Below are 57671 nucleotides of genomic sequence, written 5' to 3' on the forward strand. Positions count from 1 at the left end.
CGCTGCTTGTGCGAACGCTGATAAAATTGACCCATTGTTGTTGCAATTGAACACGAAATCACCAAAACCAATCTCTCTGACTTCTCCAGAGAACGGTGTGATGTTTGACCTTCTGGGCGCATTAAACAACCACAAACCTGTGAAATCAGCTTGGTTCGCCTCTGCTGACACTGAAGACTACTTCCTGGTTCTGCCAAATGGCCAAGGCAAGGTTCTAGGTATCAACGAATTATTCGGTGATGCGACACTGGGCCCAGATAAAAAGTTTGCTAAACAAGGTTTCGCGGCTCTGGCTAAGTACGATGACGACAAAGACAAAATCATCACGGGCGCAGACTCTGTGTTCAGCTCACTGAAACTTTGGAAAGACGACAATCTGGATGGTATCGCTCAAGCTGCTGAGCTGCACTCTCTGGATGAAAAAGGTGTGATCGCGATCGACCTTCGCTACGACCGCCGTTACAAAGAAGTCGACCAACACGGTAACATGGTTCGCTACAAATCAGTCGTGGTCATGAAAGATAACAGCTACGGATTGGTTTACGACTTGTACTTAAGATTTATTAAATAAGACTCGAAAGAGAGAACAAAAACAACAAACCGAATTAACCCTAAAAGCAAAAAGCCCGGTGATGAACCGGGCTTTTTCTTTATAATGCGGTGTACACGTAAACAGGACCTGGCACCCTAGTGGGAGCTGGCTAGGTCTACCACTTGGTTGAAGACGAGGCTTTCTGGCTTGGAGTCTTTGTTGTCCAAGCAGAAATAACCCACGCGTTCGAATTGGTAGCGGTTTTCTAGAGTGGCTTTTGCCAGGCTCTTTTCTAGTTTTGCGCTTTTGATTACTTTCAAAGAGTCCGGGTTCAAATTAGATTTGAAGTCTTTGCCCTCTGGTACGTCCTCAGGGTGGGCTACTTTGAATAAGCGACCATACAAGCGTACTTCAGCGTCCACGCAATCAGTTGCGGAAACCCAGTGAACGATACCTTTTACTTTGCGACCGTCAGCCAAAGGCTTACCACCCAAAGTTTCAACGAAGTATTCACAGCGAAGTTCTTTGATTTTGCCAGAAGCATCTTTGATCACTTCATTGCATTTAATCACATAGGCATTACGCAAACGCACTTCTTTACCAGGCCCCAGACGGAAGAAATCTTCTGTTGGATTTTCCATAAAGTCAGAAGCGTCGATGTAAACTTCTTTCGTGAATGACAATTCACGTTTGCCCAAGTCAGCATTTTTCGGATGTACAGACGACAAGATCGTTTCTTTGTGACCTTCCGGAAGATTTGTGATCACTACTTTGATTGGATCAAGAACGGCCATCGCACGGTGAGAAACCTCGTCCAAATGATCGCGCACGCAAGCTTCTAAAATATCAAACTCAATCAAGCTTTCAGCTTTAGAGACACCGATACGTTTTGCGAAACGACGGATTGATTCTGGAGTATAACCACGTCTGCGAGCGGCAGAGATCGTCGGCATACGAGGGTCATCCCAACCGTTCACCAAACCTTCCTTCACTAATTGCAAAAGCTTACGTTTACTCATTACGAAGTAAGTCATATTCATACGAGCGAATTCGTATTGGTGGGGTTCGCCTGGTACATCCACGTTTTCCACACACCAGTCATAGAACGGACGGTGATCTTGGAACTCAAGTGTACAGATCGAGTGCGTGATCATCTCTTTCGCATCTGACAGCGGATGAGCATAGTCGTACATTGGATAAATGCACCACTTATCACCAGTTCTGTGATGATGAGCTTTACGGATACGATACATCAAAGGATCGCGCATGTTCATGTTCGGAGAAGCCATGTCGATTTTCGCACGAAGGATGTGCTCTCCTTCTGCGAACTCACCCGCGCGCATGCGACGGAATAGGTCCAAGTTTTCCTCAACCGAGCGCTCGCGGAAAGGAGAGTTTTTGCCCGGGTGAGTGAAATCACCGCGATTCAAACGAACTTCTTCTTCATTTTGAGAATCAACATAGGCTTTACCGTCTTTGATCAGTTGTTCAGCCCATTGATAGATCTCTTCGAAATAATCAGATGCATAGAAAAGATTTTTGCCCCAATCATAACCCAACCACTTAACGTCGTTCATGATGGATTCAACGTACTCAGTGTCTTCTGTCTCTGGATTTGTATCATCGAAACGAAGATGGCAACGACCGCCGTATTCCTGAGCCAATCCAAAGTTCAAACAAATCGATTTCGCATGACCCAAATGAAGGTAACCATTTGGTTCCGGTGGAAAGCGAGTCACCACTTCTTTCACCTTGCCTGATTCAAGATCTTTCTCGATGATTTGTTTTAGAAAATTAGCGCCTTCGGCAGGTGCTTTTTCGTGGGTCTTTGGAGCGGCTTTATTATTGGAATTATTGGGCTTATTCATAATCCATTAAGTACACTCCCCGCCCCCCAGACTGTCAAGTCCAGCCCCAGAAATGCGGTGCTTCTAATGGCAAGCCTGATATCCGAGCAATGCTCCGTCACGATAGCGTTGTGTGTCTTGTTTGAAATTAGCCACAGAAGAGTTCCAGGAGATCCCCTGTCGTAAATGTGCAATAAAATCCTTGGACTCGTAGCCGAGACCGATGCGGGAGACGTTCGCAACAACCTGTTCCTCAGCCCCCTGCTCTCTGCACCCCAAATAAGCAGCAATCACGTTATGGCGGTTCCATTTATCAAATGAATTCCCGAAAAGAGTGAGTTTTAGTTTTTTCTCGTCAGAAATTTGGCGGAAAACCTGATAACTCATTTTCGCGGCCTGCAAAAACTTAAAGTTGCTGTAAACTTCCGTCGCCGACAAGGCTCTGTCGTTGAGGTCTTTAACTAAAGCAGCGTCTTCAACACCTTGAAGCCAACCGGTTAAACCCGAATTACCACTGGTCGAGAATGCCGCCAGCAGTGTGAACATCTTTTTCACATCAGGGCGGGCTACTTTTAAATAAACATTGAAAAGATCGATCGAATCTTGAGATTTCGCTGTGTTGGCGGTAAGAAAAAGTTCATTGGCAAATTTCAAAGTATCAGCGTGAACTGACAGAGATTGCTGTTCAAGATCTTTCATAATCATGCGATCACCTGCGAAACAGGCGTTGTTTTCTTTTTCCTGAAATGAACCTTTACTGGCCACCGGAAAACATGCGGGACTGAGCTCTTTGTAAAAGCGCAGAGTGTCTCCATTCAATGAGGGCGGCACCAAAAGAAGCTTTCTCACAGATGAAACTTTTTGCGAAGGAATCGCTTTTAAACAAGCTACGGGAACAGAGCGGGACTGCTGAATAGCGGAGATGAGCTTAATAATACCATCACGGCGCTCCTGATCCGTTGCGGACTCCACCAAGTCAGATTGTAAAAGAGGATAGGTTTGCCACAAGAATTGAGCAGAAAGACTGCTTTGTTTCTCACAAGCCGCAATAAGCTGATACTGAATGATTAACGTGCGCTGTAAACGATCCGCGAGTGCGACATCTTCCATTTTATCCAGGTCACGCAATGAAATCGAAGCCGCAGAAAGCGACCCCGAAATCATCACCACCAACAAAAGGAGGATTCGCACTCCCTTCATGCTTATCTTTCGCCCTCTTCAACGGCGCCTGCTGTAATGGCGGCGGCACCGACAGCCACCGCACCACCAACAGCTACGGCTGTCGCTTTATCTTCAGCGGCTTTTCTTTCGCTCGCAGCAGCACTTGCAACCGCAGAAGCATCCACGTTCAAAACCACAACCTCTGAATCAGTTGTGCCATCAACGATGATCGCCACTTGTTTACCAAGGGCTTTAGGGTTGATACGGATATTCAAGCCTTCATTGGGGATACGTTTATTAACGCCCAAAGATGAAACTTTAACGTTTTCGCACGTTGAATTGCGGCCCACGCGTGTGACAGACAAAACACCGGAATTGCTGCTTTGAATATCAACGGCGATCAAACCACCGCATTTTAAAGATTGCGCCGCGATTGTCGTCGCATTCGCCACTGTCGTTGCCAGCACAAGGCCTGCAACCAATGCACACTTCACTGATTTCATAAATTCTCCTATATGATTTACTGTTTAAACCTATGACTCCCTCAGAATTGCAAGAGGTCTGCCGTAATAACAAGCAATATAGAAGAGATACGATATCCAAAATTTCGACAGCGCCACCAAAAGACACTATCGGTTACATTTAGTTGAATACTTGGGAACAGGACATTTTCACCGAAGGCTTCGGCGCAGGAGGGAGAGGCCTACTCAAGAAAGCACGGCGTCCCGATTCAATAAGCTCCAAAGTAGAAAGACGATCCTTACCCACCAGAGTGCTTATAGTCTGACGCGGTCTTTGTATTGCCACTTTGGACATGATTTGAGTTAAATCTTTCTTACTGCCACTATCTTCCAATAGCTTTTTTAGAATCGTCAAACCACGATTTATATTAATAAAGTCATACGGCAAACGTAGGCCATTATTAAGCGCCCACTTCGTCCACTCATCTGCGGAAGCATCTTCCTTAGTTTTAAAACCAAGTTTTACTTTTGCTGAAACCAAGGATTTAAACTTAGCTTCTGTCACAGCGTTTGCAGATTTACTACTGATATCCCACAAAGTTTGCCCAATCAATTTCGCGTCTCTTAATGTCAATGCTGTCTCAAGCAATAGAAGATTTTCTTGTAACTCCCGAGTGATTTTTCCACCCATGCCGAAATCAAGTAAGTTTACGCGAATCTTTTCATCACCAAATTGCACCAGGAAGTTTCCCTGATGAAGATCGGAGTGATAAAAGCCTTCACCGAACAGAGTTTCGGTCCCCCACAAACGAACCAGCGCTTCAACAACACCTTGCTTAAGTTGAGGTGCAACGTCATTCCACTGCTTAGCTTCTTTATCAAGCTTTTGACCTAAGACCATTTCCTGAACCATGAGTTTCGTTTTAGAGCCCACGGGTGGATAGATTTCGGGGACGTGAAATTCGATAACGTTTTTATGATCAGGAGTTTCCATGAAAACTTCCTGGTTATAACGAGTGGCTGCAAACTTTTGACGGGCCACGGTGTCTTCCTGACTAAGTTCTGCCGTCACCGTCGCAGTCACATCGGAAACCAAAGGCGAAATCTTTGGCATACCTGACTTGATCAATTCAGGATTCGCATCCAAAATTTCCGCTACTTCTTTAAGGATGCGTGAGTCTTCTTGCACACGCATTTCGATATCGGGTTTAATAAAGCGAACGACAACATCTTGACGACGACCATTGAAGAGAATCTTTGCACGGTGAACCTGCGCCATTGTTCCGACACCTAGGGCTTTTTGCTCAAAATAGACGAATTCGTAATTCTGTCTTTCCGCTTTTAACAGCTCTTCAACCTGACGGTAAGGAACTGGGCGAACGGCGTCTTCCAGCCGCTTAAACACGGTTGTCATCTCGGGGCTGAGATCCCCCTGGCGCGCCACGATTTGCAAAAGTTTTTGTAACTGAGGGCCAGAATTTTGAACCATGACCTCGAATTTCTGCATATCACCGACGCGCAGATCTCCACCAAGGAACGATGACACGATAAGTTTCTTGGAATTCAAAGAAAGTCTTGCGAAGTATTCAGAGAGCATCGTCTGCATAACGATTTTTACTGCCGGATCTTGCGTGGATGCCAGCCCTGACGTCGCGATTTTTTCACCGATACGATCAAACTCTTTCAAATGCCCTTGAAAAAGCTTATCGCTGTTTTGCAAAAACATATGCTTCAAAGCCTTGTGGCCCTCACTGCTTTTATTAAGCATCGCCATCGCGCGAGACATGATCAAAGGACTTACCAGGGCTTCTTTGCCACCCGCGGCCTTTTCAGCGATAGATTTCAATTGATCAAGCTGCCAATCGATATAGTCATCGATTTGTCTTTGCACGCGGTAACTTGTCGCTCGAAAGATATGCATCGGACGAGGACCATCTTTTTCAATCAAATCCAAATCCAGGTTCACACTTTGTGTATCTGGCCACTGTCCCCGGAAGGCCGCTAAGAATTCATTAAAGCTTTTAACTTCGATCTCCTGAACAGGTTTTTGGGAAACTGCTTGAAAGTATTTAATTCCGCGATCCAGGGTTTTTTCCTGTTGCTCGGTCGTTTCACCGGAAGCCATCAGGGCATAAGTCACTGCAAGTCTTTGCTCGAAAGAAAGATAAAGACCTGTGTCCTTGGGTGCGGCATTCGCCGACAGCCCCAGTGACATTAAGATCACAATTAAAGTGGTTTTCAAAAACTTATTCAACATATACACACTTTCAGCAAAAACGAAAAATAAGGAATGATCTTATTCATTTAGTGCAGGTTTTACGCCGCCCCCTTCCTTATATATAGTCGTCGTTGGATGTTCATGGGCTTTGCACCAGCCAACGATTGTCACTGGAATCTGAACTCTATGACTCCTTAAGAATGCTAAGGTCACGATCTTGCAATGTTGCTGTCTTCGGAATCAAATTTTCAAAGGAGTCTACGAAATGAAGGCTGTTCTTCGATATATTACATTTGGGGTGGCGGCACTTCAGGTTAGCGCGGCGATGGCTGGCAATTTTGCGTCTTTGCCTAAAACTCAGACATCTACAGCAGCCTCTTCCTCTATCGATTGGAACAAAAGCTCCCTCGATTATGTGACCCAAGGAAACGCTCAGAAAAACTCTGTTGAAGACCTGATGAACCGTCGCAAACACTACAACCAAGAAGACATCGAGCGTGTGACTCGCGCGAAAATGCAGGACGATCAAAAGCGCATGATGCTTAAAGGTCAGGTTATCAGTATCGACACCCGTGACCAGGAAGCATGTCTGGCGATTCAAAAAGAGCTGCAAGCCAATAAAACTTTAAAAGCGATGAACGATGTCAGCGGCCTTTGCATTCAGGACAATCAAAAGCCTATCGCAACAGTCACGGTTCTAAGCCAGTCCAACGAAGTTCAATGGCAACGTGAACTGAACATTAGCAAGTACACTTCAACAGACAAGAACATCATCACTTCCACTCGTAACGTGGCTTTGGCAGCATTGGGTGTTGCCGGTGTTTTGTACTTGATGCCTGAGAGTGTCTCAAAATGGGACAAGTCTAAAATGAAGAACCTTCCTAAGAATTGGGAAGAGAACGTTAAAGCGGGCCCCCACATGGATAAAGACGACTGGATGATCAATTACATCGGGCACCCTTACTCTGGTGCTGCCTACTACCAAGTGGCACGTAATGAGGGTTTAAGCATGATGCAATCCTTCGGTTATTCGGTTCTGATGTCGACGTTCTTCTGGGAGTTTGGTGTGGAGGCTTTTGCTGAACAACCATCGATTCAAGACTTGTTCGCAACACCGATCGTGGGCTCTATCCTGGGTGAGATCTTTTATCGTGCAGAGCTAAAAATCAAAGCCAACAACGGCGAGCTTTTGGGTTCCAAACGCTTGGGTGCTTTTGCGATGATCGTGATGAATCCTATGGGTGTGGTGGCTGATAAGATCAATGACCTTATTGGAACAGATGTGGTTCAAGATGCACGAGCTCACCTGACGGTACGCAAAGCTCCAACAACCAACGCCGAAATCGAGCGTGGCAATGTTTGGGGTATCGAGATGCAGTTTAGATTTTAATATAGATTGAAAATTGAAACAAAAAAGCCCGGATGCAACCGGGCTTTTTTTATTATTCTGCAGGCAGAACGCAACGAAGTTCGCCCTGAACTGTGTCATTGCTGACGGCAAAGTCATAACGAGCATTCCAGCGACCACTCGACAAGAACATTTTAGTTCCTGAACCAGATCCTGATACCGGTCCTGTTTGACCGAAGTTATACGGTTGAATTATCAACGCCTTCGCCAAATATTCAGATGAAGGATTCGCAGTCACAATTGGTAACCCCAGTGCTGGAATCAAGGCCGTTAAGTTTGTTGAATTATAAGAGATACCGCCAGATGTGTACTTGGTCACGTCGATCACATAACCTGTTTGACCACCTGTAATATCAGAAAGGAAATCTCTGTTACCGTTGTCATAAGGCGACATCAAACCCGTCGTAAGCTGCGTTGAGGTACTATATGAAATGATATCGCTGGTAAATCTTCGCGTATTGAAGTCCTGAACACCATATCGGGAAACGCAATCGATGGTTGCAAGAGCTCCCGGCATGTACGTCCTAAAGCCATAACTTGTACCACCAGAACCATCTGTAAAACGAATCATTTCCTTATACGTACCCGACAAGTTTAACATGTCAGCAAAAGTTGTGGGTAAGGTATCAACTGCTGATGCGGCATCACAACCCGCATAGGTTCCGTGATTCTGATTTCCCTGGAAGTAATTGGCATAGAAAGTTGCATAGCTAGAGTGCGCATACGGCTCCCCCGAAAGCAGTGCTGGCGCGGCAATAACCACGTTTTCTCTCTGACGAACCAATCGCTTCGTTCCGTAATAGGCATCCGTGTTCGCGGAGCACATATAAGCTGCAGAAATTTGATTCAATTTATATGAAATCTTCCCGCGCTTACCTGGCAAGGAGCGATCCAGATTTCCGTTCGTGTCATAATAGCCTGGATCGTTGGTCAACATTTTGTTTGCCAATGTCACCCCACTAACCGAGGTGTAAACATCAGAGGCTCTCATCCAATTGATATTTCCGCTGCCGTCCGCTGACTCAGCGATAAAACATTCATTGTTACCATTTGAACTTGTGCCCAAATAGTAATAGACGTCACCGACTTTACCAATATCCGGTTGAGGGGCCTTTGTTGTTAGGTTAGCCCCATAGCCAATACAGTCACCGTCAGTATGGTTCGGACCACACTTACCACCTTGAGAAGCCATCGTCCAATTACAAGCAGTCTCCCAACGATCAACGAAAAGGTTGTAACCAAAGTCATAGTAACCCGTTGGCAAATTCAAAGGAGACTTGTTATGACCCGAACTGTAAGGCTGACCGCCAATACCAGAATACACGCAGCGGTTGTTGTTCACGGGATCAGATGTTTTATTCATTTGAATACACATCTCATAGTTCGCAGCATCGCGCTGAACCAGGACCATGTTCTTGGGCGGAATTGGAACCAGCACGGAATAGCTTTCCAATTGATCCAAGTTCGATGGTAATGGTTCAACCCACGTTTCGTTCGTTGCAGTATCCGTGTGTGACAAAGCCATAGAATATCTATAGCGAGCCGGAGACGCGGCCACGTTCGTATCACGACAATAAACAACACCATTTGTTGGCGTCACCATGCTGCAAACAACACAGCTTGATTGGGAGGTGTCGGTACAAGCCGCAGTGACAGAACTATCTAATGTTTTACCGTCAACCGTTCTTACCACGACATATTTTGCAGCGGTTCCTTGTGAACTGAATGCATTAAAGGTCAGCTCAACAGTGCGAGCCGAAGGCGACTGGTTGCTGCCCGATGGATGCACCGGAGCCGCAGGAGCTTCACCAAATGCGCGAACCGACATGACGTTTCTCCATTGAGAAGAATCTGATCCATCATTGTCATAGCCGACGGTCATGGTAGGAACTTTGAAGGTCACATCATTGCCATCTTCTTTACCCAGTGAAGATATATATCCCTGAGCACTAATAATATAATTATACCCAGTACGAAGCCCTGTCACTTCGACGCTTGTATCGGACCCGCTAATAGTGGCGACAAGAGTTTTATTCCCACCCACTCCCAATTGCGCATAGATACGAATTTCATCGATAACCGTCGCCAGATTTGCGAAAGACACTACTAAAGAAGTACGGGAAGAAGCTTGTACTGAACTAATTCCCGACCAAGACACCGCCTTGACAGTTTTAGTATTGCTATCTTCGATTCCGTTTTGGTCGACAGCATTAACCTGATAAGCATATATTGAACCCCAAGTCACGGTACCATCCATGAAGGAATTCAGTGACGGAGCTAGAGTGGTAAGCAAAGTCTTTTTAGAACCGGACACACGATACACACGGTATGCTTTTACTAAACTCACATCAGTAACGCCAGGCCAAGAAATCAAGATCCCCGTCACTTTGTTGACGGCCGTGCTTACACCCGTGAACTGAGCACTCGTAATCGCACTCGTCGTAGAGGTTGAGGAAGCCACTCTGTTTGATGAACTCAAACTGTCAAAACAACCCGCCAACATCAACATCGACGAAATGACCAACAGAGAAGAAAGCTTAGATGTTTTCATCTATTCAGCCTCCACTGCACAGAACAAGTTACTGTAGTAACTGCGAGTCGTTGAGCCAGCCCAGAATGTCGAATAACGGGAATTCAATCCCGAATGCGTTGAATAAGTGGTAGCGATCATATGAACGTTATACTGGATAGAATCCCCGGTACCGTTTACAGGATAAGTCCCCATCTGACCCGTCAACTGATACTCAGACATTTTTCTCATGTTTTGGGTTGAGCTGAGTGTCCAAGCGCAAACCGGAAGTCCCATTGCCGGAATGAAGTACCCCGTCGCAGCAGTACCTCCGCAAGGAATACCCCATGTTGCATAACCGAAGTAAGCATACCAGCCAGCACTGTTCGTCGTATAGAAATAAGGACCTAGTGTCCCATTAAAATGGAAGGAGCCGTGATCTGAGTTTCCGGCATCCAACGTCGATGTGGTTGCCTGAATCGTAATCGGAGTCGAACTGCCACTTGTTCTAACAAATGTATCCGAGAATACGGTTCCTACACCCAATGGATCCTGAATGCCGAATCTTGACACGCACTCTTTAGTCGCCGTGCTACCAATAAATGGCTTTAAGTTCGCGTAATTGTCCCAAGCGTTCAATGAGTTTCCGCCGACATTCATTGAAATATAGGAATTCGTTCCAGCCAACCACTCTGTGATAGTCGTCGCACGAGTCACCGGAGTATAGGAGTCTGGATCACAAAGGTTATTTTTAGGCGCAGCCCCCGCCATCAAAGAACTCATATAACCCGCTTCACCTGGAATATATGGCAACGGTGATGCCACCAAATACTCACGACGGCGCATCAAACGTTTCGTGCCATACGCGGTAGATTGAACATTGCACATTTTGCTTCCAGCGGACTGAGTAAATACAGAAACCGGCGGTCTGTGTTTAGCATTCGTAGGGCCTGGGTCATTCGTGATTGCAGAAGAGATTTCTGCATCAGTTAAAGACGTCGTACTGCTTAAGCCAACCCAAGCACCACCGGATTTTACGTAACAAGAATCCTGAAGCCACCATCCTTTGTGATGACCATAGAAGATGTTCCCGTTGCTTCCGACAGAATTACTCGGAGGTGTTACTGAGTTGTCTACTGAATTCAAAACGTCTACGCACCCATTCGGCCCACACGTCGCTGATGTCTTAGTCCAATTACACGCAACACGGTAACGGTCAATCATGACATTATAGCCAAAGTCATAGTAACCACTGTCATACGTCTTAGCGGGTTTTGACGGACCCGTCGTTGCTGGAACTGCCCCCAGTCCATAGTACACGCAACGCTGATTGCGGCGTGGGTCACTGGATGCGTTGATGTTCATGCACATTTCATAATTGGCAGCATCACGTTGCACCAACACCATGTAATCTGGAGGCACGTGAGCTTTCACTGTATAAAGAGCCATGTTTGAACAATCAGTCGAGTTTTGGCACGGCAATTCCTCAGCATATGTCGCTCCTGAGGAATCGGTTTTGATAACAGAAATCGCATAGTAATAAGTTTGAGGAGGTGCTGCTAAGTTCGTATCTTCGCAGTACGGAGAACCTGTCACTTCACAAACCTTACAAGAGGAAGTCGTCGTAGAAGTGCAGGCCGTCGTCGCCGTCATATCAATGGACGTCGTTGTTGAGCGCACAATTTTATACTTAGTAGCGCCTGTTGCGTTACTGAATGGCAACCACGTCATGCTAAACTGGCGGCCCGTAGGACCGCTTGTTGCGTTCGGTGCAAGACCAAATCCACGGAAATTCAAAACCCCGCGATAGTAATAAGTCGTATCACTTGTTTTACCGCTACCGAAACTATCTGAATACGTTTGACCCAGCACGAAGGATTCATTGCCATCTTCTGCTGCCAAGTAACTCATGTAAGCTCTTGCCGAAAATTTATAGTTCACACCCGAGCGCAAACCGGTGATGTCGATGTTTTCGATATTGCCGTTAGCAGTCGCCACCAAGGTCGCTGTGCCATTGCCATTTTTTGGTTGGGCATAAATATGAATGGAATCAAACGCACCCGTGCTACCGTTCAAGGAAACAGTCGCCGTCGTCTTACCCGTGATCGTCACTCCTGCGATACCATAGAAGGTCACAGTGGAAACTTGCTTGGTATTCCCGTCTTCAGCGCCCGAGGTTGCATCGATAGCTTGAACTTTGTAAGTGTAAACCTGTCCTTCGGATAAACTGTCTGAATCTGTATAGGAAGTCTGGTCTGCATCGACTGCGCCCACCAGTGTCCACTCGTTGGCTCCCGTAGAAGAATTCGCACGAAGAGAATAAATATTATAACCCAGAGTCGAACGATCTGCGCGAGCCCAGGAAACCTTCACTGCCGATGGATAACCACCTAAGTTTTTTGCGGAAGTTGCACCCGCAAACCATGCACTTGTTGATGCTGCAGTCCCCGTGCTCTCGCGTTCCTTAAGACAACCGGAAATAAAAACCGAAACCGTTACCAAGAACGAAATCGCAACAATCCTAAACATATTGTATTGAGATTTCATAGCACTCCAAGCTGGCAAAAATCATCCGTGTTAAAAAGAATTCACAAGGACTTATCGGCATTTCTTGAGTACTTTTTGAGCTTTAAAACGATTTTAAACAAAAATGAGGTCAATGTTTCTCTGGAAGAGACAAGCAAAAGTTATAAGCAACTCGAAGCAGCTGCTGCATTTTGGAACTTCATGATGATCTCACGTTGATATGTTCCACCACGACCATCTTGAACTTTCAAATAGTAGGTTCGCGAGACTGTTCCGGTGCCTGCGTTAAGACATGAGGGAAGCTTGATAGTCCAGACGTTCGACGTGGTATTAATACTTCCTGGAGCTGATGTCGTCGTGAATCCCAACGAATAGGAATCATTTGTACCGTCGGCATCTACATAAGAAAGTGTATTCGTATAGGATTTCTGCCACGAATTTCCTGACTTAGAATTCTGTGCCAAATTGATACAAATAGTGAAGGCCGTCGTTAATGAGTTCGCAGTACTTCCCGTACATCCGTTGCTTCCCGAAGTCAGGCCAATGCTCGTTGGAGCCCGATTCGTGTTATCCACCTGGACCGTCACTGCAACCTGACTATATATAGTCGGATCGTCTGTTTTGGTCACCGTGAAATTCAAAATGTAGGTTTTGCTGGTCCCAGGTAAAGGATTGTCTCCGTCCGTAAAATTCGTAACAATATTATAGATGAAGTCCTGATCACCCGAACCTTCCACCGTGGAAGGCGCCTTAATCATGGCTGCGCGGCAAGAACCTCCACCGATCGTCACATAACAAGTTGGACCAGAAACGATATAAGAATAAATATTTTGCGCGTCCTGAGTTTTCGCGACAGCATGAAGCGTGATTGGCGTCGTCACTCCTTCAGATGTCGTCACCATAGTTGTATCCATACCACCTTGTTGCACAGTCACAACCATAGGAGCCGGACTTGGGGCGATCACCATTTTGAATTTATGAGACGCTGAAACTCCGCCCACATCCGTTGCCGTTAACTGAACATAATAGGTTCCTGCGGTACCGAAATCAGGATTCCAAGCCCCCGTCAAAGCTCCCGAGGACAACTTGAATTTGATATTCATACTAAGACAAGTATCCGTATATGGTGATCCCAAGCCCGTTGTATTCACCATACAGGTCCAAGTGATGTCCTCTCTGGAGTCTTGTATATCCAAGTCAGGATCACTGAACATTTCCGCCACAGGAATCGACATCGTTTGATTTTCCGTACCGTCAATTTCATCGACGTTCGGAGATGTGATCTCTGTAATAGGGCGATTTGTATTAACGGTATCAAAATAGAAAACCTGTGATTTTGTCGCCATCAAGTTTTGATCTGTCGCCACAACTTGGAAGGAACAAGTATTTTCCGAGTCAAAGGCTGGATATCCGTCCAAACGCACTTCCCCGGTTGAACTATTAAATGAAATTGTCGTTGTACCGCTCCAGTCACATGAACCGTCACTTGACTGCAATGCAAAGCTCATCGCGGTTGGATTAGGATTCGGATCGCGCGCCACGCCTAAAGAAACCGAGAATGTAGTTCCTTCGATAAAACTGCCACCTTGGGCATTCACATCCCAAACTGGCGGGTCATCTGTATTGGTTAAGTTAAATACGACCGTTTGGGTCGCCAAAATCATGGTTCCATCCAGATTTGAATCTGCTGATGTATTGTATTTCAATCTAAATGTAACCGAGAACGAACCATCACTACCAATCATCTGCAGATAGCTCGGGATAAAGCTCCATACGAAATTAGGCGCAATAGGATTCGTAAAATCAGATGTATAGTTTGTTAAATTTCCAGCACCACTTGGCGTTCCATTTTTGATTGTCGTGACTCCAACCACCGACAGAATCAATGGGTCCCCTTCTGGATTTGTGACAGGGATGTTGATGTCGGAAGAAATCCCCTCTGTAAATGCGCCCGTAATTGTCGAAGCAAATACAGGAATCTGCACAGAGTTCACCGTGATCGTTCCTTTGGCTACGTGAGTGGCCGACGTCATCGTCGTCACCAGAACTTCAAAGTTATACGTATTACCAGCAAGAGCATTCGTCGGTGACCAACGTAAAACCCCTGAAGAATTGATAGTCATACCTGAAGGGCCCGACACCAGAGAATACGTAACTCCCAAATTCGGAGTCGCAACTGGATTATCCAGGTCACGGCAATATGCCGTCAGACTAAAGGAGTTAATGCGATTAGCTTTCATCGTCAACTGAATCGGTTCATTACAAACTGGGTCACGATTTGCGCGCGCGACTTCATAATGAATTTTGATTCTGGAACTTAGATCTGCACTGTCTGCAAACGTCGGATTGAAATCGACAGACTCTTGGTCTTCATTCGTGAACGTATAAATCAATGGCGAGCCAGTCACCGTTTCAGTGGAACTGTCATTTCTTGTCAACAACCAGGAAGTCGGCTGTATGCGCGCCGTCGAATTCAAGGGGTTGACAGCCACAACGTCCGCGGAAATTGTTTCTAACTGTTTCGAAGATTTTGCACCGTAACCACTCGTCGTTAAAACCGGGCTGCTCCATACATAGTAAAGAACAGCAGGAGCCCAGTTATAAGAAATGCTGAGGGAAGGATTTTCGGTCGCCAGAGTGTTGGCGATTCTAGCAATGATGTCGTTACGGCTGAGCAAGAATGTAAGAACTTGAGAGTTCGTTTGACTGCGGCAGTTTTGACAAACCAACTCCACGCTACTTGCGATGGAATTGAAGGTATTCTGAGAAACTTTGATGTTAGGAATATTAAATCCCCACTTTAACAACCAAAACACCGCCGTAGTTACATTGGTCACAGTCACCTGTGACGATAGCAAGGGTGCTTCAAAGATAAAATCGCCAGATGGATGGGACTCACGATACACTTTCACGGTCAGATCCAATGGTTGAGGAACCGCTGGATCTGTGCGCACGCCGTAATCACCTTTCGTCAATGTCGAGGGAATCACCAGGCTTCCATTTTCAGCACCTAACTCGGTGACGAAAGTCCCCAAACCATAGGCATCCGTTGGAGCATTATAAAATACGCGCGTGTTGGCAGTTCCCGAAACATAGTACTCAGAACTCGACAATGAGTTCTGTGTTCCCGAACTACTCAGTTCACTTTTTGAGCATCCCTGAATGAGACACATCGATAGAATTGTTAGCAAATACGCGCGCATATTATCTTTTCGGTTCCCATTTACCGGTTCTTTAAGAAAAAACTGAATTCTGTTGACCTCATGAAGTAAGTTTTCACTACTGGTCTACCCAATTGGATTAGACGAATCTATAGTTTCATCATGATATGGGCTTTAACTTTCTTTTTGACGTTTTTCATCTGCTGGGATTCATTCGCCCAGCAAACGACCGCTCCTACGTCGAATGAAAAACCAAAATTAACAGATGAAGAAACCGAGCAAAGGCTGGGTAAAGACTGGAAAGGGATCCTTTACATTTGTAATCCCTATTGTGAGTTCATATCAGTTCGCGAAGAGAAATCTTGGAATCCTCCGTTGGGAAAAAGGGATTCCGACTGGGCTCACACCAAAACAGTCGCGCAATCAGACCCTCTTTATCCCCTATTGATTTCTAAAAATCCCGTCTTGCCGTTTATCAATCGCAAGCTTCAGGCTTCAAACAAAGATGAAATCAAATCTGAAACTAAGCCTCCCAAGTATGCCACCTACAATTTCAACTGGGGCTATGCAGTATCAGGTGGATTGCTTTTTTCACAAAGCTCCTGGACTGGCAATACCCAGCTGCAAAACGACCTGTCATCCGAAGGTGTGCAGTACATGCCTTTCGTCCAACTCCAATTCATGAAAGGTCAGCCAACCAAACTCTATTCCTTGTGGATTCAACACGAGATTTTTGGAAACTATGCCTCCTCTCCTGGCTATAAATCAAAGGACGTCAATTTGTCGGTCACCAATACGTCCTTAGGTTTTGGTTACCGTGCATGGCTAACTTATCCAAACTTCAAAATCGGTCCCAGTATGAGTTACGACACCGAGGCCTGGACAACGTCGATCAATTCTTTGCAGCACTTTTCATTCGACAGGCAATCTTATTTGATCGGTGTCGCAGCCAAGTGGGATCACTGGATGCTCAATCTGGACACAGCTTTCATGTCCAAAATCTCCGAGCAACAGCAGTTCCGACAAGACCCTTTTACTTTGAATTGGTATCGTCTGAAAGTTCAGAAGTGCACTCAAGATATCAGTTTGTATGACATTACATTCGGAGTCTGCGGGGGTGGAATGGTGCTTCTTGACCAACAGGAAGCCGCTCTTGCAAACAACATTCTACTATCAGAGACCAGCACAATGAACCGCACAGACTTTGGAGCTTACTTCTCGATTCGTATTGGTGAGGATCTATACTAATGGTTACTCAAGCGGCTCTTTCATTCATTTTAATGCTCGACTACTCCGGCTCAATGGAGCAGCCGCTGAATAAGACTCCCAAGATTCAGATCGTTCAAAAGCAAGTACATGCCCTTCTTTCAACGGCTCCCACGCAAGGCAGCTCTGAAGCCATTGTGTTTGGAACCAAGCCAGAAAAAGAATGTAAAGACGTGCGTTTGATGAACGGAAAAAATCCGACCTTACAAAAACAAGTCATGGAAATGAAGCCAGGTGCTTTCGGTAAGACGCCGCTGACTCAAGGATTCAGAACGTTAGTCAGTCGCTTGCAAAAATATCCTGGGACTAAAGCCGTAGTTATCACCGACGGTTCTGATACTTGTGGCGAGAACCCTTGTGAGTTTTTAAAAGAAGCAGATAAGAAAGTAAAAACAGACAAGCCCTATGAGATCTTCATGGTGGGCCTGGACCTTAAAGAAGACAAAAGCCAAATGCAGTGCTTTAAGGACCTGAAGCTGAACAACTTCACCATCCACTTCTCCGATATCGACTCCAAGGAAGACCTTTTAAATCAACTAAAAGTGGCCCAATCCTTAAATAAGGACATTGATACTGAAATCAAAGACTCGATGCGCACAGGCGGCACTCAGATCAAAATATTCAAATTAAGAGGCCAAGGCAAAAATGCTCCGAAATCGAGCACAAATCCACAAGATGTGAAGCCGCCAACGCCTCCGGCGTCTTTGGAAATCACGGGGGCACCGGAAGAGGCACATTTCTCGATTCAAAATGACAAATTCAATCAGTCCTGGGAAGGTCCCTTTGCAGTCACCGTCCCTTCTGGTGAATACAAAATTCGCTTTGAAGATGCCGCCAATGGGACAGAAATTACGTTCAAACTACTCCCAGGAACTTTGACAAAAATTCCCTGGGCGCAACTGATGAAAACGACCGTCGGTGAAGTTGATATGAATGAAATGGCACTGACACTTCAGTGGACGCCAGAAAACTCCACCAAGGAAATACATGGCGATATCAAACCGATCGAAACCATTGCCCGTCTGGACAATAAGGCGACCGCTTTACCTAATATTCCTTTCGGAAAATGGAATGTGGAAGTGATCTCCCCTCCTTGGCTGGCGAAACGTATGCAGGCAAAATCCATCGTGATTACAAATGGGATCAGAAACAAAATAAACATTTCAGAACTTTTTAAAGACGAAATCAAATGGGTGGATGCACCCCAAACCGCAGGCCCGCAAGTCATGGTGATTCAAAACAAAGACTCTCAGGAAGAGCGTCACTTTCTTCCTGCGGGTCAGTTTAAACATATTCCGATTCTTAAAGATACAGAAGCAAATTGGCTGACTCCTGAAACACCTAAAAACTAGTGCGAAGGGCCGTCAGTATTGTGTTTGACGATGAAGTAAGATAAGTCATCGATTAAACCTGACTGCCCACGCCACTCATTGGTATCTTTCTTAGCCATGTTCAAGATCGCATCAGCCGCAAAAGAGTCGTTCGTCACTTTGGTCAGAACTTTCAAAATCCGTCTTTCCTCAAATGCCTTATTATCGCTATTAACGATATCTTTAAGACCGTCGGAATAGAACAAGAAGACGCTGCCAGCTTCAAACGACAATGCCGTTTCCGTGAATTCCGCATCTAAGCTTTCACCCAGGCGAGGCCCATTGACCGCCTCAAAGACATTTATATCGGTACGTTTCATACCATCTCGAGGAGTAAAATAATACGTCGGCTCATGGCTGGCATTGCAATAAGTCATGGTGTTATCACGCTTATCGAACGACGCGATCAAGCAAGTCATGTTCAAAGCACCGCGAGATGTTTCAAACACCGCACGATTCATGGCTTGCATTAACTGAGCGGGCCCCTGCAAGTTGGATTTAAAACTTGCCACCACCGCACACGCAGCCGAAGTAATAAGAGCGGATTGCAAGCCATGCCCCGTCACATCGCAAATACAAACAATAAAATGATCTTCCGTTTCAACATAGGTCCACCAGTCCCCACCACATTGACTTGCCGGTTCGTAAAAGCCTGCAAATTGGTAGCGACTGTTTGAATAGATATCCAACGGAAAGAATTTACGTTGCAGATCTGAAGCCAGGACCATCTCGGCATCGATACGCGCTTTTTCTTCGTGCACTGACATCAGCTGCTTGATATGAGTCACCATATCATTGAAAAGTCCCGCAAGCTGCCCGACTTCATCTTTTGAGCCCACTTCAAGATGCACATCCATTTGTCCTGCCCCGAAGTTCTGCATAGCATTTCTCAAGCGCACCACACTGCGGATCAAGGCGCCAGAAGCAAATAACGCTGCCATAATCGTGATCAACATCAAGGCTGCGGCGAAAATAACACCACGATATACAAAGAAATAGGCCGCACGCTCTGGCGCCGATCTCGCCGTCATCGAGATAATCAATAAAGATTCATTGGGAATGCGGTAGAAATTCAAAAGGTACGTTTCACCATCGCGCTTGTCTTTGATCTCGACCCGGCCTTTTTCAAAGCTGTTATCAAAGATCTCTTTAACACCATTACCGACAATAGATGTGAGTTCGCGCCCAATAGGGAATCCCGGAGGTCCTGCGATCACGTAGCCATCATACCCCACTAGGATGTTTTCGCTGATTCCACGCTCGGCAAAGTAGGTTTCAAGGCGACTGCGATCGAAGGCAAAGAGCTCATAGCTGTTTTTAAGTTTATGGCAATAAGTATAGACCATGCGGCCTTCAATTTCGATCCAAGTGATACTGCGAAGGCCTGAACACATCGCTGCAGCATAGGTTTTAATGATGCTGACGGCCTCGTCTTTTTGTACTCGACCAGCCACATCTAAGACATTATTCATTGACGTGTCCACGTGCGCGACGAACAACGCCTCTTGAGGATCGTTCTTCATACGCATTAGATTTAAATCAATCTGACTGGCAATGTATCGCGCCTGAAGCTGATTCCACTCATATACGAAAGCTTTTTTATCATCGACGAAGGTGACTACTGATAGACTTAAGAATACCAACAAACAGATTGTTGGTAAAAGGACCATCCCCAATAAAAGTTTAATTCTAAAGCTCATCGAAATTATTTTCTCAACATATTATGGGTTAGGCAATATCATCTGACCTGTGACCAATAAACGCTCAGAACTTATCCTCAAATTGTATGGTGTCTTTTCAGGATTTCTGATCCTTTATATTGCCTATTACTTTGCGACTCATACAAGTCCAATAAAACAAAAGAGCAACCCAGATAAAACCAAGAAGTATCCCGTCATTGGCAGAATCGTATTCCTAGACGGTGACGTTCGTGTGCGAATGGCTGGAGAGCTGCTTTGGTTACCTGGAAAAGAAAACGACCTCATTCACGATAACGACAACATTTTTACCGGCACAAACGGTAAAGTTCACGTTTATCTGATGCAACAGACGAACCTGTATATAACCAAGGACTCTCTGGTTCGCATCACCCGCCGAAATAATTTAAACACCATACATTTGGACGAGGGCCAGGTACAAATGTCCTCCGGCGCCGACGAGTCTGCGGTTCTTCAAGTGAACGATCGCTCCCGCCTCCTAAAACTGACCGGTGTCGAAGAAAAAATCTCTTATCAAGGCGAACGCAGCAGGCAGCGCCAGCAAAAAGCTAAACTGGCCGAAGCTCCCCAAGAATCTTTCTCGGCCGCGCAGAGTGAAGTTCCTCAGGACCAAGGCCCACTGGAACCTCCTCCAAGTGATGAGGTCGAGGAAATAGCTGCAACCGCAGAAAAAGCCGAAGAAAGAAAAGTTGATCTCGACGACGAGACGACGATGAGCTTTATTATTTGGCTTTCCATTGGCTACGGCGTCTTCTCGCTCCTTGCCGTGAAAGAATTTTTAGCTATGCGAAAAAACGAAAGTTAGATAGAGCCTCAATTCTACTCCCATAAACTCAAATTCATTTCAAAATACTTTGGAGTCAGTGATTGGTTCCATAGCTCACATTTGAAAGCAATCTCTCCTTTGGTCCACTGTGTAAAAGCTCGGTTAAGCCGATAGATCCTGAGAGGAATTTTACTTTTTCGGAGGAAACAATGGCATTGAACTGGAAGCTTCTTATTACAACTTTGTTGTTGAGCGCATGCTCATCAAAACTAGTTGTACAAAGCGAGCCATCCACTGCAGCCGTGTACATCTCCGCAACTGGCAAAGCCGATCGCGTAAAAGTTGGCGACACTCCCCTTGAGTTGACGGAAATGCAGATCGCTGAGACATTAAAACTAAGCCCTGAATCGTCGAACTGGGTTGAATTCTCCTTTGAGAAGAAAGATCACGAAGCAAAAACAATCATGCTTCCGTCCAATCGCTGGGGCGAAATGACTCGTATCGTGAAAGTAAAGTTGAAACCTTCAGATGAGGCTTCAACAACGGCGACGAAGATTCTGAAATACTTTTTTAATGCTAAGAAATTCGTAGAAACTCGACAGTTTGAAGCTGCTCATCAAGAAGTCGACAAAGTTTTGGCCATCGACAGCCAAAATTCTCAAGCGATGACCATGAAAGCAGGCATCTATTATTTGCAAAGTAATATCGACGAAGCTCGTAAGCTTTATAAAAAGGCTTTAGAGATCGATCCTGGCTCCAGTGACGCGATCAAAATGTTAGAGAAAATCCAGCGCGACCAGGGAGGAACCATCGAATGAGGTTGATTCTTCTCCTGCTCGTTTTGTTTACATCTCAATTCGCACTCGCCCAGGCCACAAACCTGGCTTCTGACGTTGTGACTAAGCGAAATAACATTGAAAATGAAGTTCGCCGCAATCTGGAAGACTTGATCTCTACTCGTCTGGAGAAAAAGACTTTCAATGTCGCTGTTCGTGCTCAATTGAGCCCTATTCAACCTCCTAAAAAAGAAAAAGAAGCAGAAGCAGACAAGCTTCCGGAAGGTATGGACATTGGCTCGATCGATGTTCGTAATGTCGTTGATTCCTATGAAAAGAAAATTGAAGAATTAAAGCTTAAAAAAGAACAACTTAAAGAAGAAAAGCAATTTCAGATTTCTTCGTTAGAAGTGTTCGTGGGCCTGGATACTCAAGCCTACCCTGAATCCTATGCCAAAGAACTTAATAAATGGTTGCAAGACCGTTTAACGAAAGACTATGGCAAAGTTGCAAAAGCAACGGTTGGCAAAATCAATCCGAAAATTGAGAAGCCCAAAGATCCAGTCACTGGTAAACCCGAAGCCGCGCCAGAAACTTGGGCACAAATGCTACGTAAATGGGCACCCGTCATCGCTGCGGGTCTTTTGGCGTTGGCATTATTCATCATGGGTCTTTTGCTAAGATCTGGTATGAATTCAATCGCTTCCGCACAAAAACCTCTGACGATTGAACAAAAAGGTGAATTGGCTCTTGAAGGTTCCGGTGCAGAAGCTTTGGGTGGTGGCGAAGAACAAGAACTTCTCCCTGCTCCCGTGAGTCGCTTGGCTAGTGAAGAACTTGATATGATGATCAAGAAAATTGCGTTCGTGTGCATGGAAATCGGTGCCAGAACCAATGAATTGATCAAAGTGTGGATCGATGCGAACGAAGAAGGCTTTGCAAAAACAGCCTTGCTTGTGGACTGCTTGATCACGGCACGCGAAAAAATCATGAAAGAAACTGGTGCAATGGCAGCTTTGCGCATTCCACTGGAACAAGACATGATTTCTAATTATGAAGAACATCTGGCTGAGGCCTATCGCAGTGTCGGTATGATGGATGACCCTGAAAAGCTGAAAATGCTTAAGGGAATCTATTGGGATTTGATCAGTGTTCGCACGTTGGGTATTCAATCCTTGCGTCGTCCATTCGACTTCCTAAACCAGGCATCCCCGTCTGACGTCAAAGACCTGTTGGATCACCAACCGGATGATACTCGCGCTTTGGCAATGATGTATCTTCCTAAAGAAACTCAATCAGATCTATTAACCAGTATGGATGAGTTCAATAAGTTGAACACGATCCGTAGCATGTTATTGAATGCTGAAGTGGAAGTTAAAAAACTTTGGGATCACGATACGAGTGTGAAAGTGGTTGTTGAGTCGCAACAATCCAAAGAACAAACTCGTCTGGTCAATTTGTTCCCAAGAACTTTGGAAGCGATCCAAACTCTTACTCCAGTCGACGAAATTACGACTTTGCGTAAAGTTTCACCGTCTCTTCCTATGGATGGCCGCAACTTGAAACACAATTATCTGACGTTAGCCTTTGTTGACGAATGGAAACCAGACTATATCCGTCGCTTGACGCAAATTGCGACGGCGGAAGAAGTTCTGAACTTGATCCGTGTGATCCCTCAAGCACAAGAGGCAATCCTGGCTCAGTGTCCTCCGATGATGAAAACCATCTTGTCAGACGATTTGAAATTGAGCGCGAAAATAGATTTGAACGTCCAAAACCAAAAAGTGAAAGCTTTGAAGGCGAAATGGGCGAAACTTATCCAATCAGAGAATATCACGATCGCGCGTCTGTATGTTGATCGTAACATGGGAGAAGCAAATGTCGCTTAGATCATTGCTCCTTTCTTTATTGATCACTTTCGCTATCGCACCAGCGGCTCATGCGGGATTCCGTGTGGCCGGCGGTCTGGGCTTAGGGTCGACAACAACCAGCAATGAGATCTCTGAGGATGAAGGTCCTTTGACGATGCTGATTTCTGTGGACTATGTCTATCACTCAAAGTTGCTCTTGGGTTTTGAACATTTACGTTCCCTGTCTATGAGCCCTCCCGCAACCTCGAATGCATTTTCTGGTTTGTATTTTCAGTGGTATTGGAATGCAGTTCCAACACCTTATTTGACCGCCGATAAAATGAATACGAATGAAATCGTGTTCCGGGACGTTGGATATTTCTGGGGGACCGGCGTGGGAATCGCCCAATCTGCGAATCTCCCAGATGCACAAGGAAAAACCTCGAATGCGGCAGGCTTTTACCTCTCCCCTCGCGTCGGTGCTGATTTGCAGCTGACTGGCAAGATGGGTGCTCGCGGCGAGTTTATCATGGCAACGACCGTAATCGGCACGGGCCAGATCATGTCGATGTCCCTGGTTGGTTCCCTGTATTTTAGCTTTAATTAATTAAGGAGTACGGCAATGAATTTATCAGCACTATTAGGTCTTTTGATGGCCTTTTCAGTTATGATCGGAGCGATGGTCACATCGACTGATAAAGCTAAGATCTTTTTGGATGCGCACGCCTTTGTCATCGTTATCGGTGGTACAATCGCAGCCAGTCTACTAAGCTTCTCTGCTAAAAAACTCCTGGCACTGGGCAAAGTGTTCTTTAAAAGAACTCTGGGTAAAAATGACGATATCAATGTCGCGATCGTGGAAATGGTCGATCTTGCAAAAGGTTACCGTGAAAATGACAACTATCTTCGCGATAAACATGCGAGCCTAAAAACTCCGTTTTTGAAAGAAGCGATCGGCATGTTAAATGAAGGTGCCATCGACACGGATCAAATGGATAAAATCCTGAACAAGCGTGCGCACAACATGGCTCACCGTCATGAAGAGGACGCAGAGATCTTTAAAGCCTTGGCAAAGTTCCCCCCTGCATTCGGTCTTTTGGGTGCAGTTATCGGTATCATCTCTTTGATGGCAAATATGGGTGGCGCTGATGCCGCTCAAAAGATGGGTCCTTCGTTTGCGATCGCCCTGGTGGCGACAATGTATGGTATCGCAGTAGCGAACTTTATCTTTTTGCCACTGGGTGAAAACTTAGCGAAGGCCAATCGTATGGATCAAGTCATCCGTCAAATGGTGATTGATGGCTTTAAACTGATCCGCGAAAAAAAGCATCCGATCGTAGTTGAAGAAAGCATTAAGAGCTACCTGCTTCCCAGTGAACGCGGTGAATCTGCCAATAAGAAAGCGGCTTAATTATGGGTTTGCGTAAGAATAACCTGAAAGCGGTACCAGCGAAGGAAGAGCCAAAATCTCTTCACGAGCGCTATCCGGAACTCAGCGATGATCATGAGTCCCAACCGCCGACTGTTATCAAAAAAGAAGAGGGCGAAGGTCCTTGGATTGTCAGTTACGCTGACTTGATGACGTTGCTTATGGGGTTCTTTGCGATGATGTACTCGATGTCAAAACCTGACGTCGCAAAGCTCGAGCAAGCTAAAAAAGCCAATACCGAAAGATTCGGCGGCCATTACGAAGAGCCCTACAAGGACTTGGAAAACGCCTTGAAGAAAACTTTGAAAGCCAACGGTCTGGAAAAACAAGTGCAAATTGAATCCGGTTACGATGGTGTGACTATGACTTTCACAGGGACACTTTTCTTTGAAAGTGGTGACTTCCACGTCAAGGAAGAGGCCGTGAACATCGTCAACAAATTGGCTGGAACGATTCAAAAAGATGCCAAGGGCTATAATATCAAAATCGAAGGTCATACTGACAGTGCACCGATCTCCCACCCTATTATCGCTAGTAACTGGGAACTTTCGGGACTTCGTGCCGCTCGTATCGCACAGCTGTTTGAAACCAATGGTTTTGCAAGAAAGCAGCTTTCGATGATTGGGATGGGTGATACCAAACCCATTGTTCCGAATGAAAATACGGACGGAACGCCAAATTTGGAAAACCGTTCGAAAAATCGCCGGGTTGTGATCAAGGTCTTTAAAGAAGTAACAGAATAAAAAAAGCCCGGTCACAAACCGGGCTTTTTTATTTTATCAATTAGTAAACTTCATTTTCCCAAACAAGATTTACGATGAAAGAAATTGCCGACAAATGGCAGTATGCAGTTGCTGAACGTGCCATTGTCCCACCCTCTGCATCGAAATGTGCTTGGCAGCGCGCTTCCATAGTGTTTAGCAAGTCTGTATCAGCTTTTGGCGGATTGAATTTAGCCAAGTTCGCTTCACATACAGCATAAGCATTTGCTGCCGTTCTGACATCAAGGCTCGATCCCCACGCGCAAGCTTCCGCTAATTCTTTTGCTTCATAGCAGTTTGCAGCCTTTGAAATCAATTCTTGAAATACAGCTGGTTGGCTCAGAATATCGTTACCTTGAGCATCCGTGCACTCACGTGCCATTGCCACTGGAGCTGCTGCCAAAACCATTGCTGCGATAAGAGCTTTCATAGAGTTCATGTATAATTCCCTTTTTAAAGTTAATTAGTTCGTTACATGAACGGATATGCCCCAGTCTTATTGCTCTGTATAATAGAACGATTCGAATCTATCCGTCTAAAATTTGGAATTCTCAGTTTTGGATGAATCCATGGTCTTTCAACATTTATCCCCTATTCTATTTAAAGTACGGAGGTACTCGTATGTGCGACAACGCACCAAAACTTAATGGAATGCAAAGACGTCAACTTCTTGTTGCCCTCTTGGGCACGGGAGCGACGATACTGCTTGCAGGATGCAGTCAAACTGGTTTTAGCCCTGTAACTTCTTTATCGGATGGAACAGATTCCAGTGATGGCAGTGGCGCCACGGGTGGTTCCTGTGTGCAAAGTGCGACGGAAACGAATGGCCCCTTTCCCGCTGACGGGAGCAATACCGCAGGCGATGGCACTTCTACTCGCTTGGATAAAGTCTACACGGGCTCCCCCATCATCCGTCGCGATATCGCGGAAAGCATTGCGGGAGTTCCGCTGACTTTAAATATTTCTTTACAGAACGTGCGCAATAGCTGCGCGACGATTCCAAACTATTATATTTATATTTGGCATTGCACGCCGACGGGTCAATATTCGGCCTATACTGCTTCCAATAATGGTGGCTCACATCCAAGTTCGGAATCTTATTTTCGCGGAATTCAACAAACCGACTCGAATGGTGAGGTGACCTTCACCACGATTTATCCGGGTTGGTACACAGGACGCGCGATTCATATTCACGCGGAAGTGTATGCGGGACTTGATGATGCCTCGCCGATTAAGATTACGCAGTTCGCGTTTCCGATGAACATAAATAAAGTCGTCGCCGCCCAAACAGCATACGGTTACAAAGGAACATCGGGAATGTTGGATAATTCATCGGATGGGATCTTTAGTGATGGCACCAGCACGGAAATGCTGACCGTCACCTCAAACTCGTCAACCGGCGGTTACACTGCCTCAATTGCAGTCAGAGTTTCCGTTTAACTCGCCATTTCCCTAACAAACGCATCGAAAATCCCACCTGCCACACTGCCTCCTCCCCTCCTCCTCTTGACCGAGGGGGAGGCAAGGTCTAGCCTCGAGCCATTACTTTACTTTAACTTAATGCGCTGCATTCCCAAAAGGTACGGCGTACCTTTTGGATTATCGGAGGAAAAATGGCTGAATATATCAATCCAGATTACGTTCCAGAACCAGAGAAAATGAACGTTAAAAAAGGTCTTGATGGCGTGGTAATGGATACGTCTTCTGTATCTAAAGTAAACCCACACACAAACTCTTTGATCTATCGCGGTTACCCAGTTCAAGACTTGGCTGAAAACTGCTCTTTCGAAGAAGTTGCGTACCTAATGTACAATGGCGAGTTGCCAAACAAAACTCAACTTGCTGACTTCACTAAAAAAGAACGCGCAAACCGCGACATCACTGCGACTTTGTTGAACGTGATCAAATCACTTCCACAAAAATGTCACCCGATGGATTCAATCCGTACGGCAGTATCTTTCATGGGTGCTGAAGACCCTCGTATCTGGGATTCATCTCCAGCGACGAACTTGGACAAAGCAATGATGTTGTTGGCGAAAATCCCAACGGCTGTTGCTGCTGACTACCGTTTCAAAAAAGGTTTGGACTTCATTCCTCCAAAAGCTGATTTGACGATGGCAGAAAACTTCTTCCACATGTGCTTTGGTAAAGTACCTCAAAAAGAAGTTGTTAAAGCATTCGATGTATCTTTGATCCTTTACGCTGAACACAGCTTCAACGCTTCTACATTCACAGCACGTGTTGTGACTTCTACTCAATCTGATATCTACTCTGCAACTGTTGCAGGTATCGGTGCATTGAAAGGTCCTTTGCACGGTGGTGCGAATGAAATGGTTATGCATATGATGAAAGAAATCGCTGATCCTGCAAAAGCAGAACAGTGGATGATCGATGCATTGGCACAAAAGAAAAAAGTAATGGGCTTCGGTCACCGCGTTTACCGCTCTGGCGATTCTCGCGTACCAACTATGAAAAAGTATGCTCAAGTTATGGCTGACGTAACTGGCGAACAAAAATGGATGCAAATGTACACTGCACTGGAAAAAGTTATGGTAGAGAAAAAGAAAATCTACCCGAACTTGGACTTCCCAGCAGGTCCTGCATACTACATGATGGGCTTCGAGATCGACTTCTTTACTCCGATCTTCGTTATGGCTCGTACAACGGGTTGGTCTGCACACATCATGGAGCAAACAGCTGACAACCGCATCATCCGTCCTCTTTCTGAGTACGTAGGTGCTGAACAACGTAAAGTTGTACCTTTGTCAGAAAGAAACTAATTGGTTCTTTAAAAGAGAAACGAAAAAGCCCACTTCAAAAAAGTGGGCTTTTTTTTTGAATCCGTTGAGCACATCTGCCTCGGCTCCGTCGGTCTTGGTACCCGCACTTCACGACACGCCATCCAGGCTCACCGTCGCCGCCTGCGGCGGTTCGCGCATCGTGCGCCGACGGAGGTCGTTGCGTGCAGGTACCAGGCCCGCCAAATCCGAGTCAGCTGCGCTCGTCGAATTCAAAAATAACGACTTTGTAGTAATTTGCCCCATCGTTTATGCCTATACTGCCCAAATTAGTTGTCTAAGATCGGTAAAGCCGTCTTAACGGCGGCACTTCAATTGCTCTTTTATAGAGTTGATTGGAGGCAATATGTTCCAACTGATTTTTCACGATACGTCAGCTTCCGACAACGAAGAAGGAACGGAGATAAAACTTCGTATCAACACCACAATCCCCTCGCACAACGTAAGCCACATCCTGAACACAAAAAAGCCATCTAACTGGTACGATGAATTAATCAAAGAAATGGAACTTCAATTCGGCGGGCATATACCTGCACGCAACGACCTCCGTGGGCGCCACGATGGCGCCCACCCGCCGAAGGCGAGCCACGGTTGAGCCCGGATGGCGTGTCGTGAAGTGCGGGTGTATGACCGACGGAGCCGAGGCAGATGTGCTCGGCAGATTCAGCTCCGTGACTCCAAATTTCTATAATGTTTGTAGAATAAAAAAATTTCGAATTATTTCAATGCTCGATGGCGAACATTCAGTCGGACGTATTTTACTTCTCGCAAGTTGTATAATTTCGGTAAGTTAGAGTGGTGATGTGAAATCGTGTGGAGCGTTTGAAGAAAATTTCACACCGAATTTGTTGCGATGTTTTTTAGATAGGTTCAGCATCACCTTCAGATAACTGATTTGAACTTTGTTTAATTTGTTTGGAGGTATTTAATGAAAGTATTGAAAGCAACTGTAGCACTAGCATCTGTATTGGCATTCTCTTCAGCTTACGCTGTTGAAGCAGCTCCTTCGCAACCATCTGTTGATGGTTCTTCTGTGAACAGCCAAACTGTTCAACAACACTCTGAAATTAAAAAAGATAGCAAAGGTGTTATCAAGAAAAAGAAATCTACAGTTGAAGAGCAAAACATGAATCAACAAGCTCTTCCTGAATCTCAACAACCTGCTGCAGGCAAATAGTTGAGTTGATTGGAGTCTCGTTTCGCAGTTATCGCGGGACTCCAACAGTTTTTATTGCTCAGTGTAGAATAGAATTTCGCCTTCGCGAATAATCTTACCCAGCTCTCCGGACTCATCGTTGCTGCGACAGCCTTGAACTTCATTCACCTGTCCGTTTTTTTCCATGCGGATATTGAACGGTGATTTGCACTCTTCCGTGCCCGCTTTGGTTTTCTTATAGCTCTCGGCAAAATCATAAATGCGATTGGCGATCGAGATGTATTTATCGCGGGCGATCTTACGGTCTTCGATCACTTTTTCGTTCACAGCACTTTTGGCGCTAAAGTCAGAGTCGTTCACCGACTGAAGCTGAAACAAATAGGCATTGTGGCGCAAAGAATAATTAATACTGATCGTGTTCTTTGGTACCACCTGAATCCCTGGGGGAATAAAGCTTTCTTCCTTGGCTGGTTTTGTTGCACAAGCGGCAAGCATCGCCACTGACAGACATAAGATCGAATTTGAAAGCCATTGTGATTTAATCATCGTTGTGGCCCTTTCAACTTAGGTGGTTCGAATCTGCAATAGGGTTTCACAGTTCCTGAGTTTACACACTGCAATTCTTTTCTTAACAAAGTATTTTTAGAGAAAATTGATTTCACACGAATGACATCTGTTGGGTAATATTCCAGATTCACCTTTTCAAACCCTGAGGAGTCATCGCACAAGTCTCGAACAGCGTTGATCGCGGCACGAGTTTTTTCTTCGATGCTGTACTTGGTTTGCGTGCGCAGGAATCTGGCTAATATCTCTGATCCTACCCAGTCCGCGAAAACTTCAGATGTTTTATCTTTATTGCCACATTGGGCTTCTTCTTTTTTGATCCACTGACTATCGACAAAGCATTGAACCAGTTCATTATATACGGCCTGATTCAAATTCTCGCCCTGGATACCGCAAGGATCGATGGAATGGGCCAACTCGTGGGCCATGGTAAAAATAATACTGAATTCAGAGGACGTATTTAAAACATACGCGCCGCCGACACGCACACGGTGAATCTCCCCATCGTGACTGCGCTCATAATAGATTTCACTCTTGGTATATAAGTCCGTCGCATCGGAATATGTGGTGCGATCGACAGGCAATTCCAAATTCACTTTGGAAATACGTTCGATCAATGTCGCTTTATCGACATCGGAAAAAGTTTTTGAACTTTGCTGTTTGATATATTCAATCATCTGAGCACGCACGAGTTCAAAAATGCGGTGCAATTTTTCTTTGCGCTCCGGGGTATAGATGCGCGTAACGAGCTCGTCTTCGATCTGCTCCGTCGTCCAACCAGGATTGGTACGAACGATACGGCGTAAAACACGAAGCGCTCGAATCTCGCCACGATAGTCCAATGACGTCTCCCCCGTAGGATCAGCTACGGCATTTCCTTTGCAGATGGAGTCATAACTTTTTTCACAGAAAAGATCGTTGGTTTTAATAACAGATTGAGATTCTGATGCGGGCCTTTTTTCGATAGGAGATGAGGACTTTTCAACTATCGGGGCTGCTGACAACATCGGGCCTTGCCTCAGGAAAAAACCGAAAGCGGCGGTGCCCAATACGATGCCAATAGGAAGGAGATACCGTCTCATCCTCATATAAAAATGGTAGCAAAAAGAGCCATTTCTGCATACGAGAAAGGGCTCTTTTTCATGGGACAGTGGTTAAACTGATATTAAGTCCCAATTAATTAATATGACTCATTATCTCTCTGAATACCTATGAAGCTTTTACCAGCAGCGGAGCTTTCACCCGCACAGGGTTTTTCGAACTCACATTGTCCTTCAGATCCAAATGAGGCGCTTTTCCCTCTAATATCTCTTCGAGTTCTTTCACAACATCTTGTAAACGAACCGCTTGACCGGAAAGCTCTTGGGCCGAAGCCGCGACTTCTTCCGACGCGGCCGAGTTCATTTGGGTCGAGGTGTCCAGGTGATTCATTGCTTTATTAATTTGCCCCACACCCTGAGCCTGCTCGTTACTTGCTTGGGCGACTTCGTGACTCATTTCTGCCACTTTATGAATAGTCTGGTTAATATTCGTGAAGACCTGACCACTGACTTCAGCAGATTTAGCACCCAATTGTATTTTCTCAGAACTCTGATGAATCAAATCCGCAATTTCTTTCGCAGCATTCACGCTGTCTTGGGAAAGCTTGCGAACCGCTTCGGCGACTGCGGAAAATCCACGCCCGTGCTCCCCTGCTCTGGCAGCCTCAATCGTCGCATTCAATGACAGGATATTGGTCTGAAAAGCGATATCGTCAATCATCGCAATGATATCTTCAATCTGTTTTGAAGAGGCCTCAATGTCCTTCATGGCTTTGATCAGGTTTTGAACTTCGGCATGACCTAGCTCTGCCTGGCGCACGGCTTCTTCGGCAAATTCCGCAGCTTTGTGACCACTTTCGGAATTGACCTGCACCATGGAATTCACTTCTTCCAAGGAGGCGACAGTTTCTTCGATGGAGGCAGCAGATTCTGTTGAGCCCTGTGCGACCTGCTCACTGGTTGCAAACAACTCTTTACTTGAGTGAAACATCTCCGAAGAATTCTCCGCCAAAGCTTTTACAGCGGTCGTCAGTTGTTGGTTTAATCCATAGCTTACCCAACCGGAAAATCCCAAGGAAAGTACCAAACCCACAAGCCCCACCCAGTCGATGATTTGTTCTTTATGATGAATCAATTCCGCATCGCTTTTTGAATCATTGAGCATCAACTGCAGACGTAAATTTGACAGGTCTTGGAGTTTTGCTGACATTTGAGATGCTACGGGACGATATTGATTCTCCAAAACCGCGTGGCTTTGCTCTGATTCACCCGACCTGATTTTCTCGATCGCTAATTGAGCCGCCGGCTTTGCCTGGTCCCAAAGTTTCGTGATCTCAACAAATATTTGCGCCGTCGCCCCACCGTGTGGAACTTTGTTATATTCAGCCATCGCATTATCAAATGCTTCGATCGCACCCAAGGCTTTGATCACTTCCGAATGAATTTCTTCGGGATTATTAGAAGCCACCGCATTCAGAACATATCTTTGCAAAGATTCAGATTCTTTCGCCATACGACCCGTGTAGGTGATCGAAGGACCGCGAACCAAGTTTGCCTGATTAAGACTTTTTTGAAGAGCCGCGATACCGCCGTCCGCCTGATAGTAAAGTATCGCGGTCACCACGAATGGGAAAGCTGCCAATAGAACCAATTTTCCTCTAATACCCTTGAACCAACGTACAGAAAACATAAAAACCTCCGCGTATGAAACTACTTTGCCCCTGAAATATGGAAGCCAAGTGGAATCGCTGAAGGTTCTCAGTTTGGGAACACGAATGTTTATTTCAGTGCCAATTGGATGCTTTTTGAGTCAAAACGCTGGCGGACTTTATTATACTCTGCCAAAACTGTTTTAAATTCTGAGGTGAACTTCGCTCCACCCATCGTTTCTTGGATGGCATTTTTTGAAACAGGCAAAGACAAGATATAGTCACTGCGACGAACTAAGTTTTGAAATTCAAATTCGCTGACACGATCGAATTTTTTATACTGCGTGTGTTTATCAAAAAGCATCGCCATGACTTGCAGATGATTTTTAAGATCTTTGGAGAAAGTCTTTTGCAATGAGGTCTCATCGATACCGCGCTTCCACTTTTGGATGTAGCTAAAGCCTGCAGCATTCATCAAAGGTTCCAGTTGTGAATCAAGATTTTCAGCGGATGCCGTGGCAGCGAACAAATCACTGATAACTTCACGTTGCCAGCTTTTGATAACAGGGGAGACTTTTTGCGGCTGTCTCATTCTGATAAGAGCCTTTTTATTTGCAGCCTGAGCTGTAGAAAGCCCCATAAAAAGCGTCAGAACCACCATTACAACAACTTTGAACTTGGACAACATCACAGCATACCCTTTCGTTCGTACTCACTGAGTAACTATTTCAAGGTCCGTGCCTAATCTCAGAATGAGACGCGAACTATTCCTCGATATGGTCCCAAAGTTTAAACTCGCGGGAGCCATAAGCCTGAGGCAATCTAAATAACGCCTCTGTCCAGGTGACGGCGTCTTGAGCCGTGGTTTCAATGTTGTGATTCGTAATCTGCGTTATGGGAACCTCGACCCGGCGATTAAAATCAGGGACTTCTTCTTTTTTGTCGTGGATCACGATAAAGCCCCGGCATAGATTCGTGAACTCCAATGCCTTTGCCATATACTCGGCACCAACACTGATTCCTAGGGCTACGATTTTTTCAGGATTCACGATACTGTGCGCTTTTAAAAAATGAAGTGCCGCTACAATATCAGCCACTCGTTTCGTCGGAGACTCCCAAGACATGGGAGCATTTTGATCATCATTGTAAAAGGCATGATCCAAGACCATGCATACCACGCCCTCGTCACTGATAGCGCGAGCAAGCTTTTCGGAGATTTGCGAAGCCCCACCTGTCATAGCACCTTCGATTAAAAAGGCGGCCAAGGGTTCTTCATGAGGATTGTTATCAGGGATAAAGAGACCGGCTTCCAGCAAACGGTCGTCGGCATTGAAGGTGACTGTGACTTTCATAAAAACCTCCTTCACTCCCCGATCTTAAACCCGCATCGTAAAGTGAGGTGTAAGTCCAATGTAGCTTTACAGGGATCATGACGGATTCTGGACTATCGTTTATTTAAACTCGGATTTTGCGCGGCGGTTTTCTAGCAGTCTTTTAACGATGAACTCGCGTAAAGTGTTAAGACTGTTCGTCATGCGATCTGTTTCATCAAAGAACAAACCATAACGATCTTGTTCGGCACGCATTTTTTGAAGCTCCACAAAGGCTGCACGCAAATCAGGATATTCGTTATTGGGAATCTCCTGACCATGCAATGCCCGCGTTAAATTATCCAAGGTGATTTCGATTTTCTCCGCAAAGCTTTTAAAAATCTTTTGCTGTTCAGAATCCAAGGCAAATGGCGAAGCCGATTCCAAAGCTACCAAGGCATGGGCAAAACGATTTCCCGCAGCCGTCACCCCAGCCAGGAATTCACGGTCCACGGGAGTAGAGCCCCGTTCACGCAGATATCGATCTTGCGATGTCATGTAATTGGCACGGGCCACTCGGGATTGTTGACGAAGTTGATCGCGTTCATTCGCACTCACGGCATTTTCACCCGTACTTAAAGTCGTAATGGCGTGAAACGAACGACGATAGGTCTCAAGCATTCTTGCCACCACATCCGAGAGCTGCGTTTTCTCCCACGTCGGCCACAGCATATAGGCGAACATCGCCAACGCTCCGCCCAGGCAAGTATTCACCCCGCGAGCCCAAATCACATCTTTCGGGGGCACTCCCGTCATCGCGACCAAGATCACCACCAAGGCACTCACAGAAACCGCAAAGATTCCGTAATTGGCCTGCCCCACCCAACGCATTAAGAATCCAAAGACCACCATCAGGGCAATTGCCCAATAAGGACCTTCCGGCATGATATGAAAAAGAGCTGTCGCCAGTAACAAACCTAAAATAGTTCCACCGATACGCAGTAAGCCCCGATTAAAGGTTGATGCATAATCCGATTTTAAAACGATCGCCACTGTCATGGGCACCCAATAGCTGCGATCCACCGAAATCATGTGGCTGATGACTTCTCCCACAGCGATACAGATTGCCAAACGAAGAGCATGACGAAATCCTGGTGACTGAAAAGTAAAATTCGCTCTTAAGGTCGCCCACACCCCACGGAATCGAAATCTCCATGGGCGTGCATTTTCGTTACGTTGCGATTCAACCATCCCCGCTTCTGTGGTTCGGGTCGCAAGTTCAATCACCGCACGAGATTGCCCGACAATAGATTCCATTTGGCGAAGGGCATCGCTTAATACCGCCCGCATGAACACCGACTGATTGCTGTAGTCATTATCGCGAACTTTTGCGGTATCCACCTCCAGCGACTTCAAGTTTTCACGCGCCTCTTGGATCTGTTCTTCATCCCGAATGATGACCGACACCTTTTGCAGCAAACTTTTCTCGATGGCCAAGAAATCCGCGATGATCTCGATCGAAGGATTTCCGGGGTTCTCCCTTTCAATACGATTTTTCAATCGCCCTAAAGACAAAATTCCTAAACGCAGACGCTCCCCTTGAGTTAAGAGGGAGCGATAGCGACGGCCTTCCGGTCTTGAATCTTGAGATATCGCACCCAAATTGATTTGCGTGTGAATACTCTGCGCACTGCCCCCGGGAACTTCTTCGGGTTTAAATTGCAAATCACACAACGAAGAAAGATCAACAAAGAATGTCGCCAAAGCACGACGCTCGGGACGATATCGTCGGAATGGCCACAACATCAACGCCAGCAGCGCTTGAATCCCCGCCCCCAAAAGTGCAAACAGACTTAAATGAAATGCTTGCGCCGGGTCCATCGGATGCGCACCAAAAACAACAAAAGTTGCGATGGCAACAGTTCCAAGTTCTGCAAGGACCGTATCTAAAACAATCAAATATCCAGAAGCAAATGCCAACAAGGTCACTAATGCTAATGAAACTAAAAAATTGCCCGCAGAAATCGACGCCAGGAAAACCAACAGCACGGTGACAAGGGCCGCTCTTGCCATGCGTTTCGCGCGGAAGGCATAAGCATCGGAGTTATCAGAAAAACACGCATTCAATGCACCAAGAACGACGATCATGCCGATAGTGTTGGAATTCAGCCACACTCCCACGAGCATAGAGAGACCAATTGCAATGGCGCCACGCGCCGCAACCCAGATATCTAAGCGTGAACGATCGAAACTAAAAAGAGGGCCCCAAAAAGAGGATTTGGAAGGAATGAGTGCCATAGTCCCATGCTACTCCGTTAAAAGAGCGAGACAAGCTTCGACTTGAGGGTTTTGAGATATTAAATGTGAATCCTATTTCTGACAAAGTTCGATAGAATGACCATCGGGATCCAAAATAATGGCCTTTTTCCCGTCGGGCATTTCAGTGGGATCTAAAATCAGCAAACTGCCTGGAACTTTTGCTAAATCGGCGACCGTATTTTCCAGCTCTGTAATTTGAAATCCCAATTGAAGACTGGGAACCTGAGCTTTCTGTGCGGTTGGCAAAGAATAAAGGGAGAACTCCACCCCATCATGCACAGCACGGTAAACTTCACTCCCTTTATCCACCCGCACCATTTGGAATTTAAAGCCGACACGGCTATAAAATTCCAGCATGTTCTGTAGCTGGCCAGTGTTAATTGTGATAGAAGAGATTACCAAACTCATTGTTCTATTATCAGAAGCGAGGACTCATGAAACAAGAGAAAATTTATCTTAAGGACTATAAAGCCCCAGCTTTTTCAGTGGAGTCCGTCCACCTCGACTTCATTTTAAATGAGGACTTTTGTCGAGTTATCGCAAAATCTAAAATCAAAACTCTGACAAGTGGTGTTCCCCTTCAGCTAAATGGTGAAGAGTTGAAACTTGTCAGCGTGAAAATCAACGACAAGATTCTTTCCGCAAGCGAATACCAACTGACGGATGAAGAGATGATCATCGCATCTGTACCTGCTGAGTTCACTTTAGAAATCGAAACTCAGCTGGAACCGCAAAACAATACATCCCTAGAAGGTCTTTATAAATCCAACGGAATCTTTTGTACTCAGTGTGAGGCACAAGGTTTCCGTAAGATCACTTGGTTCTTGGATCGTCCTGATGTGATGACGTCATACACAGTGACCATCGAAGCTGATAAAGCGAAATACCCAGTTCTTCTTTCTAACGGTGACCGAATGAAAGTGGAAGATGTGGGCAATGGTCGTCACAAAGCTTACTGGCGCGATCCACACAAGAAACCTTGCTACCTATTTGCCTTGGTTGCTGGTGACTTGGGAGTGATCCGCGATACCTTCACGACGTCTTCTGGTCGCAAAGTGAATTTGGAAGTTTATGCTGCTCACGGAAAACAAGAACGTTGCTGGCATGCACTTGAGTCTTTGCAAAAATCCATGAAATGGGACGAAGAAGTTTTCGGTCGTGAGTATGACCTTAACGAGTATATGATCGTGGCCATTGACGATTTCAATGCCGGCGCAATGGAGAATAAAGGTTTAAACATCTTTAACTCTCGCCTGGTATTAGCTGACACCAACTCTGCAACTGACTCTGACTTCCACGCAATTGAATCCGTTGTCGCCCACGAATACTTCCATAACTGGACAGGCAATCGCGTGACTTTGCGTGATTGGTTCCAACTTTCTTTAAAAGAAGGTCTGACAGTATTCCGTGATCAGGAATTTTCCGCTGATATGACAGACCGTGGGGTGCAACGTATCGAAGACGTGGATTCCTTGCGCGCCGGTCAGTTCGCTGAAGATGCGGGTCCGAATGCTCACCCTGTTCGTCCCGAATCCTGTATGGCAGTTGATAACTTCTTTACGATGACGATCTATGAAAAAGGCTCTGAGCTTATTCGCATGATGCAAACCATTGTGGGCCGTAAAGGTTTCCGCAAAGGTATGGATGAGTATTTCAAACGTCATGACGGTCAAGCCGTGACGACGGAGGATTTCGCAGCGGCGATTTCTGAACCAAACGGAAAAGACTTCACTCAGTTTAAACGTTGGTACAACCAATCGGGAACTCCTGTGGTCGCGATCCAAGAGCGCTTTGATGATAAGACTGGTGAATACCATTTAACTCTTGAACAGTCCTGCCCGCCAACACCAAATCAACCCACCAAGGAACCCTTCCATATCCCATTGATGATGGGTCTTTTGGATAAATCCGGTCAAGAGTTGGCATTGAACTGCGACAAGATCGAGAAAAACTCTGATGGTCAGCACGTGATCGAGCTTAAAAACCAAAAAGAAACTTATGTGTTCAAAGGTTTGAAAGAGCGTCCGGTTCTTTCCATCTTGCGTGAGTTTTCAGCTCCCGTGAATTTGAATTGGGAAGCGTCTGAAGAAGATCTTTATTTCTTGATGGAAAAAGACACGGACTCTTTCAACCGTCGTGAAATCACCCAAAAACTGGCGATGCGCTTGATGTCTGATTTGATCAAGCAGTCCCGCCAAGGCAAAGAATTGAAAGTCGATGCCCGCTTTATCAATGCGATGAAGACCGTGATGAATGATCCGAATATGGATTCAGCTTTCAAAGCTAAAATGCTTCAAATGCCAAGTCTGGCCGTATTGGCGCAAATGGAACCGGTATTGGATCCAGTGGCGTTTGATAAAGCGCGCACGACTTTGCGTAAAGAGATCGCGAAAGCCAACAAAGAAACGTTGTTCGCGACCTACAACAAATACCATGGTGTAGAGGCGAAAAGCCGCAGTACGAAAGTGTTCGGTCAGCGTTTATTGAAAAATCAGGCTTTGCATTATTTGGCTGATTTGTGTGAACCCGCCATTTACGAAATCGTCGCTAAACAGTACTGGGAAGCGCAAAACATGACCGACCGTATGACGGCTTTGATGATTTTGGCAGACTCCGAAAGCAATCATCGTGAAAAGGTACTGGCGGATTTCCACACCAACTGGAAAGACGATTCTGTTGTGATCAACAAGTGGTTCACAGTTCAAGCCCTGGCTCATCGTCCACAGATTTTGGATGAGATTAAAGCTTTGACTAAGAATCCAACGTTTAACATCAACAATCCAAACAACGTGTACTCGCTACTTCGCGCCTTCACGACGAATCTTGTAAGCTTCAACAACGAAAAAGCTTACGAGTTCATCGCGGATAAGATCATTGAAATTGATCCAAAGAATCCGCAAGTGGCAGCACGCCTGTGCTCGGCTTTCAATTTCGTGGCAAAACTAGAACCACAATTGAAAGACCTAGCTATGAAGCAGATCCGCCGCATGGTAGACGTCCCGGGACTTTCCAAAAACTCCCGCGAACTTCTACAATCCGCCCTGCAGTAAACTTCATGTTACCTGGCCTGAATATTGATCTCCCAAAGATCATATTCAGGAAGGGACTATGCCAACGACTTTAGCCAGGGCTCTGCTAACAAATGTGAAGATCATTTTGACAGCCATTGCCCTAATGGCGCCCCTCACGGTTTTCGCCCAGGGGCCTGCCTGCTCCAGTGTCTTTTCTGATTCTAAGCCCGCAGCCACCACACCTTTCGAAATTAACGGTTCCTTTAGAAAAACCAGCGGTGGCTCGTTTATGGCCTTCCGCTCGAATGCTCCCCATTATTGGAACTGGCTCCGTCAAAACAAGACGTCTTTAATGAGTCCTCGAGGTGTCGTGACTGGCGATCCTCACATTTTAAACTTCGGTGATGTGCAATTGAAAGATGGCGGCGGAAAGTTCGGCCTGATCGATATTGACGACGGCGGAGTGAATGCTCCCCTAGCGGGAGATTTCTTACGCTATTTTATCGGCAATCAAATTTCGCCCTATAAGGTTGTGCCCAAGGATTTATTCAAGTCCTACATCGACGGATTGAACGGCAAGAAAATGGACAAGCCCCGCTATCTGATAAAAATGAGAGACAAAACCGATCGTGATTTTTATTCCCTTCAAGAAAAACGCCTTTCCAAAATGACTATGAAAGATTCCTTTTCTTCCGAGGCGGGGCTTATTCGCCTAGAAGACGTATCCCCTGAAGTTCACACTTTATATGAACAGTCTCTGCCCGCATTTAAAAATGAAATGACGGGATACCGAATCCTCGATGTCGGCTATCGCCTGAAAGAAACCGGTGGCAGCCAATATTTACCGCGCTTCTATTTTTTAATTGAAAAGGACAACGAGAGACATATCTGGGAATTCAAACTAGAAATGGAACCCGCTATTTCGCTATTTACTCATCAGCCCGATGCACACACTCGATTTCAATATATCGTTAACACCTATCGTCCTGCCGACCCGATGGGCCCCTATCGCTTCGTTCAGGCCGGTGACCATGTGTTCTTGCTGCGCGAGAGATTGTATAGCTCAGTGAATTTGGATCCGGCGAAAATCGCCTCTGACAAAGACATCCAAAACGGCAAAGACATGTCTTTGTTCATCGCCAACCGCATGGGTCTGGCTCATGGCTCACAACCAAGCGGCCAAGACTTAAAGACTCGCCTGCAAGAGCCCGGGGCTTTGGAAAGCCTCAACACTCTCGCCAACGACTATATCTCGATGATTAAAAAATTAAATAATGATTAACCTCAGGCATACCTTTGCGTAAATCCTATTTGGAGTACGACTCGATCACTGCAAATGCCTGATCAAAACTAACGATGTTGCGTTCCTCATGAACCGAGATTATTTTGGTATCAATCATGAGCTTTGTGAGATGTCTAAGATTCACCTTGTTTGCTTGTGGAACCGGTTGGAAAAAATAGTAATCTGTATCAAAGATATAAACTTTGCCGTTGCTATCGATGAAAAACTGGAAGTCCCCGGCTACGACACCAAGATTTGCAAGCTCTTGTAAGCCTAAAGCTGCCTGCTTAACCGTGTCCGCTTTTCTTTTCATACCCCATCGTTTATACGGCCAATCACCCAAATTGTGATAAATCTCTCCCTTGATAACCTGAGATACGACGACTGGCTCACCTTTAACTTCGCTTACGCCAAAAAACTTTGGGCCAATACCTAAATCAGACAGCAGCTTCATGAAGTAAACTTCTTCGATGGGATAGCTGGGGCGGTTGAATCTTGGCGCTAGGCTTTTAGCAATGACCTCGACACCTGATATTTTACTTAAATATAAAAAATCAGGATGGTCCCCATAAGGCGTCAGGTTTTCTAATTTTACTGTCCCAAATTGTTTCAGTTCAGTGATCCAAGAAATCCCTTCAAGAACTTCCTGGGCCGATAAGGAGGAAAACACCTTTGAACACGACGGGCCAGCTTGGGCTATTGAGACGCTCCCCATAGCCACCACTACGACCGCAGCAAAACACTTTTTTAATGCCGATCGAAGACTATCGCCAGCAGCATGATCAAACTTCATATAGAACTCCTCACGTCATGAGAAAAAGTTGCGACGTTTTAGTCGAATACTTGGCGGCAAAGCTTGATCGTGCCGTTGGAGAAGCTCAACGCTAATGACTTCTTATATTCACTGCCTTTTTGAATATTTAATTGATGCCTCAAAATATCGGGATGCGTGGCTGAATACGCCGACTTCACGGATAACGCTTCAACTTCCTGACGAAGAAACGAATCCACCTGAGCCACTTGCTGAGAGTATTTTAACTGCAATTCCACGTGAGCCGGCAGGCTCTCGGCGTTCGCTTGTGTAACTAAAGGAAGTGCAATGACGATAAGAATACTAAGAAGCTTATTCACAGGAAAAACCCTCTCAAATGTTAATCAGTTCGAATATATTGCTTATAGAGCAAATGCCCGGCCAACGTTTGGAGGAATACTTTGGTCTTAGAACGAATAAGGGGTGTTTCTGTGAAACACCCCTGTCAAAGTTACGCTAATTGTCAGTACGCCAAAACTAAATAGGACTACTTAAGACGGCAGTGATGAAGGAATTCTTCACGAGTCTCAGGCAACGTTTTAAAGTGCCCACGGACGTCAGAAGTCGCTGTTGTGCTGTGAGTATCTTCAATACCTCTCATCATCACGCAGTAGTGTTTGGCGTTGATGTGAACCGCCACGTGATCCGTATCCAAAACATATTGCAAGCAATCGGCAATTTGTTTCGTCAAACGTTCTTGAACCTGAGGACGACGCGCAAAGTATTGTACGATGCGGTTGATTTTTGAAAGACCAATCACCTTTTTGTAAGGGATGTAAGCCACCGTCGCAAAACCATCGATTGGCAATAAGTGATGTTCGCAGAAAGACAGACATCCGATATTTTGCACCACGATCATTTGATCGTAGTTAATCTTGTTATCGATCACAGTCATCTTAGGGAATTTGTGAGGATCAAGACCACCGAAGACTTCGTTCACATACATCTTAGCCACACGCTTCGGCGTATCTGCCAAACTGTCGTCATTCAAATCCAAACCCAATACTTCCAGGATCTCGGTGAATTTCTCAGTGATTTTTTCGATTTTTTCTTCATTGCTAAGACCGTTATCGATCATTGGCGTTGGACGAACGTTTTCCAAAATATCTTTGGTGCTTAGGACATGTTCGATTTCAGAATCGACAACTTTTTTTAGACCCTTTTTGCCAGCACCCTGCTTAGTGATTTTTTTAGATTTTGCTTTACTCACGGTGGTTCCTATCTTGATGAAATTCTTATGCCCTAAAAGCGGTCCTCAAGGAAGGGAAAGGTTAGACACTTTGCAAATTTTGACTGATGAGCCACTGACGAATCTGCTCTTGCTCATGGTCAGAGGTATCGACGAAATGGACTCGGATTTCGCTATGGCTAACAGCGATGACTTTGGCCTGACAAAGGATGCCATCGATATCAGGAACCTCTACAGACAGCCTCTGGCCGGTTTTAAACTTCTCGCGAGCTTGGAATACAGCGATGCGCGCCCCGGTATATGACAAATCCAGGGTTTTGCACTGATCCTTACCCCCCAAAACAACGGGAATCCCTACGTAATAGCGATGCGCCGTTTGCCCCAGCCAATGCTGGCGACGATCCAAATCCGGGGCCCTGGCAAAATACAACCAGGCGATTCCGGCAACTACGATGGAGCTCACGATTTTAAAAGTAAAGGCCTCTGTCGCCAACGGTGGTTCCTGGAAAAACATCAGATGCGAAAGATTGATCGCGATAAAAAGAGCGCACAGAACCAGGCCCACTAACCACAGAAGCTTGTGACGAATCAAAAAGCTGATGCCCGCCGCAAACACGACAAGCCAACCGATGATTTCAAGGGGCACAGTGGAGCCCGCGTGCATCGTGGTAAAATCCATGACTGGAATCACCATCAAAATAAATGCTGCTGGCACAATCACCCATGGACCGTGTGTTATTCCCACTGTTTTTCTCATACAAAACTTATCGGCATCACGAATGTGAGAATACAGTTTTTTTGTTGCTTCCCCGCCTGTTCTAAATAGACTGTTTAACTGTGAGACATCTATTAAAAATACCATTTCTTATTGGCGCATTCTTAGTTTCAAAACAAGCCGTGGCCTATCCTGATTTTATCGGATACGGTTATTCCTCTTGCATTACCTGCCATTATAATGGCCTTGGTGGAGGAGCTTTGAATGATTACGGACGTGCGCTTTTTGCGACAGAAATCACCTCTCGCTCTGTGTTCCCAGCCTCTATGGATGAGGAAGCCATTGGTGAAAGCTCTGGTTTTTTAATCACGAAACCATTGCCTTGGTATTTCCGTCCCGGCATTAAATATCGTGGCCTTTATTTTCAACAAAATCCCAATGGTTCAAACGAAGTGAACAAATGGGTGAACATGCAGCGCGATTTCAATTTGAATTTCTTCTTTGATAAAAAGCAGAACCTGGCGCTGATCACAACCGCTTCCTATGCTGATTTCGATATTCCTGAAACGACCATCGACAAATGGACTATGTACGCAAAAGAATTCTATTTGCGCTACAAACAAAGCAACAACCTGTGGTGGTATGCCGGTCAAATGGATAAAGCCTATGGTATTCGCAACGTGGATCACACGGCTGTAAATCGTTTCCCGACGACGGATGTGGGCTTAAATCAATACGGTCAAACTTTGGGAGTGACGGCACACTTCACTTACCCCACTTGGGATATCGCTGTGAATCCGTTCTTTGGGAACGTATATACGGTGCCTGAGAAACGTCAAAAAGGTTTTTCCGTCGTGGGTGAATACCAAGTCTATGAAAAATTTAAAGTCGGTGGTTCCGTGTTAGCTTCAGAATCTGATGAAACTCGTTGGCGCTTAGCCGGTGCGACGGCTCGCTGGGGACTTTCCAAAGGAAGCTCCCTCTTGGCAGAGGCTGGTTTGAAAGAGCAAACTCGCAAAGGATCAAATTCAGATCCCGTGCTGGGCTCATATGCCTGGGTGCAATCGATGGTCGCTATCGCCCGCGGGTACAATATCCTAACGACGATTGAACAATCCCGCGATGACATTCAAAAGTCTTCGGCGGAAAACTTGAAATACAGTTTTGGCCTTTTGGCTTTTCCACTTCCCCGCACTGAATTCCGCCTGGGTCTTTCCAATGGAAAAACGAATTTGGATGGAACTGGTGTGGATGATTCCTGGGCTTTGCAAACGCAAGTGCATTTATCTTATTAGGAGCGCAAATGGGTAAAATGAAATTTTCAATCTTGCTATGCCTGTTAATGACAAGTTCCTTTGCCAGCGCCCAACCACGTAAGGCAAATGCTAAAACTCGTGTTCCCGCGCAAACGACTCCCTCAGAAACACCTGCCGTGACTGAAGGCACGACGTCTTTTGAAGACAGCACTGAAGCGCCACCCGAAGAACAGACTGCTATCAACCCCGACGCGGAAGCAGATCCCAATCAAGTTGGTGTAACCACGGCTCGTCCTCGGGGCATGCGCTTGCCGGCACAATCTGTCTCGTCCTGGGCTGCCGGCGTGACAACACTACAGTGGAACGAAATCCTTACGCTCTCTCAGCTGGGCACGACGACGAAATCCAATATGAACTTTAATGGCGTAGGTTTGGTTTTACAGAAAGAAACTTATTACCTGCAATGGGGTTGGAATGTCGGCGGGATGCTGGCTGCGGGACGAGCTAACAGCGGTCCTTTTGCTAACGATGTGAAAATTGAACGCCAAGGCTTTACAATGATCGCCCTGACGCCGCGTATATTCTGGCGCCTGACGAACAGTGTGAATATTGGTGGGACTGCGATGATTTACATCCGAAATATCGATCTTCCGACTGGCAATGGAGTCGAAATGACTGCGGGGCGAAAGAACAATGCGGGCTTTTTAGCTGATATGAATTTACGAATTTTTAAAACGTGGGATTTCTATCAAGCAATAGGCCCCATCAATGACGGAGCCTATCTTTGGAAAGTCGGCGTTAATTACCGCTTTTAGAACTATTTTTTAGCTGCTGCTTTGGGTGCTGCCGCTGCGGCACCTACTGGCACTTCAACGTGAACTTTCACATCGTCTTCTGTTCCTACGCCCATGTAGTTAACATCTTTGATTCCGATTTCAGAAGCCTTCACAACGAATTCAGCTTTCAACAAGCCACCTTCAACTTTGTAAGTTCCTTCAACATTAACTGGCTTGTTTTTGATATTGATTGTGGCTTTACCTTTGCCACCTTTACCAGTCGCAGTCACCAAAGTTGCAGTTGGGTATTTATCTGTCTCAAGATATTTTTGAGTGTGCTTGTCACGAAGATCAACGCCCGTTTTCAAACTCTTCATGTTAACAACGATATTCTGAGCTGACACTTGATCGCCTTTAACTTGGGCTGTTCCTTTGATTTGATTTGTTTTTGCCTTGAAATCCCCCATCGGATTCAAAGTCACATCAAACACGACAGACTGTGCAAACGCACTAGAAACACCCAAAGTCACCACTGCTGCTGCAATAACCAATTTCATTAATTTCTCCCATGGTTTTATTTACTGAATGTTGGATATCCAATCATACACAGCTTGCAACTGAGTTGCACTCACTGTTGTACCATTGTCTGGCATATTTTTTGTGCCACCACCCTGCGAGCCTTTCATTCTAAAATAAAGCGACGAACTTAAAGGTTGGCCTGCCTTAACAAAACCCCGGGTGATCATACTGGCTGCGGTCATATTTGAGAAATCTCCACGAGTCGAACCCGCCCCATGGCAACTTAAACAGGAGGAATCAATAACAGCTTTTGCAGCTGCCAATTTTGTATCCACAGTCGAACCCGTCGAACCGCTGGAGTCGGCAAAAATAGCCGGGTCAAAGATCACCTGACTTACGGAATTTGTCGTACCAATTAAACGAGACAGAGAATTGAGTTGAGCATTATTGAGACGGTCATTAAAAAACATGTACTCATAAACCATCCCGCCAGTTGTACCAGCCACCAAAGTCTTGGTTACAAACGAAAACTCCTGCGGACTTCCCGTCTTAGTGATCGTCATCGTCTGCACAATCCCATTCACTAACAAAGAAAAGTCATCGGGCTGTGCACCAGCCCGCAAGGCAATGACCATGCGAGTACCTGTTGACGGAAGATTCACTGTGGCTTGGGCACTGTTGCCCGCTGAAAAAATACGACTGACCGTGATCTTGCCACTCGCAACAGTGACCGAAGTTTCTTCAGCATTCGCACTTCCGGAATAAGCCGTAAAAATCTTACCCGTCATCGCGCGATCTGCAGCGAACACATAACTAAGCTTATCAGCACCCGTATAGGCTTTATCGACTTTGCTGGGCTGACCTTGTTGATACCAACGCACCAAAGAACCACGAGATGGATCCGTCAGAATAGGAAGTTCCTGTGCATCCAGGTAACTTTGACCACTGGCTAACGAAGCCGATTCAAGAATCGCCTGCTGCACCGTAAAGTCACTGCAATTTTGAAACGAAAAAACCATCAGCGGAAGTCCCAGAAGAGTCACCCATTTTAGTTTCCCGGTAATCATAACTGCTCCCATCCGCTGGACTCACAAATCGCCAGAATCAAATACCTCCAGCGATCAACACCTGCAATCGAAGGATTCTTTTCGTACATCATGCGATCTGAAGCCACAAGACCTTGAATCAATCCCGGGTCCGCATCATCGCCGCGATAAAACTGTCCGAATGCCAATTCAATGGATGTTGCCGTCGGAGCCGAGCCCACGACACTGACTTTGCTGACGAAATTATTCACGAATGTATTATTCGACAGAACACTCTGACAGGCTTGGGACTTAAATGCTGCGCGGAGAGTGTTTGTGCCCGTATTCATCGGCGCGAGAATCGTTCCATTGCAATCATTAACGCCGGTTTTGATATCACACGGATATCCAAATGCCGAAGTCTTGTTGGTAAACCATTGATTGGTGATGTTGGTTAAAGTTGTTTTCTCAGTCGCCGAGGAAGCAGACGTTAAAAATATATCGTTAAATAAATTCGTCATATACACCCGGTTTACCAACAGCGGAGACTGCGTCGAGGCAGCTGCGACGGCATTACCCGGATGCTCAGAACCCATGCTGTAATCCAGGTCCCCTGACAAAGAGGAAAGCTCAAAGGGTTGAGCACAGTTTTGAAATGCCTGGGTGAGTACCAAACCGATCGTCAAACCTGCAACTGTAAGTGTGATACGTTTATTCATCATGGCCACCTAGACAACCTTCGGCATCCCCACCAGGGATGTGATAATCCCCGTGGATTCGTTAAAGGAAATCATGGCAGGCGCTGTATTCTCCCACGGATTGGATTCAACCCGCATCAAGCGTGACAAAGTCGAAGTCGCAGAGGCCGTTGAGGGAACACCGCTTAAGTAGCCGCTGATCGCAGCGCCATAACCATTGGTGCCATTCCCCGCGTTTTGACGTAAATTACCAATCACATAGGGACCATTTTTAATAGCTCCAGAAAATGCACTCGTCACCATGCAGGGATAGCCATGTCCTGAAGACTGACCACTCATTGCTGCATTTCGCGCAAATTCTGCAGAAACCTGAATCACGGATTCAGACCACATATTTGCACCCGTAGAAGCTCTGCGCACAGTTTGCAAGCGATCGCGCATTTCCAAAATGCCCGCTAAAATTCCCGAATAGAAATTATGAGTCAGCAACAACGCCGTATAGGCACCTGTGTTGCCGTCCATATCGGTATGGGAGAACGCCAGATTGCCCCCATTTACGAAAAGATTATTTACGTCATCGCCCGCGATATAACTTGTGCGAATGCGAACGTTATTAAAGTTACTGGTTCCAACCGAAACCGAAGCCGTAAGTTCTTTCGTCAAGCAATACTCTGCCAATGCTAATTGCTGATAGAAATCGTTATAAGTAAGTGCCGCCGTCATTTCACGCATATCAAAATCTGGTGCCAGCGTGAAATTTCTTTGCAAATTAAAACCACCACTGTTTACGAAACCGAAAATACCAAACTGTCCAGCCGGACCTGCCAGTGATGACGGAGTGACAGGCGCTTCAGAGATACCATTGATCCCTGTCATACGAGCCGTCCCCTCCACCGCATTTTTATAACGATTCACAGCTGCATCCCAGAAACCATCGATATCGCTGATACCTTGTTTCATTTTCACAGATGCATTTTCAAGATTTTTGTTCAGTGTCTCCGCACCCAAACGGTTTGAACGAGCGTAGGCCTTTAAATAAGACATCGCATTTTCATAGGCATTTTTGTAAGCTTCTTTGCCTGCCGTGGTCGTTGCAATCGCTGAAGACTGCGCAAAGCCCGCCATCAACTCGCGCACATAGCCGGAGCCGACTTGAGTTCCTGCTTTATTATGCGAAGACGTAAATCCGACATTGTTATTGCCCGTCATCACGCCAGCAAACAAGCGTTCAGAAGAGTCTGCCAATAAACCATTCAAACTTGGCAATCCCGACACCGGAACTTGCACCAGCAAGGCGTTGGTGTCATGACCATCAAAGGCCGAACCAAAACCACGCATCACCATCATATTATTTAAAGCATCCGAAGCATTGCGATTCCCACCCTGGCCATTTTTAATCGGCAAAGAAAAGATATGCGGCACATTCAGACCATTGTATTTAAAAGTTTTGTAGGCAAGACCTGCGACTTTGCCGCCACTGAAATTAAAAGCCGTCGAAACATAGGGATTCGTAACAATGTTATCGCCGTCATAAATTTTAACCCACTGGTCAAAGGAGTAACGCATCGGTCCTCCATTGATCCAGATGTTCAACAAAAATCTTGGATCTGATTCACCCGTCAAGGCTTCAGCGCGGGCTTGTTGAATAAAGCCAGCACCAATTTTCATTGCTAGCGTTTCCAGAATAGAAGCTGATAAAACAGTTCCTCCCAGAATCATCCCCTGCTTTAAGAAATCACGACGATTTGAACTCATTCGTTCCCCCGAGGATCGAAGGCGGCTTTATTATAGTAGTTCGAGCGTAAAATCGATTCGACTAACTTTGTTAACGACTGCGTTTGGGAAAGTTCTTTTCCTAAAGTCTCCACAAACTTGCGGTCTTCAACATCCCGTTCAGTTAAGGCTTTGTTGAGCGGTGCATTTGCCGGGTCCGTTCTGTCATACAAAGACACATCGATACCGGTGAAATAGCGGAAGTATTTTTTAGCTGCGCACTGATAATATTCCGGAAGCTCGGTTAGGCGTGCGCCCATCTCTTCAACATTCGCCACATCGCGATTGATCAAGGTTCCGTTGTAATAGGAACGAACCATCAGCTTACCTGTGGGATTTTGGCGGTGATAACCGGCCACGGCCGTCGCCGACCATGAATTTGCAACGGTTGCACCCACAGTGAAATTACCCACCATGATAGATTTTTGCACATTACCCCTGGCAGTTTCCGCAACCACCCAGTTGCGTGCCGTGGAAGCAAACTGATCCATCGTCGCGTGACAAGTAATGCAACTTCCAGCACGACGGAAGGGAACGTCAGAGCTGCTGCTGATGTAAGCCTGAATATCGCTTTCACGCAATGCCGGCAAAGAGAAGCAAAGCATGTTTTCCAAAGTCGTCTTAGCCCATTTACGTGGAAGCTTTAAAGCTCCGTCAAACACTTGCCCTTTGCTGTGTCCTACGTTCAATAAGAAATAAGCCTGCTGACCTAAAATACCGCCACCCAAAGCGCGGTGAAGATCGATACCTGTTTGTCCATCCACTTGTGTTGCTAACCCCAAGTTCGGCACAGAGTAATTTGCCAAAATCAAAGAGGAAGAGCCCGGGACAATTCCAGAAATAAGTCCAGTTCCCGAATAAGGAGCTGGGACCACTGACGTCGACGAAACGTTTCCTGCCGCATCTGTTTGCGCCAAAGCAAATGTTCCCGTTGTTCCGCGGATCGGTGCATACTTAACTGTTCCGCGAAGGACGTTGGAATAAAGCAAATCCGAAAACAGCGCACGGGTCAGAGTCAAAGCTGGCGTCGTCATTTCGATAAAGTCATTGGTATTGCTGTCGAATTCATTCTGGTAACCAGATATTTGGTCCTGATTGGCCGCGGGAAACCATGTACGGTGAAATTGATAGAAGTTGTTGAGAACTCTCACGCTCTCTGTATCATTGACGGCCAAGGCTCCACTGCTCGCAAGCTTTCCTTTATTTAAAAGTGCGATGCAGGCTTCAACTGCTTTGGTCTTACCGGCTTTAATACTCGCCATAACAGAGCTATTCGTTGGGACAGGGAGTCCTGTGAGCTGAGCGTAGCAACGGGAATAAATTGCTTTCTCTGAAAGCGCATGTGCTGAATGAGAATATGCAACGACAGCAATAAGCGCCATTGAACCCAGGAATGACTTCATTTTTCCCCCGTTTTTAGTTTCGGTCACTTTGAGATTTTTTGTAAATATATTTGCAAGATTCTCAATCTGAGACGCACAAATGATGTTAGGCCAGCTGATTAAGATTTTCCCAAATTGTGTCGATAGATTGCGTATGAAAACACTGATTGCAACTTTGATATTACTAAGCCTGTCTATCAACGCGAACGCAGCCAAGGTTACAAAAGTATCTGGCGGTAAAGCGCTTATCGATCTTGAAGGCGACACAGCTCTGGTTGGCGACCAATTCTTCGTCATCGACAGCAGCGGAAAAAAACGCGGCCTTATTCAAGTTTCAAAAGTTCAAGGCGGCCGAGCTATCGCAACGATTTCAAAAGGAAATGTTACTCCAGGTACGACACTTCAGCGTTATCAAGGGCGCATGAGTGCAGCGCCAAATGAAGTGAACTCTTCCAGCGGCGGCTCCACGACAGGTGGTGGTAAAAAAGCTTGGGGCTTGATGGCCGGTATGGTGAACAGCTCAATGAATGTGAAGTCTTCAACGGCTTCCATGACGATGAGTGGTTCAAGCTTCAATCTTGTTGGTTACTACCAAACTTATCTTGATAAAAACATCAGCGTCAAAGCTCTTGCCGGCTATGAGACTTTGAATGTGACTGGCACAGCTCCCGCGGGTTGGTCTGGTGGTACTTGCGCTGCAGGTTCAAGTTGTACAGCTGACATCGGTTACCTGGGTATGAATGTTTTGATCCGCTATTCTTTTGCAAGAACTAGAACAATGGAATTCACTGCTGGTGGCGGTTTGGGTTTCTTGTTCGCGATGCAAAAGTCTTCAAACGTTCTGGATACTGCTAAAATCTCTACGAACCAAACTATCGTAGGTACTTTGGGTCTGGACTGGCACTTGGATAAACGCACCTACGTTCCTATCCAATTCGACTATGCGATGTTCCCGGACAACAACACTTCCAGCGCAACACAAATGATCTTGCGCGCGGGTTACGGTTGGAAATTCTAAGACATTCTTGAACAGAATAGCTTAAGCAAAAAGCCTCGCACTCGCGAGGTTTTTTTTCTAAAGTTCGAGGTCCGAGGCATATAAAAAACTGCCGCCCTGCTTTTAATCCCTTGTGCAATATATTAGAACGTATCTATATCCGTATCCATATCCGTATCCTGCTCCCCATTCCTATACCATACTCGGCACCCCTTTCGCGATTTGCTTCCGACCAATGTACACGCCCACATATTCCGTGAGAACTTTATCACTCAACTCCAAAGTTCCTGCAGTTGCTCTAAACTGAGCCCTCGCAAACGAGTTTTCGAATAAGGACGACCCAAGGCTTCCATCTCATTCAACTGAACGTAATCCCGAACGATTCGATAAGCCTTATACCCTTTTACGACACGCGAAAATGGACGATACTTCCACACCTTAGCACCTTCATGTTTCCGGCTGAAGGTATCGGTCAACACCTGCGCAAACTGCCCCGCCACCACTCGAAAGAAACTTTGCAACAGAATCCTTTTCCCTCGCACCAGCAAATGCACATGATCGGTTTGAACAGTAAACTGTTCGATTTTCACACCGAACTTCCGCGAATATTTTTTTAATAACGAACCCATAAGGGAAAAATTTCGGGGTTGACGAAGTCCATTTTTAACCACCGTCTTATTAACTTTGAAAACGACGTGCAATGGATCTTTACTTGAAAGGGGTCGCGCGCCCCGCCCTTTCGAAGACTTTCGTAAAACACCCCCATGACAATGACGATGTTTCCAGTGAGTGTTTAGCCCGGAAAACGCCTGTTGTTTTGCTCGCTTCATTGCTACTCCCTTGGTTTTTTTGAGGAGGATCGTGACCGATACCCCCAACAACCCGTTTAGAGTGCAAATCCAAGACGTGCGTGAGTTGAACCGTATCGATTGTCAGCAATAACAAAGTCGAAGACCGGATCTTCTGATTCATCCAACCGGATGTTTTCATTAGGGAGACAGCTTTACAATGATGGATTCAGCGGGGCCAGTCAGAGCCTGTGGCATATCCCCGTGTGAACTCCGCCGGGGGTATCGGTCATTGGGGTATTCACAGACTCATGACCGATACCCCCAAAAGCCTTGGATTACGTGAGACGCAAGAGAGAGTGTGTGTGCGCCTGGGTGTGCTTGACCGATACCCAGATTCGGGATGTTGAGGGCCGACGGTGGCCAGTTCTGGCTTTGTAGCAAATACCTGGAGTGTCAGGAGCGTAGACAATAACCTCCCCGCTGTTTCCTTAGGGACACTCTCTATTCGATCTCAGTTGGACCTCCTCTTGCAGTGGCACAGGCATCTCTTTAGCAATGAGGTTTCCTGTGCTTCGAAAGACTCCTAAATTAATTCTGCCCATAATCCTTGGGCTTTCCGGTCTCCAGGCTCATGCCATGGATGCGGATCCTTACATGACCGAAGAGCATTTGCTGAACAAAGCGGTGCAAGTTCATGTCACCACACGTGGGATGAAATACTTTGATTCGGAACTCGCAAAAATCCTGGGCAACCTGGGCGTGAACATTGACGAAGGGTACTTCCCTGCCTTGTCGTACACTTTCGAAAAACCAATCAATCCGGATGACTTTGCTAAAGACAATCCTGAAGAAGTGAAAATGTATAAACAGGTGCGCGAGCTTTTGACGAAATGGCTTGTGGGCTTTTCACTCAACGATCACCGCCCGACGATCGAAATCGGCGAATCAGGATACATTGCTAAATTCTCGCGTTTCTCTTTGGTGACGGACCAAAAGTTAATGGAAAAACTGGGTAAGCGCGAAGGCGCGATCCTGGCGATTGAACTTGAAATCAAACATCTGACACTGGGAACGAACTCCGTCAAAGTTTGGGATATTAACAACGAATTCCTGGGTAAAGTGGGCGCTGAAGAAGTGAGCCTTTCCGCAGGTGATGCTAAAAACCCACTTAAAGTGCGTTTGCCCTTTTACCTCCGCATGAATGCATACGGCGCGTTGGAGTTTGAAGCTCTGGATGTTGAAAACAATTTGGACTCTATCCCCGTTAGCCTTCAATACAAAAAACTTTTGGTTCCGCAGTTTGCTATTGAGATCAACGGCAAAAAGTTTTTGTTAAATAATAAAGAAATCGACAAGCTTTTCACCGAGCAAGCTCCCGCAATTCTAGAGTCTGTACGTAAGAATTTGGGCGACTTTGCGCGCAACCAGTTGCCCGCAATGCTGAATGAAAAGGCCAAAGAGTTCCTAAAAGGTAATTTGGACCAGGTTCAAAACATGGTGCCCCCGGGTAAAGAACCGAATGACACTCGCCCTGATTTCAAATGGGGTTTGCGCCTACAAAACATTGGCTTGAAAGAGTCTTTGAATATTGAATTGGGCGCTTACGCCGAAGACCCGGTGAATCCCCGCAGCTTGCCTCGCCCTGAGGACAAATCTCGTGGTGCCGTGACTTGGGGACTGATCCCACAAGCAAAGTATGACATCGGTTTGAGCCTGGATCGTGGCCTGATCAACCGTATTTTGCAGTTATCCTTTGAACGCCGTAATTTCGAAAAGATCGCCATGTCAGATGGTTCCACTTTGAGAATGATGGCGTCTCCTTTGATTGACTATGTAAAAGCACCAGTTGCGATGCCAATTAAGGACAGCGAGACCTGGGTTAAATTGCGTGTCGCGGTGGAAAACAAGCCAGACTCCATTTTCCTTAAAGAGAAGATCGTTGTTGAGTTCGATATTATTGCAAAATTGCGCCAAATGGCGGATAAGACCGGCATGCAGCTTGTGCTGTATTCCATCGATCCAGACAGTATGGCGATGGACGATAAGTACTTCTCAATTGCTGGCAAGCTTTTGAAAGGAAAAGTTCGCGACGGTATCAAAGATAAACTTCGCGAACAGTGCGCAGGATGGAAATCAAAAGAGGAAGCAATTCCTGGAGCTTTCCCACTGCCACCGGAAATTTTGGGAATTAAATTAGATATCAATCGCGTACTCATGGACCCTAAAGGTCATTTAGTAATGTATCTGAATTACGCGAATGCAGGAGCGAAGTAATATGAAATCATTTAAACTAGTCATCATCAATGCACTGACTTTGATCGTAGGCTTGGGAATAATGAGCGGATCTTTTTCCACGAAATCTGCTAAAGCAGCAAAGTTGGAATCAGTTCCTTCCATTCAAGTGAACAAGCTTGGAAACTATAAAGGACAATACCTGACAGTACTTTACGCTGTGGGTTCTCGTCCGTTTATTTCCACAGACGCTTCACAATTGAACATCTCTCAAGTCAAAGAATCCCGCACCGTTTATATTACAGGTGATTCCGTGACGTTGCCACAGGTGCAAGTTGAAAAAGAGGGTTTCCGCCCTTCTTACAACATCGTGGTGTTCGTGGTTTCTCCACAGCAGAATTATTCTTGGGTGAATGCCGACGGCTCGTCTCCACAAGGGATGCCAGCGACTAGCAACCGTCTTTCAAACAAGTTTAATGCTGTGAACAAATCTGACGTTGATAGCTTTGTCGCTTCTAAAGGCGAACAAGCCGTGATGCCAGTTAATCTTTAAATAGAGATTGAATTGGCCGCTTGAATTCCCGTCTCAAGGGCACCGTTCAAGGTGCCCGGGAATTTCAAGCTTGTATGCTCTCCTGCAAATTGGAAACGCCCACTGTATTCGGGCTCCCCGGCAGCTCCCCTGAATTTCATGTACTGACCTTTTTTATAAACCGCCATGGAGCCACCAGCCCAAGGACGCTGTTGCCAATTCACCATCTGATGGGACGTTGGAGATTGCGGCAATTCTTTATAGAACAATTCCAGATCAAACACGGCTTCTTGCTCTGCACCGGCTCCCGCACCCGCTCCGGATTTACCGGCGCGCGAATAAGTCATTAAAGCCTTCGTACCTTTTTGTTCGCGACTGCTGTCCCAGAATTTTTGCGACAAGAAATCACCCGTGAAGTTTCCAAGATTCGCGGCCAGACCATTTTTCTTATTCCAGAATGCAGTATTAAAGCCCAACACACCTTTGCTGTGAGTCGCGTATGTCAAATTTGTCAGAGCTTCCTTTTTCGCATCAGAAAAACGCAAAGAATCAATGTTGCTGACTTCGCGCAGTTTTGAAAACGGCAAAGTGCAGATGATGTTACGAGTCTTGTACTGCTCACGCCCATGGGGAGTTTGGAAATTCAATGTAAAGAGACCTTCTTTTTCGGAAATTTCCACCAAAGCGTGATTCATCTTTAAACTGTAGTCGGGAATTACACCCGCAACTCTTGATGCCAAGGTTTGCATCAAGTTCGTCAACCCGCCTTCCATGCGGTACGTGTTTCTGCCGGCAAGCAGGCTGCTGCCCTCAGAATCAATAGTGCTTAGAAAATGCAGCGATGATTGTTCAGAGGCATCCACCCCAAAACGCGAAACCGCCTGGCTTTCGATCAATTCCAAAACCAAAGGATCGACTTCGCCCTTCCAGGAATTCAACAAATCTGCCAAGGAAAGAGTGTCGTAATACGTGGAGCGGTCATATACCAAAGAATTGCGATATGTGAGAATCGCTTCCTGATCTCTGAAGAGATCCGAGCGCACGCGGCGCAGAGGTGCCGCTAAAGTTTTAAACTTAGGTGCGAGGTCTTGCACGCGATAGTTTTTCCCATTAAAGCGAAAATAGTGAGCCTCAAAGCCTTTGCGGGCTTTTAATTCAACAGGATTCAGACTGAATTCTTTAGCAAGCGCGAAAACCGTACGATGAGATTCTTCGAAAAACTCGGCCCCTAGCTCGGCCACTGGTTCTTCGCCTGAAAAAACAGAGACTGTTTGCACACGTCCACCGATACGCGAGGACGCTTCGAATAGGCGAAAGGGAATTTTATTCTTTTTCAGAGTGTGAGCCGCTGCTAAACCAGCAGCACCCGCTCCAAGAATGACGACTTCTCCGTCAAGATTTCGTTTGTCACCCGTAAAAAGTCGATCGAGACCTGCGCAGCCCCCCAAAGCAAGAGAGGTTGAACTCAGTGCAGAAATTTTTAAAAACTCGCGACGACTTAAAGAACTTTTTGCCATCAATCCCTCACCTGCATAGAATGGCAACACTTTGGAACAGAAGCAAATCAATCTCTCAGCATTAAGACAATCCTTCGAGAAATTGGCGGAAAATAACTGGGCTCTCTCGGCAGAGATCTTTGCTCCAGATTTTTGTGCAAAACTCGCCCAAGAGTGTCAAAAGCTTTACTCTGAAGGTGAACTCAAAAAAGCCTCCATTGGTCCCATTGGGAACAAGCTGACAGCTGCTGAAATTCGCGGCGATTTTACCCTGTGGTTGGATGAGGGGAACTCCCCACTCCAACAAGAATTCCTGCAATGCCTTGATGTGATCCGTGAGGAATTGAATCAGTTTTTCTTTATGGGTTTAAAGCGTGTGGAAAGTCATTTTGCTTTTTACCCACCCGAAGCGGGTTACGATAAACATATCGACAATCCGCGGGGGGCAAGTCACCGCAAAATCACTTTCGTGCTGTATCTCAATGAGAACTGGCAAAAAGACCACGGCGGTGAATTGAGCCTATATGATCCTGAGAAGCCTGATGATTTATTGGCTCGCGTAGAGCCCCATTTGGGTCAATTGATATTTTT

At 45.9% G+C, this 57671-nt stretch carries 49 protein-coding genes (2 of these 49 only partly in view); 22 read left to right on the forward strand and 27 right to left on the reverse strand.

Going from position 1 to position 57671, the window contains the following annotated elements:
- Window positions 1-571 carry the 3' end of a hypothetical protein gene (locus tag HW988_RS12295; protein ID WP_181604542.1) on the forward strand. Its footprint begins 692 nt before the window's first position, so 571 of the gene's 1263 nt are visible here — the last part of the coding sequence; its start codon lies beyond the left edge, outside the window; it ends in the stop codon at window positions 569-571.
- A gap of 116 nt (window positions 572-687) precedes the next feature.
- Here HW988_RS12295 and HW988_RS12300 read toward each other — a convergent pair whose 3' ends face one another.
- From HW988_RS12300 to HW988_RS12315, 4 genes are all read right to left on the reverse strand, one after another.
- Window positions 688-2400, reverse strand: coding sequence for a glutamine--tRNA ligase/YqeY domain fusion protein (locus HW988_RS12300; RefSeq protein WP_181604543.1), 1713 nt, complete (start codon window positions 2398-2400; stop codon window positions 688-690).
- 63 nt (window positions 2401-2463) lie between these two features.
- On the reverse strand, window positions 2464-3579 hold the full coding sequence (locus HW988_RS12305; RefSeq protein ID WP_181604544.1) for a hypothetical protein: 1116 nt from the start codon (window positions 3577-3579) through the stop codon (window positions 2464-2466).
- A 2-nt stretch (window positions 3580-3581) separates the two neighbouring features.
- Entirely contained in the window at window positions 3582-4043 is a 462-nt protein-coding gene (locus tag HW988_RS12310; protein WP_181604545.1) for a hypothetical protein, read from the reverse strand.
- Window positions 4044-4182: 139 nt separating this feature from the next.
- The gene (locus HW988_RS12315) at window positions 4183-6258 is read right to left on the reverse strand and encodes an AarF/UbiB family protein (RefSeq protein WP_181604546.1); all 2076 of its coding nucleotides are present in this window, start codon (window positions 6256-6258) and stop codon (window positions 4183-4185) included.
- A 226-nt stretch (window positions 6259-6484) separates the two neighbouring features.
- Between HW988_RS12315 and HW988_RS12320 the strand changes: the two genes are divergently transcribed.
- Complete coding sequence (locus tag HW988_RS12320; RefSeq protein ID WP_181604547.1) at window positions 6485-7609, forward strand: DUF3943 domain-containing protein; 1125 nt, start codon at window positions 6485-6487, stop codon at window positions 7607-7609.
- Between the two features lie 52 nt (window positions 7610-7661).
- Here HW988_RS12320 and HW988_RS12325 read toward each other — a convergent pair whose 3' ends face one another.
- The 3 genes from HW988_RS12325 to HW988_RS12335 form a co-directional block, all read right to left on the reverse strand.
- The gene (locus HW988_RS12325; RefSeq protein WP_181604548.1) at window positions 7662-10178 is read right to left on the reverse strand and encodes a hypothetical protein; all 2517 of its coding nucleotides are present in this window, start codon (window positions 10176-10178) and stop codon (window positions 7662-7664) included.
- Complete coding sequence (locus tag HW988_RS12330) at window positions 10179-12683, reverse strand: fibronectin type III domain-containing protein (RefSeq protein ID WP_181604549.1); 2505 nt, start codon at window positions 12681-12683, stop codon at window positions 10179-10181.
- Between the two features lie 140 nt (window positions 12684-12823).
- On the reverse strand, window positions 12824-15865 hold the full coding sequence (locus tag HW988_RS12335) for a putative Ig domain-containing protein (protein WP_181604550.1): 3042 nt from the start codon (window positions 15863-15865) through the stop codon (window positions 12824-12826).
- A 120-nt stretch (window positions 15866-15985) separates the two neighbouring features.
- Between HW988_RS12335 and HW988_RS12340 the strand changes: the two genes are divergently transcribed.
- Both HW988_RS12340 and HW988_RS12345 read left to right on the forward strand, forming a co-directional pair.
- Window positions 15986-17071, forward strand: coding sequence for a hypothetical protein (locus HW988_RS12340; RefSeq protein WP_181604551.1), 1086 nt, complete (start codon window positions 15986-15988; stop codon window positions 17069-17071).
- Entirely contained in the window at window positions 17071-18441 is a 1371-nt protein-coding gene (locus tag HW988_RS12345; RefSeq protein WP_181604552.1) for a vWA domain-containing protein, read from the forward strand. Before HW988_RS12340 ends, HW988_RS12345 begins: the two co-directional genes overlap by 1 nt.
- Here HW988_RS12345 and HW988_RS12350 read toward each other — a convergent pair.
- Entirely contained in the window at window positions 18438-20159 is a 1722-nt protein-coding gene (locus HW988_RS12350; RefSeq protein WP_181604553.1) for a PP2C family protein-serine/threonine phosphatase, read from the reverse strand. The two genes, HW988_RS12345 and HW988_RS12350, sit on opposite strands and share 4 nt — an antisense overlap.
- A 49-nt stretch (window positions 20160-20208) precedes the next feature.
- On the opposite strand from HW988_RS12350, the gene HW988_RS12355 reads away from it, so the two are divergent.
- From HW988_RS12355 to HW988_RS12380, 6 genes are all read left to right on the forward strand, one after another.
- Window positions 20209-20982 (forward strand): hypothetical protein, encoded by a 774-nt coding sequence (locus HW988_RS12355; protein ID WP_181604554.1) that lies wholly within the window; start codon window positions 20209-20211, stop codon window positions 20980-20982.
- Window positions 20983-21152: 170 nt separating this feature from the next.
- Window positions 21153-21761 (forward strand): lipopolysaccharide assembly protein LapB, encoded by a 609-nt coding sequence (locus HW988_RS12360; RefSeq protein ID WP_181604555.1) that lies wholly within the window; start codon window positions 21153-21155, stop codon window positions 21759-21761.
- Window positions 21758-23608: a hypothetical protein gene (locus HW988_RS12365; RefSeq protein ID WP_181604556.1), complete on the forward strand. Its 1851-nt coding sequence runs from the start codon at window positions 21758-21760 to the stop codon at window positions 23606-23608. The genes HW988_RS12360 and HW988_RS12365 overlap by 4 nt, the downstream gene beginning before the upstream one ends.
- Window positions 23598-24176, forward strand: coding sequence for a hypothetical protein (locus HW988_RS12370; protein WP_181604557.1), 579 nt, complete (start codon window positions 23598-23600; stop codon window positions 24174-24176). Before HW988_RS12365 ends, HW988_RS12370 begins: the two co-directional genes overlap by 11 nt.
- Window positions 24177-24191: 15 nt before the next feature.
- Window positions 24192-24980, forward strand: coding sequence for a motility protein A (locus HW988_RS12375; RefSeq protein WP_181604558.1), 789 nt, complete (start codon window positions 24192-24194; stop codon window positions 24978-24980).
- Window positions 24981-24982: 2 nt separating this feature from the next.
- The gene (locus HW988_RS12380) at window positions 24983-25741 is read left to right on the forward strand and encodes a flagellar motor protein MotB (protein ID WP_181604559.1); all 759 of its coding nucleotides are present in this window, start codon (window positions 24983-24985) and stop codon (window positions 25739-25741) included.
- A 40-nt stretch (window positions 25742-25781) separates the two neighbouring features.
- Here the strand turns inward: HW988_RS12380 and HW988_RS12385 are convergent, their stop codons facing one another.
- The gene (locus tag HW988_RS12385; RefSeq protein ID WP_181604560.1) at window positions 25782-26198 is read right to left on the reverse strand and encodes a hypothetical protein; all 417 of its coding nucleotides are present in this window, start codon (window positions 26196-26198) and stop codon (window positions 25782-25784) included.
- Window positions 26199-26380: 182 nt separating this feature from the next.
- On the opposite strand from HW988_RS12385, the gene HW988_RS12390 reads away from it, so the two are divergent.
- The 4 genes from HW988_RS12390 to HW988_RS12405 all read left to right on the forward strand — a co-directional run bounded on the left by HW988_RS12390 (window position 26381) and on the right by HW988_RS12405 (window position 29734).
- Window positions 26381-27199 (forward strand): intradiol ring-cleavage dioxygenase, encoded by an 819-nt coding sequence (locus tag HW988_RS12390; protein ID WP_181604561.1) that lies wholly within the window; start codon window positions 26381-26383, stop codon window positions 27197-27199.
- 173 nt (window positions 27200-27372) lie between these two features.
- Window positions 27373-28539, forward strand: coding sequence for a bifunctional 2-methylcitrate synthase/citrate synthase (locus tag HW988_RS12395; protein ID WP_181604562.1), 1167 nt, complete (start codon window positions 27373-27375; stop codon window positions 28537-28539).
- A gap of 364 nt (window positions 28540-28903) precedes the next feature.
- On the forward strand, window positions 28904-29152 hold the full coding sequence (locus HW988_RS12400) for a hypothetical protein (RefSeq protein ID WP_181604563.1): 249 nt from the start codon (window positions 28904-28906) through the stop codon (window positions 29150-29152).
- Between the two features lie 333 nt (window positions 29153-29485).
- Window positions 29486-29734 carry a hypothetical protein gene (locus HW988_RS12405; protein WP_181604564.1) on the forward strand — a complete coding sequence of 83 codons (249 nt, stop codon included), beginning with the start codon at window positions 29486-29488 and terminating at the stop codon, window positions 29732-29734.
- 51 nt (window positions 29735-29785) lie between these two features.
- Here HW988_RS12405 and HW988_RS12410 read toward each other — a convergent pair whose 3' ends face one another.
- From HW988_RS12410 to HW988_RS12440, 7 genes are all read right to left on the reverse strand, one after another.
- Window positions 29786-30259, reverse strand: coding sequence for a hypothetical protein (locus HW988_RS12410; protein WP_181604565.1), 474 nt, complete (start codon window positions 30257-30259; stop codon window positions 29786-29788).
- Window positions 30256-31359 carry a hypothetical protein gene (locus HW988_RS12415; protein ID WP_181604566.1) on the reverse strand — a complete coding sequence of 368 codons (1104 nt, stop codon included), beginning with the start codon at window positions 31357-31359 and terminating at the stop codon, window positions 30256-30258. The genes HW988_RS12410 and HW988_RS12415 overlap by 4 nt, the downstream gene beginning before the upstream one ends.
- A gap of 127 nt (window positions 31360-31486) precedes the next feature.
- The gene (locus HW988_RS12420; protein WP_181604567.1) at window positions 31487-33007 is read right to left on the reverse strand and encodes a methyl-accepting chemotaxis protein; all 1521 of its coding nucleotides are present in this window, start codon (window positions 33005-33007) and stop codon (window positions 31487-31489) included.
- 89 nt (window positions 33008-33096) lie between these two features.
- Window positions 33097-33654: a hypothetical protein gene (locus tag HW988_RS12425; protein ID WP_181604568.1), complete on the reverse strand. Its 558-nt coding sequence runs from the start codon at window positions 33652-33654 to the stop codon at window positions 33097-33099.
- A 76-nt stretch (window positions 33655-33730) separates the two neighbouring features.
- Entirely contained in the window at window positions 33731-34318 is a 588-nt protein-coding gene (locus HW988_RS12430) for a hypothetical protein (RefSeq protein WP_181604569.1), read from the reverse strand.
- A 99-nt stretch (window positions 34319-34417) separates the two neighbouring features.
- Entirely contained in the window at window positions 34418-36574 is a 2157-nt protein-coding gene (locus tag HW988_RS12435; RefSeq protein WP_181604570.1) for an FUSC family protein, read from the reverse strand.
- 72 nt (window positions 36575-36646) lie between these two features.
- Complete coding sequence (locus HW988_RS12440; RefSeq protein WP_181604571.1) at window positions 36647-37003, reverse strand: VOC family protein; 357 nt, start codon at window positions 37001-37003, stop codon at window positions 36647-36649.
- Window positions 37004-37029: 26 nt separating this feature from the next.
- Here HW988_RS12440 and pepN point away from each other — a divergent pair, with 26 nt between their 5' ends.
- Both pepN and HW988_RS12450 read left to right on the forward strand, forming a co-directional pair.
- Window positions 37030-39645, forward strand: coding sequence for an aminopeptidase N (gene pepN / locus HW988_RS12445; protein ID WP_181604572.1), 2616 nt, complete (start codon window positions 37030-37032; stop codon window positions 39643-39645).
- A gap of 58 nt (window positions 39646-39703) precedes the next feature.
- On the forward strand, window positions 39704-40888 hold the full coding sequence (locus HW988_RS12450) for a DUF2252 family protein (protein ID WP_181604573.1): 1185 nt from the start codon (window positions 39704-39706) through the stop codon (window positions 40886-40888).
- A gap of 25 nt (window positions 40889-40913) precedes the next feature.
- Here HW988_RS12450 and HW988_RS12455 read toward each other — a convergent pair whose 3' ends face one another.
- From HW988_RS12455 to HW988_RS12470, 4 genes are all read right to left on the reverse strand, one after another.
- Complete coding sequence (locus tag HW988_RS12455; RefSeq protein ID WP_181604574.1) at window positions 40914-41681, reverse strand: hypothetical protein; 768 nt, start codon at window positions 41679-41681, stop codon at window positions 40914-40916.
- A gap of 38 nt (window positions 41682-41719) precedes the next feature.
- Entirely contained in the window at window positions 41720-42019 is a 300-nt protein-coding gene (locus tag HW988_RS12460) for a hypothetical protein (protein WP_181604575.1), read from the reverse strand.
- Window positions 42020-42186: 167 nt separating this feature from the next.
- Window positions 42187-42909, reverse strand: coding sequence for a GTP cyclohydrolase I FolE (gene folE / locus HW988_RS12465; protein WP_181604576.1), 723 nt, complete (start codon window positions 42907-42909; stop codon window positions 42187-42189).
- Between the two features lie 61 nt (window positions 42910-42970).
- Window positions 42971-43645 carry a PilZ domain-containing protein gene (locus HW988_RS12470; protein ID WP_181604577.1) on the reverse strand — a complete coding sequence of 225 codons (675 nt, stop codon included), beginning with the start codon at window positions 43643-43645 and terminating at the stop codon, window positions 42971-42973.
- Between the two features lie 80 nt (window positions 43646-43725).
- On the opposite strand from HW988_RS12470, the gene HW988_RS12475 reads away from it, so the two are divergent.
- On the forward strand, window positions 43726-44898 hold the full coding sequence (locus tag HW988_RS12475) for a hypothetical protein (protein ID WP_255490000.1): 1173 nt from the start codon (window positions 43726-43728) through the stop codon (window positions 44896-44898).
- A gap of 8 nt (window positions 44899-44906) precedes the next feature.
- A complete protein-coding gene (locus tag HW988_RS12480; RefSeq protein ID WP_181604578.1) occupies window positions 44907-45674 on the forward strand; it encodes a hypothetical protein in 768 nt (255 codons plus the stop codon).
- A gap of 2 nt (window positions 45675-45676) precedes the next feature.
- Here the strand turns inward: HW988_RS12480 and HW988_RS12485 are convergent, their stop codons facing one another.
- The 5 genes from HW988_RS12485 to HW988_RS12505 are packed head-to-tail and all read right to left on the reverse strand — an operon-like array spanning window position 45677 to window position 51053.
- Entirely contained in the window at window positions 45677-46192 is a 516-nt protein-coding gene (locus HW988_RS12485; RefSeq protein ID WP_181604579.1) for a YceI family protein, read from the reverse strand.
- Between the two features lie 21 nt (window positions 46193-46213).
- Window positions 46214-47221, reverse strand: coding sequence for a cytochrome c (locus HW988_RS12490; protein WP_181604580.1), 1008 nt, complete (start codon window positions 47219-47221; stop codon window positions 46214-46216).
- Window positions 47218-47901 (reverse strand): hypothetical protein, encoded by a 684-nt coding sequence (locus tag HW988_RS12495; protein WP_220128735.1) that lies wholly within the window; start codon window positions 47899-47901, stop codon window positions 47218-47220. Before HW988_RS12495 ends, HW988_RS12490 begins: the two co-directional genes overlap by 4 nt.
- A 6-nt stretch (window positions 47902-47907) precedes the next feature.
- Window positions 47908-49632 (reverse strand): hypothetical protein, encoded by a 1725-nt coding sequence (locus HW988_RS12500; protein ID WP_181604582.1) that lies wholly within the window; start codon window positions 49630-49632, stop codon window positions 47908-47910.
- The gene (locus HW988_RS12505; protein ID WP_181604583.1) at window positions 49629-51053 is read right to left on the reverse strand and encodes a hypothetical protein; all 1425 of its coding nucleotides are present in this window, start codon (window positions 51051-51053) and stop codon (window positions 49629-49631) included. The genes HW988_RS12500 and HW988_RS12505 overlap by 4 nt, the downstream gene beginning before the upstream one ends.
- Window positions 51054-51186: 133 nt before the next feature.
- Here HW988_RS12505 and HW988_RS12510 point away from each other — a divergent pair, with 133 nt between their 5' ends.
- Window positions 51187-52050: a hypothetical protein gene (locus HW988_RS12510; RefSeq protein WP_181604584.1), complete on the forward strand. Its 864-nt coding sequence runs from the start codon at window positions 51187-51189 to the stop codon at window positions 52048-52050.
- A 251-nt stretch (window positions 52051-52301) separates the two neighbouring features.
- Here HW988_RS12510 and HW988_RS12515 read toward each other — a convergent pair whose 3' ends face one another.
- Complete coding sequence (locus HW988_RS12515) at window positions 52302-52859, reverse strand: transposase (protein ID WP_181604585.1); 558 nt, start codon at window positions 52857-52859, stop codon at window positions 52302-52304.
- Between the two features lie 528 nt (window positions 52860-53387).
- Between HW988_RS12515 and HW988_RS12520 the strand changes: the two genes are divergently transcribed.
- Together HW988_RS12520 and HW988_RS12525 are read left to right on the forward strand one after the other, a co-directional pair.
- Window positions 53388-55094 carry a DUF2785 domain-containing protein gene (locus tag HW988_RS12520; protein WP_255490001.1) on the forward strand — a complete coding sequence of 569 codons (1707 nt, stop codon included), beginning with the start codon at window positions 53388-53390 and terminating at the stop codon, window positions 55092-55094.
- 1 nt (window position 55095) lies between these two features.
- Window positions 55096-55605, forward strand: coding sequence for a hypothetical protein (locus tag HW988_RS12525; protein ID WP_181604587.1), 510 nt, complete (start codon window positions 55096-55098; stop codon window positions 55603-55605).
- On the opposite strand, the gene HW988_RS12530 is transcribed toward HW988_RS12525, so the two are convergent.
- Window positions 55602-57101 carry an FAD-dependent oxidoreductase gene (locus HW988_RS12530; RefSeq protein ID WP_255490002.1) on the reverse strand — a complete coding sequence of 500 codons (1500 nt, stop codon included), beginning with the start codon at window positions 57099-57101 and terminating at the stop codon, window positions 55602-55604. The two genes, HW988_RS12525 and HW988_RS12530, sit on opposite strands and share 4 nt — an antisense overlap.
- A 31-nt stretch (window positions 57102-57132) precedes the next feature.
- Here HW988_RS12530 and HW988_RS12535 point away from each other — a divergent pair, with 31 nt between their 5' ends.
- On the forward strand, window positions 57133-57671 hold the 5' portion of the coding sequence (locus tag HW988_RS12535; RefSeq protein WP_181604589.1) for a 2OG-Fe(II) oxygenase. The gene runs 88 nt beyond the window's last position; only the first 539 of its 627 coding nucleotides appear in the window; it begins with the start codon at window positions 57133-57135; its stop codon lies off the right edge, out of view.

It is taken from the genome of Bdellovibrio sp. KM01, assembly GCF_013752535.1.
GTDB lineage: Bacteria > Bdellovibrionota > Bdellovibrionia > Bdellovibrionales > Bdellovibrionaceae > Bdellovibrio.

Bases quoted from the DNA above. Each gene is read 5' to 3' on its own strand.
- HW988_RS12320 (WP_181604547.1), top strand. From the start codon at position 6,485: ATGAAGGCTGTTCTTCGATATATTACATTTGGGGTGGCGGCACTTCAG.
- HW988_RS12300 (WP_181604543.1), bottom strand. From the start codon at position 2,400: ATGAATAAGCCCAATAATTCCAATAATAAAGCCGCTCCAAAGACCCAC.
- HW988_RS12370 (WP_181604557.1), top strand. From the start codon at position 23,598: ATGTCGCTTAGATCATTGCTCCTTTCTTTATTGATCACTTTCGCTATC.
- HW988_RS12435 (WP_181604570.1), bottom strand. From the start codon at position 36,574: ATGGCACTCATTCCTTCCAAATCCTCTTTTTGGGGCCCTCTTTTTAGT.
- HW988_RS12425 (WP_181604568.1), bottom strand. From the start codon at position 33,654: ATGTTGTCCAAGTTCAAAGTTGTTGTAATGGTGGTTCTGACGCTTTTT.
- HW988_RS12485 (WP_181604579.1), bottom strand. From the start codon at position 46,192: ATGAAATTGGTTATTGCAGCAGCAGTGGTGACTTTGGGTGTTTCTAGT.
- HW988_RS12305 (WP_181604544.1), bottom strand. From the start codon at position 3,579: ATGAAGGGAGTGCGAATCCTCCTTTTGTTGGTGGTGATGATTTCGGGG.
- HW988_RS12340 (WP_181604551.1), top strand. From the start codon at position 15,986: ATGATATGGGCTTTAACTTTCTTTTTGACGTTTTTCATCTGCTGGGAT.
- pepN (WP_181604572.1), top strand. From the start codon at position 37,030: ATGAAACAAGAGAAAATTTATCTTAAGGACTATAAAGCCCCAGCTTTT.
- HW988_RS12395 (WP_181604562.1), top strand. From the start codon at position 27,373: ATGGCTGAATATATCAATCCAGATTACGTTCCAGAACCAGAGAAAATG.
- HW988_RS12455 (WP_181604574.1), bottom strand. From the start codon at position 41,681: ATGAAGTTTGATCATGCTGCTGGCGATAGTCTTCGATCGGCATTAAAA.
- HW988_RS12480 (WP_181604578.1), top strand. From the start codon at position 44,907: ATGGGTAAAATGAAATTTTCAATCTTGCTATGCCTGTTAATGACAAGT.
- HW988_RS12505 (WP_181604583.1), bottom strand. From the start codon at position 51,053: ATGAAGTCATTCCTGGGTTCAATGGCGCTTATTGCTGTCGTTGCATAT.
- HW988_RS12495 (WP_220128735.1), bottom strand. From the start codon at position 47,901: ATGATGAATAAACGTATCACACTTACAGTTGCAGGTTTGACGATCGGT.
- HW988_RS12360 (WP_181604555.1), top strand. From the start codon at position 21,153: ATGGCATTGAACTGGAAGCTTCTTATTACAACTTTGTTGTTGAGCGCA.
- HW988_RS12365 (WP_181604556.1), top strand. From the start codon at position 21,758: ATGAGGTTGATTCTTCTCCTGCTCGTTTTGTTTACATCTCAATTCGCA.
- HW988_RS12400 (WP_181604563.1), top strand. From the start codon at position 28,904: ATGTTCCAACTGATTTTTCACGATACGTCAGCTTCCGACAACGAAGAA.
- HW988_RS12510 (WP_181604584.1), top strand. From the start codon at position 51,187: ATGAAAACACTGATTGCAACTTTGATATTACTAAGCCTGTCTATCAAC.
- HW988_RS12330 (WP_181604549.1), bottom strand. From the start codon at position 12,683: ATGAAATCTCAATACAATATGTTTAGGATTGTTGCGATTTCGTTCTTG.
- HW988_RS12430 (WP_181604569.1), bottom strand. From the start codon at position 34,318: ATGAAAGTCACAGTCACCTTCAATGCCGACGACCGTTTGCTGGAAGCC.
- HW988_RS12390 (WP_181604561.1), top strand. From the start codon at position 26,381: ATGTGCGACAACGCACCAAAACTTAATGGAATGCAAAGACGTCAACTT.
- HW988_RS12385 (WP_181604560.1), bottom strand. From the start codon at position 26,198: ATGAACTCTATGAAAGCTCTTATCGCAGCAATGGTTTTGGCAGCAGCT.
- HW988_RS12490 (WP_181604580.1), bottom strand. From the start codon at position 47,221: ATGATTACCGGGAAACTAAAATGGGTGACTCTTCTGGGACTTCCGCTG.
- HW988_RS12310 (WP_181604545.1), bottom strand. From the start codon at position 4,043: ATGAAATCAGTGAAGTGTGCATTGGTTGCAGGCCTTGTGCTGGCAACG.
- HW988_RS12450 (WP_181604573.1), top strand. From the start codon at position 39,704: ATGCCAACGACTTTAGCCAGGGCTCTGCTAACAAATGTGAAGATCATT.
- HW988_RS12405 (WP_181604564.1), top strand. From the start codon at position 29,486: ATGAAAGTATTGAAAGCAACTGTAGCACTAGCATCTGTATTGGCATTC.
- HW988_RS12525 (WP_181604587.1), top strand. From the start codon at position 55,096: ATGAAATCATTTAAACTAGTCATCATCAATGCACTGACTTTGATCGTA.
- HW988_RS12335 (WP_181604550.1), bottom strand. From the start codon at position 15,865: ATGCGCGCGTATTTGCTAACAATTCTATCGATGTGTCTCATTCAGGGA.
- HW988_RS12440 (WP_181604571.1), bottom strand. From the start codon at position 37,003: ATGAGTTTGGTAATCTCTTCTATCACAATTAACACTGGCCAGCTACAG.
- HW988_RS12500 (WP_181604582.1), bottom strand. From the start codon at position 49,632: ATGAGTTCAAATCGTCGTGATTTCTTAAAGCAGGGGATGATTCTGGGA.
- HW988_RS12420 (WP_181604567.1), bottom strand. From the start codon at position 33,007: ATGTTTTCTGTACGTTGGTTCAAGGGTATTAGAGGAAAATTGGTTCTA.
- HW988_RS12530 (WP_255490002.1), bottom strand. From the start codon at position 57,101: ATGGCAAAAAGTTCTTTAAGTCGTCGCGAGTTTTTAAAAATTTCTGCA.
- HW988_RS12415 (WP_181604566.1), bottom strand. From the start codon at position 31,359: ATGAGACGGTATCTCCTTCCTATTGGCATCGTATTGGGCACCGCCGCT.
- HW988_RS12325 (WP_181604548.1), bottom strand. From the start codon at position 10,178: ATGAAAACATCTAAGCTTTCTTCTCTGTTGGTCATTTCGTCGATGTTG.
- HW988_RS12410 (WP_181604565.1), bottom strand. From the start codon at position 30,259: ATGATTAAATCACAATGGCTTTCAAATTCGATCTTATGTCTGTCAGTG.
- HW988_RS12380 (WP_181604559.1), top strand. From the start codon at position 24,983: ATGGGTTTGCGTAAGAATAACCTGAAAGCGGTACCAGCGAAGGAAGAG.
- HW988_RS12315 (WP_181604546.1), bottom strand. From the start codon at position 6,258: ATGTTGAATAAGTTTTTGAAAACCACTTTAATTGTGATCTTAATGTCA.
- HW988_RS12345 (WP_181604552.1), top strand. From the start codon at position 17,071: ATGGTTACTCAAGCGGCTCTTTCATTCATTTTAATGCTCGACTACTCC.
- HW988_RS12375 (WP_181604558.1), top strand. From the start codon at position 24,192: ATGAATTTATCAGCACTATTAGGTCTTTTGATGGCCTTTTCAGTTATG.
- HW988_RS12350 (WP_181604553.1), bottom strand. From the start codon at position 20,159: ATGAGCTTTAGAATTAAACTTTTATTGGGGATGGTCCTTTTACCAACA.
- HW988_RS12515 (WP_181604585.1), bottom strand. From the start codon at position 52,859: ATGAAGCGAGCAAAACAACAGGCGTTTTCCGGGCTAAACACTCACTGG.
- HW988_RS12470 (WP_181604577.1), bottom strand. From the start codon at position 43,645: ATGAGAAAAACAGTGGGAATAACACACGGTCCATGGGTGATTGTGCCA.